At 67.5% G+C, this 53863-nt stretch carries 60 protein-coding genes and 1 pseudogene (1 of these 61 cut by a window edge); 34 read left to right on the plus strand and 27 right to left on the minus strand.

The window, feature by feature from the left end:
• The first annotated feature begins 1131 nt into the window (after positions 1 to 1131).
• Entirely contained in the window at positions 1132 to 2412 is a 1281-nt protein-coding gene (locus tag LCF40_RS04760; RefSeq protein WP_224827584.1) for a hypothetical protein, read from the plus strand.
• A gap of 183 nt (positions 2413 to 2595) precedes the next feature.
• Entirely contained in the window at positions 2596 to 3987 is a 1392-nt protein-coding gene (locus tag LCF40_RS04765; RefSeq protein WP_224827585.1) for a lamin tail domain-containing protein, read from the plus strand.
• A 103-nt stretch (positions 3988 to 4090) separates the two neighbouring features.
• Here the strand turns inward: LCF40_RS04765 and LCF40_RS04770 are convergent, their stop codons facing one another.
• Positions 4091 to 5260 (minus strand): DUF4397 domain-containing protein, encoded by a 1170-nt coding sequence (locus LCF40_RS04770; RefSeq protein ID WP_224827586.1) that lies wholly within the window; start codon positions 5258 to 5260, stop codon positions 4091 to 4093.
• A 162-nt stretch (positions 5261 to 5422) separates the two neighbouring features.
• On the opposite strand from LCF40_RS04770, the gene LCF40_RS04775 reads away from it, so the two are divergent.
• On the plus strand, positions 5423 to 5593 hold the full coding sequence (locus LCF40_RS04775; protein ID WP_157972492.1) for a hypothetical protein: 171 nt from the start codon (positions 5423 to 5425) through the stop codon (positions 5591 to 5593).
• 66 nt (positions 5594 to 5659) lie between these two features.
• Here the strand turns inward: LCF40_RS04775 and LCF40_RS04780 are convergent, their stop codons facing one another.
• From LCF40_RS04780 to LCF40_RS04795, 4 genes are all read right to left on the minus strand, one after another.
• Entirely contained in the window at positions 5660 to 6013 is a 354-nt protein-coding gene (locus LCF40_RS04780; RefSeq protein ID WP_114578859.1) for a nuclear transport factor 2 family protein, read from the minus strand.
• A gap of 156 nt (positions 6014 to 6169) precedes the next feature.
• Positions 6170 to 7405, minus strand: coding sequence for an RNA-guided endonuclease InsQ/TnpB family protein (locus LCF40_RS04785; protein WP_224827587.1), 1236 nt, complete (start codon positions 7403 to 7405; stop codon positions 6170 to 6172).
• Entirely contained in the window at positions 7402 to 7791 is a 390-nt protein-coding gene (tnpA, locus tag LCF40_RS04790) for an IS200/IS605 family transposase (protein ID WP_224827588.1), read from the minus strand. The genes LCF40_RS04785 and tnpA overlap by 4 nt, the downstream gene beginning before the upstream one ends.
• Positions 7792 to 7968: 177 nt before the next feature.
• On the minus strand, positions 7969 to 8880 hold the full coding sequence (locus LCF40_RS04795; RefSeq protein WP_224827589.1) for a DUF6159 family protein: 912 nt from the start codon (positions 8878 to 8880) through the stop codon (positions 7969 to 7971).
• Positions 8881 to 9080: 200 nt separating this feature from the next.
• On the opposite strand from LCF40_RS04795, the gene LCF40_RS04800 reads away from it, so the two are divergent.
• Complete coding sequence (locus LCF40_RS04800; protein WP_224827590.1) at positions 9081 to 10343, plus strand: magnesium transporter; 1263 nt, start codon at positions 9081 to 9083, stop codon at positions 10341 to 10343.
• Positions 10344 to 10375: 32 nt separating this feature from the next.
• Here the strand turns inward: LCF40_RS04800 and LCF40_RS04805 are convergent, their stop codons facing one another.
• Positions 10376 to 11122 carry an HFX_2341 family transcriptional regulator domain-containing protein gene (locus LCF40_RS04805; RefSeq protein WP_114578856.1) on the minus strand — a complete coding sequence of 249 codons (747 nt, stop codon included), beginning with the start codon at positions 11120 to 11122 and terminating at the stop codon, positions 10376 to 10378.
• 96 nt (positions 11123 to 11218) lie between these two features.
• On the opposite strand from LCF40_RS04805, the gene LCF40_RS04810 reads away from it, so the two are divergent.
• Positions 11219 to 11557: an ArsR/SmtB family transcription factor gene (locus tag LCF40_RS04810; protein ID WP_114578855.1), complete on the plus strand. Its 339-nt coding sequence runs from the start codon at positions 11219 to 11221 to the stop codon at positions 11555 to 11557.
• A gap of 103 nt (positions 11558 to 11660) precedes the next feature.
• Here the strand turns inward: LCF40_RS04810 and LCF40_RS04815 are convergent, their stop codons facing one another.
• From LCF40_RS04815 to LCF40_RS04830, 4 genes are all read right to left on the minus strand, one after another.
• Complete coding sequence (locus tag LCF40_RS04815; RefSeq protein ID WP_198667998.1) at positions 11661 to 12392, minus strand: DNA-directed RNA polymerase subunit epsilon; 732 nt, start codon at positions 12390 to 12392, stop codon at positions 11661 to 11663.
• A 342-nt stretch (positions 12393 to 12734) separates the two neighbouring features.
• The gene (locus LCF40_RS04820; protein ID WP_224827591.1) at positions 12735 to 14663 is read right to left on the minus strand and encodes an ABC transporter ATP-binding protein; all 1929 of its coding nucleotides are present in this window, start codon (positions 14661 to 14663) and stop codon (positions 12735 to 12737) included.
• 143 nt (positions 14664 to 14806) lie between these two features.
• Positions 14807 to 14968, minus strand: a complete 162-nt coding sequence (locus LCF40_RS04825; RefSeq protein ID WP_157972491.1) for a hypothetical protein — start codon at positions 14966 to 14968, stop codon at positions 14807 to 14809.
• Positions 14969 to 15086: 118 nt separating this feature from the next.
• On the minus strand, positions 15087 to 15635 hold the full coding sequence (locus tag LCF40_RS04830; RefSeq protein WP_224827592.1) for a metal-dependent hydrolase: 549 nt from the start codon (positions 15633 to 15635) through the stop codon (positions 15087 to 15089).
• Positions 15636 to 15747: 112 nt separating this feature from the next.
• On the opposite strand from LCF40_RS04830, the gene LCF40_RS04835 reads away from it, so the two are divergent.
• Together LCF40_RS04835 and LCF40_RS04840 are read left to right on the plus strand one after the other, a co-directional pair.
• Positions 15748 to 15951: a hypothetical protein gene (locus LCF40_RS04835; protein WP_224827593.1), complete on the plus strand. Its 204-nt coding sequence runs from the start codon at positions 15748 to 15750 to the stop codon at positions 15949 to 15951.
• A 78-nt stretch (positions 15952 to 16029) separates the two neighbouring features.
• Entirely contained in the window at positions 16030 to 16545 is a 516-nt protein-coding gene (locus LCF40_RS04840; protein ID WP_224827594.1) for a hypothetical protein, read from the plus strand.
• Positions 16546 to 16628: 83 nt separating this feature from the next.
• Here the strand turns inward: LCF40_RS04840 and LCF40_RS04845 are convergent, their stop codons facing one another.
• A complete protein-coding gene (locus LCF40_RS04845) occupies positions 16629 to 16958 on the minus strand; it encodes a BsuPI-related putative proteinase inhibitor (protein WP_114578851.1) in 330 nt (109 codons plus the stop codon).
• Positions 16959 to 17110: 152 nt separating this feature from the next.
• On the opposite strand from LCF40_RS04845, the gene LCF40_RS04850 reads away from it, so the two are divergent.
• From LCF40_RS04850 to LCF40_RS04875, 7 genes are all read left to right on the plus strand, one after another.
• Complete coding sequence (locus LCF40_RS04850) at positions 17111 to 18787, plus strand: ATP-dependent DNA ligase (RefSeq protein WP_224827595.1); 1677 nt, start codon at positions 17111 to 17113, stop codon at positions 18785 to 18787.
• Entirely contained in the window at positions 18788 to 19795 is a 1008-nt protein-coding gene (locus LCF40_RS04855) for an MBL fold metallo-hydrolase RNA specificity domain-containing protein (RefSeq protein WP_224827596.1), read from the plus strand. It abuts the gene before it with no gap.
• Positions 19796 to 19945: 150 nt separating this feature from the next.
• Positions 19946 to 20584 carry an Era-like GTP-binding protein gene (locus LCF40_RS04860; RefSeq protein ID WP_114578866.1) on the plus strand — a complete coding sequence of 213 codons (639 nt, stop codon included), beginning with the start codon at positions 19946 to 19948 and terminating at the stop codon, positions 20582 to 20584.
• Between the two features lie 4 nt (positions 20585 to 20588).
• Positions 20589 to 20978, plus strand: coding sequence for a DUF2073 domain-containing protein (locus tag LCF40_RS04865; protein WP_224827597.1), 390 nt, complete (start codon positions 20589 to 20591; stop codon positions 20976 to 20978).
• A 1-nt stretch (position 20979) separates the two neighbouring features.
• Positions 20980 to 21798 carry an OapC/ArvC family zinc-ribbon domain-containing protein gene (locus tag LCF40_RS04870; protein ID WP_224827598.1) on the plus strand — a complete coding sequence of 273 codons (819 nt, stop codon included), beginning with the start codon at positions 20980 to 20982 and terminating at the stop codon, positions 21796 to 21798.
• A 222-nt stretch (positions 21799 to 22020) separates the two neighbouring features.
• Positions 22021 to 22110, plus strand: a complete 90-nt coding sequence (locus tag LCF40_RS23675; protein WP_425504229.1) for a hypothetical protein — start codon at positions 22021 to 22023, stop codon at positions 22108 to 22110.
• Complete coding sequence (locus LCF40_RS04875) at positions 22110 to 22892, plus strand: DUF7089 family protein (RefSeq protein WP_224827599.1); 783 nt, start codon at positions 22110 to 22112, stop codon at positions 22890 to 22892. The genes LCF40_RS23675 and LCF40_RS04875 overlap by 1 nt, the downstream gene beginning before the upstream one ends.
• On the opposite strand, the gene LCF40_RS04880 is transcribed toward LCF40_RS04875, so the two are convergent.
• Together LCF40_RS04880 and LCF40_RS04885 are read right to left on the minus strand one after the other, a co-directional pair.
• Positions 22893 to 23225, minus strand: a complete 333-nt coding sequence (locus LCF40_RS04880; protein WP_224827600.1) for a nucleoside triphosphate pyrophosphohydrolase — start codon at positions 23223 to 23225, stop codon at positions 22893 to 22895.
• Positions 23226 to 23229: 4 nt separating this feature from the next.
• Positions 23230 to 23808, minus strand: a complete 579-nt coding sequence (locus LCF40_RS04885) for a DUF7090 family protein (protein WP_224827601.1) — start codon at positions 23806 to 23808, stop codon at positions 23230 to 23232.
• Between the two features lie 332 nt (positions 23809 to 24140).
• On the opposite strand from LCF40_RS04885, the gene LCF40_RS04890 reads away from it, so the two are divergent.
• Entirely contained in the window at positions 24141 to 24821 is a 681-nt protein-coding gene (locus tag LCF40_RS04890; RefSeq protein WP_224827602.1) for a class I SAM-dependent methyltransferase, read from the plus strand.
• 33 nt (positions 24822 to 24854) lie between these two features.
• On the opposite strand, the gene LCF40_RS04895 is transcribed toward LCF40_RS04890, so the two are convergent.
• Entirely contained in the window at positions 24855 to 25361 is a 507-nt protein-coding gene (locus LCF40_RS04895) for a GNAT family N-acetyltransferase (RefSeq protein WP_224827603.1), read from the minus strand.
• A 38-nt stretch (positions 25362 to 25399) separates the two neighbouring features.
• Positions 25400 to 26002 carry an IMP cyclohydrolase gene (locus LCF40_RS04900; protein ID WP_224827604.1) on the minus strand — a complete coding sequence of 201 codons (603 nt, stop codon included), beginning with the start codon at positions 26000 to 26002 and terminating at the stop codon, positions 25400 to 25402.
• 99 nt (positions 26003 to 26101) lie between these two features.
• On the opposite strand from LCF40_RS04900, the gene LCF40_RS04905 reads away from it, so the two are divergent.
• Both LCF40_RS04905 and LCF40_RS04910 read left to right on the plus strand, forming a co-directional pair.
• Entirely contained in the window at positions 26102 to 26677 is a 576-nt protein-coding gene (locus LCF40_RS04905; RefSeq protein ID WP_224827605.1) for a homing endonuclease associated repeat-containing protein, read from the plus strand.
• 245 nt (positions 26678 to 26922) lie between these two features.
• Positions 26923 to 27633: a rhodanese-like domain-containing protein gene (locus LCF40_RS04910; RefSeq protein ID WP_224827606.1), complete on the plus strand. Its 711-nt coding sequence runs from the start codon at positions 26923 to 26925 to the stop codon at positions 27631 to 27633.
• Here the strand turns inward: LCF40_RS04910 and LCF40_RS04915 are convergent.
• Positions 27623 to 28999 carry an oxidoreductase gene (locus LCF40_RS04915; RefSeq protein ID WP_224827607.1) on the minus strand — a complete coding sequence of 459 codons (1377 nt, stop codon included), beginning with the start codon at positions 28997 to 28999 and terminating at the stop codon, positions 27623 to 27625. The genes LCF40_RS04910 and LCF40_RS04915 overlap by 11 nt on opposite strands.
• Positions 29000 to 29094: 95 nt before the next feature.
• Here LCF40_RS04915 and LCF40_RS04920 point away from each other — a divergent pair, with 95 nt between their 5' ends.
• Positions 29095 to 29379, plus strand: a complete 285-nt coding sequence (locus LCF40_RS04920) for a DUF211 domain-containing protein (RefSeq protein ID WP_114578878.1) — start codon at positions 29095 to 29097, stop codon at positions 29377 to 29379.
• Between the two features lie 2 nt (positions 29380 to 29381).
• Complete coding sequence (locus tag LCF40_RS04925) at positions 29382 to 29963, plus strand: VIT1/CCC1 transporter family protein (protein WP_224827608.1); 582 nt, start codon at positions 29382 to 29384, stop codon at positions 29961 to 29963.
• Positions 29964 to 29968: 5 nt separating this feature from the next.
• Here the strand turns inward: LCF40_RS04925 and cgi121 are convergent, their stop codons facing one another.
• Both cgi121 and LCF40_RS04935 read right to left on the minus strand, forming a co-directional pair.
• Positions 29969 to 30463, minus strand: a complete 495-nt coding sequence (gene cgi121 / locus LCF40_RS04930) for a KEOPS complex subunit Cgi121 (RefSeq protein ID WP_224827609.1) — start codon at positions 30461 to 30463, stop codon at positions 29969 to 29971.
• The gene (locus LCF40_RS04935) at positions 30463 to 32796 is read right to left on the minus strand and encodes an ATP-dependent DNA helicase (RefSeq protein ID WP_224827610.1); all 2334 of its coding nucleotides are present in this window, start codon (positions 32794 to 32796) and stop codon (positions 30463 to 30465) included. The genes cgi121 and LCF40_RS04935 overlap by 1 nt, the downstream gene beginning before the upstream one ends.
• A 1538-nt stretch (positions 32797 to 34334) precedes the next feature.
• On the opposite strand from LCF40_RS04935, the gene LCF40_RS23495 reads away from it, so the two are divergent.
• On the plus strand, positions 34335 to 34862 hold the full coding sequence (locus LCF40_RS23495; protein ID WP_224827611.1) for a GNAT family N-acetyltransferase: 528 nt from the start codon (positions 34335 to 34337) through the stop codon (positions 34860 to 34862).
• Between the two features lie 207 nt (positions 34863 to 35069).
• Here LCF40_RS23495 and thsB read toward each other — a convergent pair whose 3' ends face one another.
• Complete coding sequence (gene thsB / locus LCF40_RS04945; protein ID WP_224827913.1) at positions 35070 to 36731, minus strand: thermosome subunit beta; 1662 nt, start codon at positions 36729 to 36731, stop codon at positions 35070 to 35072.
• 254 nt (positions 36732 to 36985) lie between these two features.
• On the opposite strand from thsB, the gene LCF40_RS04950 reads away from it, so the two are divergent.
• Both LCF40_RS04950 and LCF40_RS04955 read left to right on the plus strand, forming a co-directional pair.
• A complete protein-coding gene (locus LCF40_RS04950) occupies positions 36986 to 37942 on the plus strand; it encodes an aminopeptidase (RefSeq protein WP_224827612.1) in 957 nt (318 codons plus the stop codon).
• Between the two features lie 85 nt (positions 37943 to 38027).
• The gene (locus LCF40_RS04955) at positions 38028 to 38915 is read left to right on the plus strand and encodes a TIGR01548 family HAD-type hydrolase (protein ID WP_224827613.1); all 888 of its coding nucleotides are present in this window, start codon (positions 38028 to 38030) and stop codon (positions 38913 to 38915) included.
• Here the strand turns inward: LCF40_RS04955 and LCF40_RS04960 are convergent.
• Both LCF40_RS04960 and LCF40_RS04965 read right to left on the minus strand, forming a co-directional pair.
• The gene (locus LCF40_RS04960; protein WP_224827614.1) at positions 38909 to 40210 is read right to left on the minus strand and encodes a carboxylate--amine ligase; all 1302 of its coding nucleotides are present in this window, start codon (positions 40208 to 40210) and stop codon (positions 38909 to 38911) included. The genes LCF40_RS04955 and LCF40_RS04960 overlap by 7 nt on opposite strands.
• Before the next feature lie 29 nt (positions 40211 to 40239).
• Positions 40240 to 40470: a hypothetical protein gene (locus LCF40_RS04965; RefSeq protein ID WP_224827615.1), complete on the minus strand. Its 231-nt coding sequence runs from the start codon at positions 40468 to 40470 to the stop codon at positions 40240 to 40242.
• 29 nt (positions 40471 to 40499) lie between these two features.
• On the opposite strand from LCF40_RS04965, the gene LCF40_RS23115 reads away from it, so the two are divergent.
• Positions 40500 to 40631: a hypothetical protein gene (locus LCF40_RS23115; protein ID WP_263623595.1), complete on the plus strand. Its 132-nt coding sequence runs from the start codon at positions 40500 to 40502 to the stop codon at positions 40629 to 40631.
• A gap of 576 nt (positions 40632 to 41207) precedes the next feature.
• Complete coding sequence (locus LCF40_RS04970; protein ID WP_224827616.1) at positions 41208 to 42785, plus strand: FAD-dependent oxidoreductase; 1578 nt, start codon at positions 41208 to 41210, stop codon at positions 42783 to 42785.
• Here LCF40_RS04970 and LCF40_RS04975 read toward each other — a convergent pair.
• Positions 42782 to 43573 carry a glycerophosphodiester phosphodiesterase gene (locus LCF40_RS04975; RefSeq protein WP_224827617.1) on the minus strand — a complete coding sequence of 264 codons (792 nt, stop codon included), beginning with the start codon at positions 43571 to 43573 and terminating at the stop codon, positions 42782 to 42784. The two genes, LCF40_RS04970 and LCF40_RS04975, sit on opposite strands and share 4 nt — an antisense overlap.
• Positions 43574 to 43667: 94 nt before the next feature.
• Between LCF40_RS04975 and LCF40_RS04980 the strand changes: the two genes are divergently transcribed.
• Positions 43668 to 43958 carry a hypothetical protein gene (locus tag LCF40_RS04980; RefSeq protein WP_224827618.1) on the plus strand — a complete coding sequence of 97 codons (291 nt, stop codon included), beginning with the start codon at positions 43668 to 43670 and terminating at the stop codon, positions 43956 to 43958.
• Between the two features lie 41 nt (positions 43959 to 43999).
• On the opposite strand, the gene LCF40_RS04985 is transcribed toward LCF40_RS04980, so the two are convergent.
• Positions 44000 to 44269 carry a thioredoxin family protein gene (locus LCF40_RS04985; RefSeq protein ID WP_232833827.1) on the minus strand — a complete coding sequence of 90 codons (270 nt, stop codon included), beginning with the start codon at positions 44267 to 44269 and terminating at the stop codon, positions 44000 to 44002.
• Between the two features lie 98 nt (positions 44270 to 44367).
• On the opposite strand from LCF40_RS04985, the gene LCF40_RS04990 reads away from it, so the two are divergent.
• From LCF40_RS04990 to hisE, 5 genes are all read left to right on the plus strand, one after another.
• Positions 44368 to 44529, plus strand: coding sequence for a preprotein translocase subunit Sec61beta (locus LCF40_RS04990; protein ID WP_114578891.1), 162 nt, complete (start codon positions 44368 to 44370; stop codon positions 44527 to 44529).
• Between the two features lie 91 nt (positions 44530 to 44620).
• Positions 44621 to 45490 (plus strand): VOC family protein, encoded by an 870-nt coding sequence (locus tag LCF40_RS04995; RefSeq protein ID WP_224827619.1) that lies wholly within the window; start codon positions 44621 to 44623, stop codon positions 45488 to 45490.
• A gap of 36 nt (positions 45491 to 45526) precedes the next feature.
• A complete protein-coding gene (gene pdxT, locus LCF40_RS05000) occupies positions 45527 to 46138 on the plus strand; it encodes a pyridoxal 5'-phosphate synthase glutaminase subunit PdxT (protein ID WP_224827620.1) in 612 nt (203 codons plus the stop codon).
• Positions 46139 to 46174: 36 nt separating this feature from the next.
• Positions 46175 to 46660: a bifunctional nuclease family protein gene (locus LCF40_RS05005; protein ID WP_224827621.1), complete on the plus strand. Its 486-nt coding sequence runs from the start codon at positions 46175 to 46177 to the stop codon at positions 46658 to 46660.
• The gene (gene hisE, locus LCF40_RS05010; protein WP_224827622.1) at positions 46661 to 46945 is read left to right on the plus strand and encodes a phosphoribosyl-ATP diphosphatase; all 285 of its coding nucleotides are present in this window, start codon (positions 46661 to 46663) and stop codon (positions 46943 to 46945) included.
• 2 nt (positions 46946 to 46947) lie between these two features.
• Here hisE and LCF40_RS05015 read toward each other — a convergent pair whose 3' ends face one another.
• Both LCF40_RS05015 and LCF40_RS05020 read right to left on the minus strand, forming a co-directional pair.
• Complete coding sequence (locus LCF40_RS05015; RefSeq protein WP_224827623.1) at positions 46948 to 47529, minus strand: molybdopterin-dependent oxidoreductase; 582 nt, start codon at positions 47527 to 47529, stop codon at positions 46948 to 46950.
• 611 nt (positions 47530 to 48140) lie between these two features.
• The gene (locus LCF40_RS05020; protein WP_114578898.1) at positions 48141 to 48512 is read right to left on the minus strand and encodes a DUF5518 domain-containing protein; all 372 of its coding nucleotides are present in this window, start codon (positions 48510 to 48512) and stop codon (positions 48141 to 48143) included.
• Between the two features lie 80 nt (positions 48513 to 48592).
• Between LCF40_RS05020 and LCF40_RS05025 the strand changes: the two genes are divergently transcribed.
• A complete protein-coding gene (locus tag LCF40_RS05025; protein ID WP_224827624.1) occupies positions 48593 to 49588 on the plus strand; it encodes an NOG1 family protein in 996 nt (331 codons plus the stop codon).
• Here LCF40_RS05025 and LCF40_RS05030 read toward each other — a convergent pair.
• Positions 49585 to 50874, minus strand: a complete 1290-nt coding sequence (locus tag LCF40_RS05030) for a TIGR00341 family protein (RefSeq protein WP_224827625.1) — start codon at positions 50872 to 50874, stop codon at positions 49585 to 49587. The genes LCF40_RS05025 and LCF40_RS05030 overlap by 4 nt on opposite strands.
• Before the next feature lie 93 nt (positions 50875 to 50967).
• On the opposite strand from LCF40_RS05030, the gene LCF40_RS05035 reads away from it, so the two are divergent.
• Entirely contained in the window at positions 50968 to 51231 is a 264-nt protein-coding gene (locus tag LCF40_RS05035) for a hypothetical protein (protein WP_224827626.1), read from the plus strand.
• On the opposite strand, the gene LCF40_RS05040 is transcribed toward LCF40_RS05035, so the two are convergent.
• Positions 51232 to 52212 carry a C-terminal binding protein gene (locus LCF40_RS05040; RefSeq protein WP_114578902.1) on the minus strand — a complete coding sequence of 327 codons (981 nt, stop codon included), beginning with the start codon at positions 52210 to 52212 and terminating at the stop codon, positions 51232 to 51234.
• A gap of 179 nt (positions 52213 to 52391) precedes the next feature.
• Here LCF40_RS05040 and LCF40_RS05045 point away from each other — a divergent pair, with 179 nt between their 5' ends.
• Together LCF40_RS05045 and LCF40_RS05050 are read left to right on the plus strand one after the other, a co-directional pair.
• Positions 52392 to 53309 carry a M14 family metallopeptidase gene (locus tag LCF40_RS05045; protein WP_114578903.1) on the plus strand — a complete coding sequence of 306 codons (918 nt, stop codon included), beginning with the start codon at positions 52392 to 52394 and terminating at the stop codon, positions 53307 to 53309.
• A gap of 241 nt (positions 53310 to 53550) precedes the next feature.
• Positions 53551 to 53863, plus strand: a pseudogene (locus LCF40_RS05050) (RNA-guided endonuclease InsQ/TnpB family protein) (its annotated part continues 299 nt past the right edge of the window); the annotation flags it as partial.

The following is a 53863-nucleotide window of genomic DNA, read 5'->3' on the forward strand; positions in this document are numbered from 1 at the left end:
TGGCTCCTACCGACCCCGGCTTGTGCGAGGACGGCAGTATCTCACATAACGGGCGGAGACGGCCTAAGCCTTGCGGTTTCGTCCAGCTTCGCAACGCGATTCCTCTCCACCCTACTCGCTCCCGTCGGTCGCTCGTTGAGGAAGGAGGCTCCTCGCTACCGTTTGCTGAAACGGTTCAGCGACGGAGCCCGCGACACAGCGAACAGGTCGTTTTCCGGACGAGCGGCGCCCGGAAAACTCGTGCCTGGCACGGTCAGATGGTGGGGGAAGACCGCGCGTTCGCCCATTGCCCGTAGTTCGGATAACTATTTCGACCGTTCACGGCGAACTGGCTCCTCCCCGCGGTCGGGAGGCGACCGCCGGATCCGAGACGCTCGAGGACGAGGTCGCGCGTCCGGCGTGGTCCCGGGACCGCCTTTGACATCCTCCCCGCGCTAAACGCGAGGATTCCACCGTGGAGCGTCGGGTGGTCCGACATTACCCCGGCGGTAACTTCCTCCCTGACGGGAGTACCGGGTTCGTGAGCACCACGTCGGGGCGGTGGGCGCATGGCGACGCCAGTCTCTTTCGGACTCCCCCGCTTGTGGCTCCACACCCGCCCGGTCGCCCGACCGCAACAGAAGCGACCGTCCGAACGGGTGCGTTCGTCCACGTCTTTTCGACGGGGCCGACACGGGCCGTGCCATCGACCGGACTCCACCGAACCGCTTCGGCGGAGTGGACAACCGCGAATGGGGTAGTCTTTGGTTGCCCGTCGGCGTCGCCAACGGGCCATACGGCACACGACGGTGGTTTCCCCCGTCGCTCGTACAACCTCGCCCGACCGCATCCTCCTCCGAGACGTTTGGACACGGCGCGACTACGGGAGGGATCCCGGATCTCCCGGTTGATACTTTACGCGATTGGCTTACCACCATGTACGACGCCAGAGGGCCTAATTCTTGCGGTTTTGCGGCCCTGCCTACCGCTTGACCCCGCCCTGAAGGGCGAGGCTTGCGCTCGAAATTCACGTCGTTCAGGAATCGAAAACTGTTATGGCAGTCCTGGAACGTACAGGGCATCGATGGCGAGGCGACGATCGAGCACGGACCCCACACGGCGGGAGCGGCCGACGCCGACCGACGAGGGCGGATGAACCGGCGCTATCTCCTGGTCGCGGCCGCGCTCGTCCTCGCCGCGAGCTACCTGGTCGCCGGCGGGGTCGTCGATCCGGCGACCGAACCCGAGACGATCGACCGGGAACGGCTCGTCCAGCCCGCCGAAAACGGGAGCTACATCTGGCCGTACACGAGCCGGGACCGGTCGCTCGCCGAACGGACCCTCGCGATCAACATGATCGTCCACGGGCCCGACGACCGCGTCCGGCGAACCCTCGCCGACCAGGACGACCTCGAGTGGGAGGAGCTCGATCCCGACGAGGAGACCAACGAGACCGACGACGGCGAGGAGCCGATCCGCTGGAACGACGCCCACGGCTCGACGCGATACACCTACGTCGATACGACCCAACAGGGCGGCGGCAGCCGCTGGATCACCGAGAGCTACCAGCTCCACAGCGGAACCTACCTCGGGAGCCGACAACACATCCGCGCGTACACGACCGACCACGACGAGTGGACGGCGATCCAGGTCCACCAGGAGTACTTCGACTTCTTCCGGCTTCGCCACACCGTCACCGACATCCAGAACTCTCGAAACGACCTCGAGGGGGTGTTCCTCGACGAACCCTACGTCGAGGAGGTCCGCCGGGAGTACCACGCGATCCACGGGGGGTGGAACGACGGCTGGCTCTCGGTCGTCGAACTGCGGACGTTCGGCTCGCTGCTGGCCGGAAGCGCCCTCGGCGTCCTCGGGCTGGTGAGCAGGGAGACCGCCCGCGACCTCGCGGGCGGCGGGCGCTCGCTGCTTTCCTGGACCCACCGGAACCTCCGCGGGTTCGTCCTCGCCGTCGCGCTCGCGGGCCTCGTCGTCGGCGTCCGCAGCGCCGCGCTGGCCATCGAGGCGGCACTGCTCGGCTGGATTACGCCACAGGCGGCCGTCGTCGTACTCTACCCGATCCTGGCGCTTGGCCTGCCGGTTGCGACCATCGTGCTCACCCAGCCCCTAGAGCGGGCGAGTCGGTTCCTGCGCCTCCAGCGGGTCGCAAACCGGCTGGGTCGACCCCTCGAGCCCCAGCCGGCGTTCATGTTCGCCGTCGTCGGCCTGGGAGCGGGATTCGTCCTCGACTTCCTCGGGATCGGGATCACGGCGCTGCCGATCGAACTCCTGCTTCACCGGGTCGGATTGCTGATCGCGCTGGGTTCGATCGCGGCGGGCTCGGCGCGCAGCGACGGGGTGGGCCTCGCGCTGTTCGCCGTCGGCCTCCTCGGCTGGGGCGCCGGCCTCGGACTGCCGCTGCTCGGGTTGATGTGATCCAGACGATCCGATCGGAAGACCTCAACGGGGAAACGGTCCGACCCCGGAGGCCAACCCGTCGCACCGCCCAACTGTCCGCTCTGGAAATACAACGTTTAACTGACCGTAGCGGGAGGGAGGAGACGATGACAGGCACAGCGGCGACGACCACGCTCGCACCCGGCAAGCCCGGGAGAGGCCATGCCCACCGTCTCGGTCGCGGAGGTTGAGGCTCGCTCGGGGGTCGAGAAAGAGTCCGGCGAGACCCTCGCCGAGTACCTCCGCCGCGTCGGCGACCGGGCCGGCGTGCCGGCCGAGGACGTCGAGGCGGTCGTCACCGAACTCCAGCGCCAGCAGTTCGCCGGCGGGACCGTCGCCGCCGATGACGCCGACGCCCCGATCGAGACGTTCCTCGCGGCGGCCGACGACCTCGGGGGCGACGCTGACGATCCCGGCGGCGACATCGCCGACGGAGAGGGTCCCGACGAGCCCGAAGCCGACGCCGAGGACACGGGCGACGGAGGGACCGACGCGACGGTCGGGGCGGCCGCGTCGGACTCGACGGCCGCGACCGACGGCGCCGACGAGGAGGACCCGATGGCGTTCTACCGCTCGGTAGCGGTGCTCGGCGTCGTCGTCCTCCTCGCCGGGGGCGTCATCGGCAGCGCCGTCCTCCTGGGGACCGACCTGGGACCGAGCGGCGACGGCCCCGAAGCGTCGGGCGACGCGGGTGCCCTCGACGACGCCGCCAACGAGACCGAGGGCGGGTCGGATGGGGGCGACGCCGGGAACGACTCCGACGATCCGGCCGCGAACGGGACCGAGACGAACGAGACAGCCACGAACGGGTCGGCCGCGAACGGGTCCTCGGACGAGGACGCGGCGAGCAACGGCACCCCCGACGGGAACGCGTCCGCGGACGACGCCAACGACACGACCGACACCGACGGGAACGGAACCCCCAGTGACGACGGAACCGACGACGAACCCATCGGCTTCGACGGGGAAGCGACGAACGACACGGACGCCGAAAACGGCAGCGACGGCGGAACCGGTAGCGACGAGGACGGCAACGACAGCGACGCCGGGATCGACGCCGACGGCGACGACGAGAATGGCACCGACGAACCCGTCGGCTTCGACGAGGGCGCCGACGGCGAGGGCGACGATGAGACCGAGGACGCCGACGACGAAGACGGGGCGGACGATCCCGGCGCCGTCGACTCCGCCCCCGAGGCGACCGGCTCGCTCGAGGTCACCGACAGGGCCGCCCCCGGCGACCAGCCCGCCGACGAGTACGTCGAACTCACGAACGTCGGCGACGCGCCCCTCGACATGTCGGGCTGGACCGTCCGCGACCGCGAGGGCGGTGCCGTCGACACCCACGGGCTCGAACCGCTCGAGTTCCCCGACGGGTTCGTCCTCGAGCCCGGCGCGAGCGTCCGACTCGTGACCGGCGACGGGGAGGACACCGCCGAGACGATCTACTGGGGCCAGAACCGCCAGCACTGGCGCTCGGCCGGCGACGTCGTCGTCGTGCGGGACGCCGACGGCGAGACCGTCATCCGGCATCCCTACGGGGACCAGGCGTAGCTACGACTTGCTCGGATCGGGGGTCGGTATTTCGCCACAAAAGAATCCCATCTCGAGCCCGGCCGAACGAAACCGAACGGGTCGGGCGTAGCTGAACGTTCTCTCAGTCCCAGGTGTCGCTCGCGGCGACCGAGAGGTCGAGCATGGGCTCGCTCCCGACGTAGCCGGTCGCGAACGCCGAATACGCCGTCCCCGCCTCGAGGGAGACGTCGGCCCCGATGACCGCCTCGTCGCCGCCGGCCGGGTAGATACAGAGCCGGTAGTCGCCCGCGGGGACCGCGACGGAGCCGCCCTCGCCGTAGGGGACGTCCTCGAAGAGGGCCTCGCCCGTCTCGGCGACCCGGATGTCGACGTTCGGGGCGTCCGGCGAGGCGTGGAACGCGCTGACGCGTGCTTCGCCCTCGCCGAGTTCGGAGACGTCGTCCTCGATGACGGTGACCTCGAAGGCGCTGTCGCCCTCGAGTTCGCCGATCGCGGCGATCGTGAAGGCGCCAGCGGGGACCTCGAGGTCCTGGTCGAAGACGACGGTCTCGGCGTCGCCCGCGGCCGTGATCTCGATGCCGTAGGTCCCGGCGGGAAGCTCGAGGTAGTCGGTGACGTCGCCGAACGGCAGGTCCTCGATCGTGAGCTCGCCGTCGACGTAGACGTCGACGTTCGGGGCGTCCGGCGAGAGGTGGGCGACCCTGACCGAGGCCGACCCTTCTTCCTCGTCGTCGGCCTCGACGGTGACCATCGCGTCGGCGACGACCGGATCGCCGGCGTCGTTGACGTAGGGGCCGTCGACCTCGCCCTCGCTCTCGACGAACTCGTAGGCACCGCTGTCGTTCGAGTCCATGTGGGGCATCGCGATCAGCGTCTCGTCCTCTTCGAGCATCTCCCGGTCGAAGTCGGTGCCCGGGATGTCGCCGAACAGCGGGACCTCGACGTCGCTCATCTCGCCCGCCTCCATCGCCTCGCTCACGCCGATGACGCTCCCGAGGACCTCGCCGTCGAGCAGCGAACTGTCGTGGATCGTGACGAACCCGCCCTCCGGGAGCATCGCCTCCGCGACGGTGACCCAGGTTCCATCGGTGGTCTGGTCCTCGAAGGTGACCATCGCCGTGGCCTCCATCTCGCCGTCGGACTCGTTCATCCCGCCGGACTCGTTCATCTCCCCGCTTTCGTTCCCGCCGTCCGACTCGTTGTGGTCGTCGGCTACGACGTGCCCGACGCCGCCGAGGAGCACTGCGCCACTGCCGATCTGAAGGAATCGCCGTCGTGTCTTATCTGTCATGGTTTGCCGTGCGTGTTCCGGTACGACAGTTCGAGAGTTGAGCACCTTTCCTAACTAGTAAGGGTTGCTCGCCGCCCGCTCGTTCCGATGGCCAACGGCAGCGGGTCCAGGCCGGGCCTCCCGGTGGCGGTTTCGGCCGGGAGCAGCGATACACTGAGGACGGTGGCGACCGAAAGCAGGGACGACGTGACTCGAACCGACCGGTCGGGCGACGACGCGCCGGAGACGGCACCCTGTCTCTCGTGTGGCGCGGAGACCCCGCTCCCCAAGGAAGTCCACAGCCCCGTCTGTTTCCGACCGCTCTGTGCGGACTGCGACGGCTCCGATTCCTGAGTTCGACGAGAAAAAAGGACGGAGAGGTCGACGGCGCGGGGGCCGGAAGTCGTACGGCCGGCCGTCTCAGGAGTCGTTGAGATAGACGCCGATGCGGACGATCCGCTCGTCTGCGTCGTCGAACTCGAAGACGTCACAGAAGCCGGCCTCGACGCGCCCGTCGTCGCCGTCGCCGGTTACGACCCCCTCCGCGACCGAAGCATCCTCGCCGTGGGCCCGCAGCGTGACCTGGTGGCTCGTGTTCGAGAGCCCCCGGACCTCCTCGAGATACGTTTCGAGGCCGGCGGCGCCCTCGAGGTCGCCAGCCAGCGACTCGTAGACGAAGTCGTCGGCGAGTACGGGTCGAACGCGCTCGAGATCGGCTTCGTCCATCGCGTCGAAGTAGGCGTCGATCAGGTCGTCGCGGTCGGAGTCGGACATGTCCGAGCGTTTGCCGCCGGCCCTATAAGAGTCCGGCGTCGTCGCCGACGATGATCCACGAGACGCCTCGATCCGAGACGGGAATTGACCTCCTCCCGCGCCTAAAGTCGCGGGAATCCCACCATGGGATTTCAGGCCGAGCGCGGCCCTAAGGTTTCAAGACGCATACGCTCCACACGTCTCTTGCTGGGTGTCAGCATCGGCTTGGCTGTCTTGCGGGCCGGTCAAACGGCCCCCTTCCTCAGCCGAGTCATCGCCATCCGTGTGTTCTCTTGAATGGCTCTCTCCGCCGAGGTAGCGGTCTGCAATATTGAGCGCGGCGTTGATGTCCGCGTGGTACTCCGAAACCCAACACTCCGAGTTGGAACACTTGAACGTCGCTTGGTCGGGGCGGTAGCCCTGTTCTCCGCAACAGTGGCACGTCTTCGAGGTGTACGCGGGATTCACCGTCTCCACACGAATCCCCTTCTCGGCGGCTTTGTAGCGGAGTTGGGCGTGCATCTTCGCAAAGCCCCATCCGTGCAAGCGCCGGTTCATGAACGCGCCGTAGTCCATGTTCTCGCGGATATGCGTCAAGTCTTCGAGGACCAGTATGGGGTTCTCGAATTGGTCGGCGTAGGCGACGACCTCCGACGTGACCGTGTGAAGGATGTGGTCGATGTGTCGCCACAACTCGTCGCCGTAGGATTCGGCGATACGCTCGCTTCCGCGTTGCTGCAGGCGTCGAGTCGCCGTGAAGTATGTCTCACGGAGTTGCCGTACTCGCTTCCCATCGTCGTTCCAGAGGTTGGGTGTAGCCGGGGAGCCGCGCTCGTCACGGTGACACACCGTTACCAAAGAGGCTTCCCCGATGTCTACCCCAATCGGCGTTTCGTCCGCCGAACTGGATCGTTCCTCCACGTCCCGAGTTGCGACGACGTGCAAGTACCACTCACCGCCACGGTCGAACAGCCGACACTCGCCCATCGTCGCGTCCCCCGCGTGCAACGCTTCCAGCCACTCTCGCTGTTCGGGGTTCGGTTGCGCGGGAAGCCACAGGTGGTAGTCGTCGTGGTGCGGGATTTTGACGTACCACTCGATGGCGTTCTGTGGTTTGTGGTCGAGCTTCGGACCTTCGTTCGTGAACCGAACCGCGTGGTCGTCGTGAAGCTCTTGCGCGTCGTAGCTTCCGCCACAGAGTTGTGGGACGTACTTCTTGAGCGCGTTCTTCGCGTATCCGCTCAGGTCGTAGTTTACCACCACGTCATTCGCTTCGGTCTGGGTGGTACAGTTGGCGTTGAACGCGGCTTCGAGAGCGTCTTGGTACGCCCGCTTTGTCTCGCAGAGTTTGCGGTGCTTGTGGGCGTTCGGCTCCACAAGCTTGAGTTCCAGCGTCTCGGTGAGTTCGGTCACTGTTCGTCCTCCTCATGACGCTGGATGTAGTCTTGAACCGTTTCGCTTGAGACGTGTCCTGCTGTTCCGGCGTAGTAGCCGCGCGCCCACTTGATTTTCTCGCCGTCGTGGTCGGCGTAGCGGTGGTTGTATTTCCGCGAACTGATGCCTTTGAACCAGTTGGCGAGAAGTGACGGGGCGTGCTTCGGTGGACTACTTACGAACAGGTGTACGTGGTCGGATTGGACGGTGAGGTCGACGATCTCCAATCCCTTTTCATCGGAAATTTCGTGGAGTATTCGACGCACACGGCCTGCTACCTCGTTAACCAGCACCGAGTTGCGGTACTTCGGCAACCACACTATGTGGTAGTTGAGGTCGTAAGTCGCGTGCCGTGTGGTCTTCATCCGCACTACACACTATGGTGAGAGGCGGTCTTAAAACTCCCGAGTGGCATGGGAAATCCGGCCGGTTGTAGCAACGTGGACCGGACGCACTATGCCTACCGCTCGACCCGCGCCTGAAGACGCGGGTATGCGCTCGCACTATGTATCACCGTCCCTCGAGTCGCACGGACGGCGGCGTCAGCGTCCGTCGGCGGCCGTCTTCGTCGGGCCGGCTGCTCCCGGCGAGGCGGATCGCTCGGTCCGCCCGCCCAGCGTCTCGAAGTCGAAGTTCTCGAACTCGTCGGGAACGACTCCCTCGACCGCGTAGACGTACAGCGCCGTCTTCGCGATCCCCCGGATCGCCTGTCCCAGGAGAACGGTGAAGACGACCGCCCCGCCCACCAGGACGACGCCGAGGAACAGCCCCGGGCCGGCGAACGCGCTCGCGACCGGCACGGAAACCGCGAGCGCGACCCCGACGAGCACGAGACCGATCAGCCCGACGATCAGCGTGATCCCGAATCCGGCACCGAGGGTTTCCCCCCAGGTATCCCTGAACGTCTCGCCGCTGCGTTCGAACATCGTGGTGACGGAGACGTCCTCGAAGACGATCACCGGGACGATGAAGAAGGTCAGGATCGACCAGCCGACCGCGAACAGCGAGCCCAGGAGCGCCGCGACCGGGTTGTCGGCGTCCTCCAGGGCCTTGATGACGATACTGACCGTCGCGGCGATCGCCGCCCAGGCGAGGATCGGACCGAGTCGGCCCCGTATCGCCCCGAGACTCTCCCGGAGCCCCGGTTCGCGGCCGTGGAAGGCCTCGTTGGCCGCGTAGACCAATGCGGCCGAGAAATAGGTGCTCGCGAAGGTGGTGACGAAATAGAGGACGAACAGGACGGCGTATTCGACGCCGCTCCCGAACAGGTTCGCGGCCAGCAGCGGGACCAAGAGAAGTGCGAGAAAGCAGAGGCTGGCGACGCCCGCGAGCAACGGAAACGCCAGCAGACGGGGGTGATCGCGGACTACCCCGAGGCTGTCTTTCGTCAGCGTCCACCCCGTCTTCAGCCGCTCGACGAAGCCGACCCTCCCCCGACCGATGTTCGACGACATACCTATCATACGCTCGCTTATTACGTAAACGTATTGGATATTCTATTGGTTTGGCCAGGGGATCGGGTTCAGTTATGTGAATCTTGCGATAGGAACTATCGGTGTCACCGACCCGGGTGTAAACGGCAGGCCCTCTCGCTGTTGAAAGGTGGAGTTCGGTGATCGCAACGGCTTAGTCGCTCTGTGGGACCAGTCCAAACATGACGGAGGTCCTGGCCGACGCCCAGCAGACGATCGCCGCCTCGCCGGAGCCGGCGGCGGAGTTCCGGGCCCTCTCCCGGGAGCGCCAGCGGGAGGTCTTCGTCCAGCTCCCCGACGCCGTGCGCGAGGCGGTCGTCGCGGACATGGACGAGGACCAGCTACACGGGTTCGTCCGCCGGCTGGATCCCGACGAGGCGACCGACGCCTTAGAGGTCGCCCACGAGGAGACCCGACAGGCGGTCCTCCGGCGGTTGGACGAGGACCGCCGCGAAGCGATCGAGTACCTCCTCGAGTTCGATCCCGAGAGCGCCGCCGGGCTCATGACCCTCGATTACGTCACCGTCGACGTCCGCCGGGGCTTCGGCGAGGTCAGGAAACGCGTCCGGCGCTACGAGGAACGCACCGGCCGTTTCCCGGTCATCTTCGTCCTCGAGAACGGACGGCTGCTCGGGGAGTTGCCCGGACCCGCACTGGCGATGACGAACGGCGACGGCGACGCGATCGACGACTACGTTCGGGAGGTACCGACCGTGGGCTACGACAGCGACGAGGAGGTGGTCTTAGAGCGCTTCCGGGAGAACCCCGAAAGCACGGTCGCAGTGGTCGACCGAGCGGACGGCGAGGACACTGTCCTCGGGGCGATCTACGCGGAGGACCTGCTTCGGCTCATCGACGAGGAGGCGAGCAGGACCCTCTACGAGTTCACCGGCCTCACCGAGGAGGAGAGCATTCTCGACGGCCCCCTCGCGAAGGTCCGCCGGCGGTACAAGTGGCTCATCGTCAACCTCGGGACAGCGTTTCTGGCCGCCGCCGTCGTCGGCCTCTTCGAGGACACGATCGCGGCGTTCACGCTGCTCGCAGTGTACATGCCGGTCGTCGCCGGGATGGGCGGCAACGCGGGCACCCAGTCGATGGCGGTCACCGTACGCGGGATCGCGTACGGACAGGTCTCCCTGCAGACCGGGGGACGGGCGGTCGTCAACGAGATCATCGCCGGAGCCGCGAACGGGGCGATCACGGGCGCGCTCGTCGCCGCCATCGCGACGGTGTTCAACCGGAGCCCGCTGCTGGGGGTCGTCCTCGGCGTCTCGATGGTCCTGAACCTCGTCATCGCGGGCTTCTTCGGGACGGTCATCCCGCTCGTGCTCGACCGGTTCGGGATCGACCCGGCGACGTCGGCGACCATCTTCATCACGACGGCGACCGACGTGCTCGGCTTCTTCATCTTCCTCGGGCTCGCACGCGCCATCCTGGGGATCTAACCGGCGATCCCTACCGCACGCTCGCCGACCGGCTACACTTTGTGACGGAAGGCCCGGAGCGCGTTCCGTCCGGTCTCGGTCAGCGACACCTGTTTCGATCGCCCGACGGACTCGATCCGTACGTAACCGTTCCCGACGAGCGGGTCGAGGATCCGGTTGTTCAACAGCGCGAACTTGGCCTTGTCGTTCGCCGGGTCCGTGGTCGTCAGGAAAGCGAGTTCCTCCTCCTCGGCGAAGTCGATCAGGTCGCTCTTCTTGGGCGTCGAGACGGCGTCGTCGGCCGAATCGACGTAGTCGAGCACCCGGACCTGGTCGGCCGTCGGCGTCTCGAGGGGATAAGAGGGGAGTCGTTCGGCCATCTCCATTCCCTCCGTCCGCGGGGTCTCCGCGACCGGATGGGACGCCGACTCGGGATGGACGTGATAGCCGCTCGCGTCGGTCGCCATGCACGCGAGCGCCGCGCCGATCGCGGCCAGTTTCGGCCCGCTCGAGACGTTGACCCGCACGATGTCCTCGCCGCAGGCGTCGATGATCGTCGTCGTCCGCCCGAGCACGTCGTAGACGTCCCGGAGGTCGACGCCGTGGGTCTCGACGGCGATCCCCCCTCCTTCGAGCGTGTCCGCGATCCGGTCGTGGTACGACGCCCGTTCGGCTCCCTCGAGGAGATGGACCGTGTCGGCGCCGTACTCGATCGCCGGCTCGGTGATCCGGTCGGCCTCGTAGCCGACCGGGGCGACGTGGACCTCATCGATCGATCGAAGTTCGGGATCGCCGCTCATTTTGAATAGTATAGAGAGTACAGATACTATAATAGTATCTATTTTTTAGATAGTATCCGGATAGAATTGAATAGACTACTGCCCGGATATCCGTCCATGCCACGCGAGGCAAACCGATCACGGTACCGGGACGCGGGGGAGCAAGCCCCCCAGCTCCTGGATCTGGTGGGAGACGAGTACACCCGCGAAGTGCTGTGTGCGATCGCAGAGCAACCCCGGAGTGCGACCGAGGTGGCCGCGGCGACGTCCGTGTCGAAGCCCACGGCGTTCCGGCGGCTAGATCGCTTGGAGGAGTTCGGACTCGTCGAGGGGGTGACGGTGATCGACCCCGAACACGGCCACCACCACGAGCGGTTCCGGGCGACGTTCAGGGGGGCCGTCGTGGAGTTCGGGAGCGAGGGGTTCTCGGTCGTCCTCGAGACCGACCCGGAGTGACCGTCGAAGAACGGGGCGGGTGCTCGCCGGGTCGAAACACGGAAAGAACCGACGGGACCGCCTCTCGTATCTTCACCTTGTCGCCAGAGACACTTAAAGAGAGTCAGGCCGAGGAGCCGACCCCGAGTTCGGGCAGGCTGGGGTCCCGGTAGGGGTTCCGTCCGTAGACGGCGCCGCCGAGGTCCTGATCGTCGAGTTGCTCGCGCAGGGTCCGCCGGAGCCGGTTCAGGCTCGTCACGTCGAGGCCGTGGTCCGCACAGAGCGAGACGAACTCCTCGTCGTCGGTGATCGACTCGAACCGGTCGTACAGCGCCGCGAGCCGGTCGGGGGACTGCTCGCCGATCCAGTCGTCGTCGTGGAGGCCGAGGTGGCGCTCGCGCTCGAGGTCGACGACGTGGCGGATCACCACCAGCGCGACCGTGGGGATCGCCCGCTGGCTGCCGAACGCGGTGAGATCGAGGTCGACCATGATCCCGATCGCGCGGTCGCGCTGCCAGGGGGTGAGCTCGAGGCGGCCACACAGCGCGTGGGTGAGTCGGAGCTTCTCCAGGCGATGGGCCCGCGCGCTGTAGCCCTCCATCGCGGGGTGGCGCTCGTCGTGGAGCCGCCGGACGTTCTCGCTTACGTCCTCGAGGGGCGAGCTCGCGCGGCCGATCCGGGTCGCACTTGGCGTGACCAGTCCCCAGCGGCGCGTGGTCTCGTCGCGCTGGAGGTCCGCACGCGCGACCGTACTGTCGCCGGGCCGCCGGCTGAGCGGGGCGTCGTCGGTCTCCCTGCGGGGCGCGTGTGCCTCGCCCGGAGTCGGCCGGGCCAGGTCGGTCTCCTCGTCGCTCATCACGACCCCGTACCCGCTGCTCGTAGTTGAAAGTATGGCTCCCCGGAGAACGTCCCTCGTATCTCCACCTTGTCGCGAGAAGTACTTAAACGACCGCGGGGCGGAGACCGTCAGTGGCCGACCGACGCGCCCGGATTGATCGTCGGGCGTCGCTTTCGAGGATGGCGACAAAAGCGAGAGATGAGGGTGACGTGAGTGGCGTCACGTGCCGGCTGTCTGGAGGGCCGACGTGTCGATAACCTATCCATACCACCATAACTGTTTGGATGGTGAATACGTTCGGGTCGACAACACGTTCCGGCCGACTCGAGTCGGTGTCGAGCGAGACCCACGCCACTCCGGCTATCGGCTCTCCTCGGGGAGCGCACCGCTTCGTTCGAGAAACTCCCGGGGAAGATCGTCGACGTCGCCGACCTGGACGCTCCACAGCGTCGCATAGAGCCCGTCGCGCTCGAGTAAGTCCTCGTGGGTGCCCGACTCGACGAGTTCGCCGTCGTCCAGCACGAGGATCCGGTCGGCGTCCCGGACCGTCGAGAGTCGGTGAGCGATCGCGAACGTCGTCCGCTCGGCGATCAGCTCCTCTAGGCTGTTCTGGATCACGGCCTCGGTCTCGTTGTCGACGTGGCTCGTCGCCTCGTCGAGAATCAGGATCTCGGGGTCCTCAAGGATCGCGCGGGCGATCGATATTCGCTGGCGCTGGCCGCCCGACAGCTTCACGCCGCGCTCGCCGACCATCGTCTCGTAGCCCTCGGGGAGGCGCCGGACGAACTCGTGGGCGCCGGCGACCCGGGCGGCCTCCCGGACCTCCCGGTCGTCGACGTTCTCCAGGCCGTAGGCGATGTTCTCCCGGACGGTGCCGTAGAAGAGGTAGGGGTCCTGGCTCACGTAGCCAATCGAGCGCCTGAGGCTCCGGGGGTCGATCTCCCGGACGTCGTGGCCGTCGATGCGGACCGAGCCGCCGTCGACGTCGTACAGCCGCATCAGGAGCTTCATCAGCGTCGACTTCCCCGCGCCCGTCGGCCCCACGAGCCCGACGTAGTCGCCGGCCCCGACCTCGAAGGAGACGTCCCGGACGACCGGCCCGTCGTCGTCGCCGGCGCGGTCGGCCTCGTAGGCAAAGGAGACGTTCCGGTACTCGACGTCGCCCTCGGCGGGTTCGAGGACGGTCGATCCCTCGTCGGCACGGATCGCGGGCTCGGAGTCGAGCAGCCCGACGATGCGCTCGCCGGCGGCCTCGGCGTACTGGTAGTCGTTGAGGATCTGGCCGAAGTTTCGCATCGGATAGATGAACCGCCGGGTGTAGGAGAGAAACATGACCAGGGTGCCGGCGGTGAGCGAGCCGGCGAAGAAGGGGTGGGGCGAGCCGAACATCACCCACCAGCCGCCGACCAGGAAGGTCGCGACGTAGCCCGCAGCCGTGATGAGCCGGATCGTCGGGAAGAACTTGATCCGGGTCGTGATCGCGTCCCAGTTCGAATCGAGATACTCCCGGGAGGCATCCGCGACCCGGTCGGTCTCGAACTCCTCGCGGTTGTAGGCCTTGACGACCGTGAGCCCGCCGACGTTGTTCTCCAGGCGGGAGTTCAGCCGGCCGACCGCCGAGCGGACGTCCTGGTACTTGGGGTGGATCAGCGCCACGAACCGGTAGCTCACGTACGCAAGCACCGGGATCACGAGCGTCGGGATGATCCCCAGCCGCCAGTTGATCGCGAGCATCACCGCGCCCATCCCGCCGACGCGGACGACGATCCGGATCCCCTGGTTGAAGCTATCGGTGAGAAAGCCCTCGAGCTGGTTGACGTCGTTGTTCAACACGCTCATCACCTCGCCGGTCTGTTTGTCGTCGAAAAACCCCATCCCACGGCGTTGCATCGCGTCGTAGGTGTCGACCCGGACCTCGTGTTGGAACCGCTGGGCGAAGGCGTTCCAACACCAGTCGTTGACCCAGCCCAGCCCGGCCTCGAGGACGTAGGAGGCCGCGAGCAGGGAGAGGACGAGGAGCAACTGCTCGCCGGGATCGGCCGGAAGCAGGCCGTCGGGGATCCCCCAGAGGGAGAACGCACGCTCGTCGAAGAACAGCGAGTCGATCGCGACCGCCAGGACGTACGCCGGAACGAGCTCCATCGCCCGCGAGAGCACGCTCGCGACCCCGCCGACGCCGAAGAGGAGGAGGTTGTCGCGGCCGTACGTACGGAACATCCCGGCGATCGCGTTCGTCTCCGTGGCCCTGATCCCGTCGAGCGAGCCGTCGGCCGGGGCGTCGGCTGACATCCGTCCCCGAGACGACTGCCGGCACCGTCAAAACGGTATCCTTCCCGGTGGAGACGCCCGGTTGTGGCGGGTCCCGCGGCTCCGGGGCCGATCGGCGGCGTCGGCTACCGCCCTGCCGGCGGGCCGGTCGCGGTTCGGCCGCCTTAGTCCGCGGCGCTCCCACGAGAGGCGCTCTTCACCGTCGGCGCTCCGGCGCCCCCCTCATCCGAATCGGCGTGTCTGGCACGGATGTGGGCCTTCATCGGCCGGTAGTCGGTCTCCCCGATCTCGAACACGCGGTCACAGAACGGACACTGCTGGTACATCCTTCCCTGTGTGAACGTATGACATCCTACTACTTCCCTCTTTTGCTCGTCGAACCGGTCGCCTCCGTCGGGAGGCGGCCGACGAGGGGACGGCGACGGACGAGGAGATGACGGTCGCCTACGTCGAGCGAGTGGCTCGGCGGAGGACCCGCTCGACCGTCCCCAGCCCGGGGCGTCCGTCCCGATGCCACGCGAGGAGGGCGGCCCCCGCGAGAGCGAACTCGAGGAGGAACCACGGCTCGCCGAGCGAGCCCGCAAGCAGGTCGGCGAGCGTCGGCGCGCCCTCCTCGTACTCGGTGACGGGGACGACGGGGTACAGCAGGTAGTTCACTTCCGTCCCCGACCAGAGTGCCGGGACGGAGTCGACGAGAGGGTGCGAGACCGCACCGATCCCGAAGGCGACCCCCAGTTCCGCCCGTCCCCGTCGCCTGGCCAGCCAGTAGACCGCGAGACAGATCGGAACGACGACGAGCAGCGAGTGTCCGAGGCTCCGGCCCGTCGGGAGGACCCCGGCGTACCACGCTAGGGGCTTGTCCACGAGGTCGGGAGCCTGGGTTCCGACGAGCAGGGCGACCGTCGGGAGCGTCGCCAGACGCCCGCCAAACCGGGCGCGCGCCGACAGCGAGTAGAGCAGATAGCCGACCGCGGCGTGTCCGAGCGGCCACATACCCCTCCGTTGGCGACGGCGGGAAAGTATCTGTCCATCGGCGCCACGCCGCGGTGACCCGTTGGCGTTCGGGAACGTTTAATACGCCGACGTAGTTGGAAGCGCACGGGCAATGGACTGGACTCTCGGTCGGGCTCTCGCGGCCCTCGTCGGTGGGATCGTCGTGACCACCGCGACGGTCGCCGTCGTGAGCGGAAACCCCGTCGCTTCCTACGTTCTCAACCGCAACTTCGCCCTTGGGACCGCGTGCATGCTACTTGGTGTCGTGCTCATCTGGTACCAACGCCCCGATCCCGACGAGGAGCCCTCGAGCTGAACCGGGTCCCGACCCGGACCTCGACCGGAGCAGGAACGGCGTGATAGCTATTTGGTACCACGTACCATAGTGGTTCGTATGGCAACCGACACTCTCCGCGAGGGCGTGTACGGGTCGATGTCGGCCACGTGGGGCGCGGGAGCAGCGGGCGGGCTCGTCGGCGGGGTCGGTATGGGGATCGTCCTCCATCTGGGCGCGAACATGATGCCCCTGATCGGGACCCTCTACGGGTGGCCGACGGTGCTCGGCGGCTGGCTCGGCCATCTGATCAACAGCGTCCTGCTCGGGCTGGTGTTCGCCGCGCTCGTTTCGCGCTGGCGGATCCACGACCGGATCTCGAACGTCGGCGAGTGGGCAATCACCGGCGTCCTCTACGCGGTCGCGATCGGACTGGTAACGGGCGGGATCATGCTCCCGATCACGGTGAACCTGATGGGGACCACCGACCTGCCGGAGCCGTTGCTCCCGGTCCCCGGTTTCGTCGGCGGGCTCCTCGTCGCCTTCTCGGCCGGTGTCGCCCACCTGGTGTACGGACTGCTGCTCGGAACGATCTACGGACGCGTCCACACGAGGGCCGTCGCCCGCCGGCCTTAGATACGTCAGTATCTGCAAAGCGCGTCGTTGAAACAGGAAGCCCTCCCTGCAAGCGCGAGCCGTCAGGCGAGCGATAGGGTAGTTCACACGACGAACTCCGCGCGCTCCTCGACGTCTGCCTCCATCGTGTTCAGGGCCGCGACCACGGTATACGTCCCCGGCTCCGACGGGGCCCAGCTCTCCGTGTACGTGCTTGATTCCCCCGGCACGAACGTCTCGGTCCGGAGCGCCTGAGTGAACAGCCGGCCGTCGCTCCAGCGCCAGCACTCCTCCCCGTCGCGGGAAATCGAGAAATCGGCCTCGAGCCCGCTCCGGAAGGTCACTTCGCGGGGCTCGTCGCCGGTGTTCGTGACGGTGAGGGTAAGCGCGACCGGATCGCCGGACTCGACTTCGAGGTCGGCGTCGAGGGCCATGGGCCGAGAACGGGGAGACCCGGTAAAGTCCTTGGCCCGAGCGCCGCGTTCGACAGGTCCTCCGGCCGTTCACGGCCACGAAACCACACTACGGCGTCGATGGCGTGGATGCAACCCGCGGCCTTTTGGTCCGCCCCGCCCTCTATACGACAGTGCAATACGGGGAGTTGACGGCGGTGTACGACCGTCTCGAGGCGACCGCCTCCACCCTCGAGAAGACCGAGATCCTGGCGGAGACGTTCGCCGACGCGGGCGACCTGCTCCCGGAGCTTTCCCTGCTCGCTCGAGGACGGCTGTTCGCCGCCTGGGAGCCCGACGAACTCGGCGTCTCCTCGTCGCTGACCGTCGAGGCGATCGCGACGGCCAGCGGTCTCCCCGACGAGCGCATCGAGGAGTGGTGGCGCGAGGAGGGCGATCTCGGCGATGCGGCTGCGCTGGCTGTCGAGAACCGGGTCCAAGCCACGCTCGTCTCCGACAGCCTCGACGTTCGCGAGGTCTACGAAACCCTCCGCGGGCTGGCCGACCACGAGGGCGCGGGGAGCCAGGACCGCCGCGTCGGCGAGATCGCGGGGCTGCTCGGCGACAGTGACCCCGACGAGGCCCGCTATATCGTCCGGACCACCGTCGGCGCGATGCGTCTCGGCGTGGGCGAAGGAACGATCCGGGACGCGCTCGCGGCGGCCTTTCTCGATGGCGAAGAGGACGCGGCCAGGGCGGTCGAACGCGCCTACGAGGTCACGAACGACTTCCGGACGGTGAGCGAGACGGCCCGCGAGGCGGGTCGGGAGGGACTCGGCGAACTCGAGATCGAACTGTTTCGCCCGATCAAGGCGATGCTCGCGAGGAAGGCCGACGGCCTCGAGGACGCCCTCGGCGGTACCGAACGCCCCGTGGTCGAGTACAAGTACGACGGAATGCGAACGAAGATCCACGTCCGAGAGGGGGAGGTCCGGCTGTTCACCCGCCGTCTGGAGGACGTCACCGCCCAGTTTCCCGACGTCGTCGGTGCCGTCGAGAAGGAAGTCGGCAGCGACCGCGCGATCATCGAAGCGGAGGTCGTCGGCTACGATAACGGAACGCCGATCCCCTTCCAGGAGTTCTCGAAGCGCATCAAGCGCAAGGAGGAGATCACGGAACTCGCCGAGCGGTATCCGGTGACGGTCCACGCCTTCGACCTCCTCTACGACGACGGCTCGCTTCTGGAATCACCCCTCGTCGAGCGTCTCGACCGCCTCACCGAGGTGCTCGAGCCGGAGGGAACCGTCCGGCGGGCCGAGAACGTCCGACCCGACTCCCTCGAGGCGGCGAAGACGTTCTACGAGGACGCGCTCGCGGCGGGCCAGGAGGGAGTTGTCGTCAAGAACCCCGAGGCGCCCTACCGGCCCGGATCACGAGTGGGATACATGCGGAAGGTCAAGCCGACGATGGAGCGCCTCGATCTCGTCGTCGTCGGCGCGAAGTGGAGCGAGGGAAGAAAGAGCGACTGGCTCGGCCGGCTTCGGCTCGCGTGTTTCGACGACGAGCGCGGGGAACTCCGCGAGGTCGGGCGGCTGTTCTCGGGGCTGACCGACGACGAACTCCGCGAGATCACCGCCAAGCTCGAACCCCTAGTCGAGTCCGCAGAGGGCCGAGCCGTGACCGTCCGCCCGGAGGTCGTCATCGAGGTCGAGTACGAGGAGATCCAGGCCTCCGAAACGTACGATTCGGGCTACGCGCTCAGATTTCCCCGCTTTTCGGGGTTTCGTGAGGACCTCGGGCCCGAGGACGCCGACGGCTTCGAGCGCGTCCGGGAACTCTACGACGACCAGCATCGGACGGAGGGAGCGTAGATGGTCCGGGACGGCGCGGTCAGCCTGCGGGACGGGATCCGAATCGAGCTCTCGGATGGGAAGACGGTCGTCGCCGACGCGACCGAGCCCGCGGGCGACGTCGCCGTCCTGAGCCACGCCCACGGCGATCACCTCTACTCGCAGGCTCCGAGTGAGGTGATCTGCTCGGAACTCACCGCGCGGCTCGCGGCCGCCCGCCGACGGGACGAGGGGAAACTCGTCCGGGGGAGCCACCCGACGATCGAGCAGGTGCCCGCGGGCCACGTCCCCGGCTCCTCGGCGACGATAATCGAGGACGAGGGGACGACCTACCTCTACACCGGGGATTTCTCGCCCCGGGAGCGGTTCGGGCTGGCGGGGTTCGACGCCGAGGCCGTCGCGGCCGACTACGACGTGGACGTCCTCGTTACGGAGACGACCTACGGGACGCCCGACTACGTCTTCGACGCCCAGCGCGAACTCGAAAGGCGGATCGTCGGCTGGCTCGACGACCAAGACGGCCCCGTCGTACTCTTCGGCTACACGCTCGGGCGCGCCCAGGAGATCGAACGCCTCGTCGCCCGCTCGGAGCGCGAGCGGCTGTTCGTCACGGAGGCGATCGAGCGACTGAACGGGGTGATCGCGGAGGCGTGGGGGACCGACTTCGGCGCCCGTCGCTACCGCCGCGAGACGGCCCTGAATCCCGAGGACGCGCTCGTCCTTCCCGCCCAGACGAACAAGCTCTCGTTCGTCGATCGGATCGTCGAGGCCACCGGGGCCGTGACCGCGGGCTTCTCCGGGTGGGCGATCGAGGAGTCGTTTCTGTATCGAGGCGGGTACGACGAGACGTTCGTGCTCTCGGATCACGCCGACTTCTCGGAACTCGTCGCGACCGTCGAGACGCTGAATCCACGGCAGGTATACACCACCCACGGCTTCGCAGACGCGTTCGCGACGCACGTCGAGACGGAGCTGGGGATCGAGGCCCGATCGCTGAAGGAAAACCAAACGTCGCTCGGCGAGTTCTGACGGCGGATGACCGGTCCGGTAATGTGATGATACTGTCGTGGGAACCGACGGAAACGAGCAGTTACCGGCGCGACACGTCTGACGTAGGCTTAAGTGAGTCGGGGATAGTGCTACGCGCAGCCACCTAACGGTGCGTGGAGGATCTAAAGGATGGGATTGCTTACAGGACTCAGGGACAGCCTCTCTCGCGTTACGGACCGCCTGTTCTCCGAGCAGGAGCCAAAGCGGATCGGTATCTACGGCCCGCCGAACGCCGGGAAGACGACGCTCGCCAACCGCATCGCCCGCGACTGGACCGGCGACGCCGTCGGCGCCGAGAGCCACATTCCGCACGAAACCCGCCGGGCCCGCCGGAAGGAGGACGTCGAGATCGAACGCGACGGGAAGACGGTGTCGATCGACATCGTCGACACCCCCGGCGTGACGACGAAGGTGGACTACGAGGAGTTCACCGACGAGATGGACAAAGACGACGCCGTCCGGCGCTCCCGGGAGGCCACTGAGGGCGTCGCGGAGGCGATGCACTGGCTCCGCGAGGACGTCGACGGCGTCATCTACGTTCTCGACAGCGCCGAGGACCCGATCACCCAAGTGAACACGATGCTGATCGGGATCATCGAATCCCGGGATCTGCCCGTCCTGATCTTCGCGAACAAGATCGACTTAGAAGAGTCGAGCGTCAAGCGCATCGAGGACGCGTTCCCCCAACACGAGACGGTGCCGCTGTCGGCCAAAGAGGGCGAGAACATGGACGAGGTCTACGAGCAGATCGCGGAGTACTTCGGGTGATCAGATGCCGGAAGCCACAACCGACGGCGGCGACGGGGTCCAGATCGACCTGATCAGCGGCCAGCGCATGGAGGGGAAGACGAGCATGGAGAAGGTGCGGATGATCCTCGACGGCGTCCACGAGGGCAACATCGTCATCCTAGAGGAGGGGTTGACCCCCGACGAGGAGAGCAAGCTGATCGAGGTGACGATGACCGAGATCAACCCCGAGGAGTTCAACGGGATCGAGATCGAGACCTACCCGCGGCCGAGTTCGGACAGCCCCTCGTTTTTCGGTCGGCTGATGGGCAAGGACGGCCCCGACACGAAACTGACCGTGATCGGGCCGGCCGACCGGATCGAGACGCTCCACAAGGACGAGACGCTCATCAGCGCGCTCGTCTCCCGGGACTGAGATGCCCCACCAGTGTACGAACTGCGGCCGCCGGTTTCCCGACGGGTCCAAGGAGATGCTCTCGGGCTGTCCGGACTGTGGAGGCAACCGCTTCCAGTTCACCCCCGACGCCGACGGCGAGGAAGCCGACGCGGGAACCGAGGGCGACAGCGGGGCGACCGGCGAGGGGGCCGATACCGGAGCCGACGACCCCGCCGGCGACGAGGCGGTCGGCGAGAAGTCCGGAACCGTCTCGCGGGCGGCCGCGACCGTCCGCGACTGGATGTCCGAGTCGGGGGCGGGTAAGCCGGACCCGAACGACGGAGCGGACGCCGAGCCGGACCGACCGACCGAAACCGAGGCCGCCGAGACCGACGACAGGGACCCGTTCGCGGAGTGGCCCGAGACGGCGCGTCCGCCCGAGGACCGGAGCGAGGAGGCCGACGACGCCGAGAGCGCGAACGCCGACCGCGAGGTCGAGGCCGACTGGCCGGACCCGCCCGGCGAGGACAGCGCCCAGGCCGACGCCCGGCGGACCGTCGTCGGGCCCGACGAGCTCCCCGAGGATGCAGAGTCGGCGACCCCGCCGGACGACCGCACGGAGGACCGGCCCGACCACGGTCGGGTCGTCAGCGAACCTGAGGACGATGACCAGCCCTCGGTGGACGAACTACGAAACGAGCTGAACGAGCAGTTCGAGAGCATCAAGATCGTCGAACCCGGCCAGTACGAGCTCAACCTGATGGAGCTCTATGACCGCGAGGAACACATCGTCTCGCTCCAGGAGGACGGCCGGTACGTGATCGACGTCCCCGACTCCTGGGTCGACGCCGACGAGTAGCGGGGCGTCCCCGCCCGCGAACCCCGCCCCACAGCACCACCCCCGTTTCTTCTCCTGTAGATCGTTCTTCAACGGCCGTTTCGAGGTTTCTCGTGCGTGGATCGTTTGCATACGAAACGGTGGTGTGTCACGAGGAAGGAGCTCCCTCCGCGCGGTCGCCGCGGACCGCCGCCACGGGCGTCGAAGGATGGATTTATGCGAGCCCGAAGATAGGTCCCGGGCATGAGCACCGCGACAAAGATCGTCCTCGCGACGGTTCTCGCTTCTGCACTGCTGTCGATCCTGCTGGTCGTCCAGATGGTCTTCGGCTGATGTTCACGCCCCGGGAGCTCACCCCGGCCATCGAGGCCGTCCGGACCGAACACGCCCCCGAGACCGTCGTCCTCGACTGCGATCGAGACTTCGAGACGCTGCCGGCGGCTCGGGCGGAGGAACTCGGGCTCTTCGTCGACGGACTCGAGCCCGCGAGCCATCCCGACGACTGGCTCCCCGAGGACGCCCCCGAACTCCTCGTCCGGTACGCGGGCGAGGCGTTCACGGTCGGGCTGCCCGGCGACGGCAGCGTCGCCTGGACCCGACAGACGACGCCCCCTGCAGTGATCGTCAAGGCCCGGGTCGAGGGGACTCCCGAACCGTTCCTCGAGTTCCTGCTCGCGGAGGCCATAGTCGAGGTCGGTCTCGAGATCCCCGAGGCCTTCCTCGGGTTCTTCGGGGAGGAGTACCGCGCTCTGGATCGGGCGACGCCGCTCGATCCCGCGGGAACCTACCAGCTCGCCGCCGCGCTGTACGACGGCTGGCAGGGGCTGTTGACCCGGCCCGTCTTCGCCGGGTGGGAGACGGGCGACCACCCCGAACTCGGCGCGGCCTGGGCCGACGCGGGAAGCCGGCTCGAAGGACGAGTCGCGGGACTCCCCGGGGCAGTTGCCCGCGGCGAGACCGAGTTTCCGGAGGCGACCGAACTCGCCTGCGGGGCGATCAAACACGGCCTGGAGCTGCCGGCGCCGTTCGCGGCGCTGGACACCGCGGCCTACCGCGAACACGGCGCCTCCTACGCGGTACGGTGGGCGGAAAAGACGTTCGACGCTCTGGAGTAGCTACTCCTCGGTTTCGCTGCCGTCCTCGGCGACCCGCTCGAGGACGATCCGCTCGTCGAACCCGCCCCGTCGCTCCCGTTTCTCGCGTCTGAGCTCCGCGAGGCGCTCGGGGTCGATCCCCTCGAACGCGCGGATCGCCTCGACGACCGCGAGCACGTCGGCGAGCTCCTCGGGGTCGCCGCTCTCTTCGAACTCCGTCGCCTCCTCGACTACCTTCTCGCGGAGCCGGCGGTCGTACTCGTCGTCATCGGCGCGGTGCGTGATCGGGGTCTCGCCGTCGGCCTCGATGATTTCGGGGATCCGGTCGCGAACGAGCTTGTCGTAGCGGGTCACGCCTCTAGAACTCGACGGTCGTCGCCCCGTCCTCCGCGAGGTCGATGACGCCGTCGAAGCGGTCGCGAAACTGTGCGACGACGTCGTCGTCGTGGACCTCCTCCGAGAGGTGAAAGAGCCCGATGGCGTCGTGGGCCGCGAGTTCCTCCATGATCCGCTCGACGGCCTCCAGGGCGGCGTCATCGCCGGCGTAGTAGGCGAGTTCGGTCACCGAGTCGAAGCTGACCCGGAGCTTCCCGTCGTGGTCGTCGAGGAAGCCGGCGACCTGTTCGACGATGCCGTCGACGTCGTCGGGCGCAGCGACGTAGTGGACGTTCTCGCCCGACCGGCGCGAGTAGCCCCGCTCGATGCTCAGCGTGTCGAGGATGTCGGCTTTCGCCTCGTCGACGTCGTAGTGTTCGAGCTTCTGTTTGACCTCCCGGGCGGTGGTCCGGGTCGAGATCACGAGGAAGTGGTCGGTGTCGGCCTTCAGGAACTCGGTGTCGATGCGGTCGGTTTCGCCCGTGCTCGGATGGAGGAGGAGGATCCCCGTCCCCCCGGGGACCGTCTCCGGCGTGTCGTCGATCTCGAGGGCGTACTCCATACTGGGCATACCGACTGCCGGGATGGACTTAAGCGTGCGGATCCCCGCCAGCCTGGGCGGCGAGCCGACGCCCTACGCGACCGAGAGCCCGGGCGATCCCCCGTCCCGATCCACACCCCCGAGACCACTGACGCTCGTGTCTCCTCGAGGCGAAGCGATCGGGGGCCCTCCCCCGAGAAACGCGGAAGGCGACGGCCGACGACGGTCTCCGTCCCGATGCCCACGGGATGTCCGGCCTCGACCCTCCACCCGATGGTTTTAGGCCAGCCTAAAGAGTTTGTCGGTCGCGCGGAAGCGAACCGCACTTGCCCCCTCGCAACCGACGCCCGGTCATGAGCGTTCGCGAGGAGTTCGACGAGTGGGCCGCAGACGGCCGGGATCGAGGAATGGAGGAGCGCCACTGGCACACCGCCAAGGGTGCACTCGCGCGGATACCGGTCGAGTCGGGCGAGACGGTCCTCGATCTGGGGTGTGGGAGCGGCTACGCCGGCCGCGCGCTCCGGGAAACCAAGGGGGCGGGACGGGTCTACGGTATAGACGGCGCCCCGGAGATGGCCCAAAACGCCGCCTCCTACACCACGGATCCGGGAGTCGGGTACGTCGTCGGTGACTTCGAGTCCCTCCCGTTCGCGACCGACTCGATCGACCACGTCTGGAGTATGGAGGCCTTCTACTACGCCGGGGACCCCCACCGAGCGCTGTCCGAGATTTCCCGTGTCCTCCGGCCCGGCGGCACGTTCGTCTGTGCGGTCAACTACTACGAGGAAAATCACCACTCCCACGGCTGGCAGGAGTCGATCGACGTCGAGATGACCCGCTGGAGCCGCCGGGAGTATCGCGAGGCGTTCCGGGAGGCGGGACTGTACGTCGCCTCCCAGGACAACCTCCCCGACCGCGAGGTCGAGATTCCCGACGAAGGCGAGTTCCCGACCGACGACTTCGAGAGCCGGGAAGCGATGGTCGAACGCTACCGCGAACTCGGGACCCTGCTCACGGTCGGCGTCGCGCCCTGACGCCGGGACTACTCCGCGACGCGGCCGAGGAGATCACTCGAGGGCCCGTCGGAACACCCGTTCCGCGACTCGCTCGCCGAACAGCTCGTCCTCGCGCTCGGCGACCGGCTCGTAGCCGCGAGCACGGTAGAACGCGATCCCGACCTCGTTGTCGGCGAGCACCCGCAGCCGGACCGCGTCGTCGCCGGCCCGACGGCGCTCGCGCTCGAAGGCGGAGAGGAGGGCGGTGCCGATCCCCTCGCCCCACAGGTCGGGATCGGCGTAAATCGCGCCGAGGACGGCCACATCCCCCTCTCCTTCGCCGTCCGGACCGCCGCTGGCGTAGCCGACGACGTCCCCGTCCTCGGCCACCAGGTACGTGACCTCGTCGCGATCGACGAACTCCCGGACCTGATCGGGGTCGTACCATTCTTCGAGGGCGCAGTCGATCGTTTCGCCGTCGAGAATCCCGTTATAGGCGGCGTTCCAGCTCCGTTCGGCGACATGGCGGATCCCCGTGACGTCCTCCGGGGTCGCGGTGCGGATCGTGGGGTCCGTCATGACCGGCCGAACGCGGCCCAAGAACGTAGTTCCGACGGTCAGTCGTTGACGATCGCCGTCTCGAACTCCCCACCGACTCGGGCGACGCCGGCCGCACAGACCGCATGCTCGAACGCGAGGTCGTAGGCTTCGCGGGCGGCCGCCTTCGCACTCTCGGCGTCGAACTCGAAGGCCTGGGGGCGGTCGTGCTCGTAGGTCGCCACCAGCGTCGGTTCGGACACTGCTTCGACGAGGAGGGCGTCCCTGCGGACGATCCCGACGTAGGCCTCGTCGCCGTTTCCGGCACTGCCCCCGCCGATCGTCGCCGCGATCCGCGGCGTGTCGTAGTCGTCTTTCTCGTAGTCGAGTGCGAGCAGGCTCGCCGCGAGCGCGTCACGGGCGGGGTAGCCCCGTTCGAGTTTCTCGGCGATCGGATCGACGTGGGAGCCGTTGCCGAACGCGGTCGTCTCCCCGTTGGGAGTCTCGACGACCCGTAGGCAGTTGTAGCCGACGTAGGGGTTGTCGGTCTCGGGAGCCTCCGCCGTGGGGCCAACGGTCAGGGCCTCCCCCCGGTCGTCGATCCGGCGGTTCGGGAACGATCGCGAGGAGACGCGGTAGGCGCCGATCTCGGGACCAACCAGCAGGAAGCGTCCGATGTACATATGCGTGGGTGCGCGAGAGCGGGGAAAAGGCGTGTCGGTTCCGGAGCGAGGCCATCATCCGGCCATAGATTTATGTCATATTGTGTGATTATCGACGGCATGGTGACGGAGGTTGACTGCCTCGAGGCGTTGCAGGAGGCGGCCGAACGACTCGGCGAGTCGCCGACGAAAGCCGCTTACGAGGAATTAGAATTGACACCGGCTTCGGCGACGATTATGAAAACGCTAGGCGGATGGAACGCGGCAAAGGAACGTGCTGGATTGGAAACCTTCGACCGAGGCGCGACCGGTGATCAGGCCATTCAAGCGAAACCGACCGAGGTTGAGCTCCCTTCCGGTGTCGAATGGGACGAACTCACAAGCCAACAGCGTTGGTACTACAAGAACCAGGAGGAACGGATCGAGCGCAAAGATCGCCGTCGAGCAGAGATACGCCGGTGGCTCTACCAATACAAAGACCAGAACTGCAAATGTACCCGATGCGATGAAGATAGGCCACTCTGCTTGGATTTTCACCATCCAAACGAGAAAGAACGGAGCGTCGCGACGATGGTCGTGAACGGACATTCGAAAGAGAGCATCCGAGAAGAAATCGAACGATGCGTAGTTCTCTGTGCGAACTGTCATCGTCTCAATCATCTCGACGCACCCGAAAACTCTGAAGCAAAACCGTAACCCGACAACCATAAGTAGGAATCTGCCCAACGATCGGATGCGGTTTCAGTCCCCTAGGGTAGTGGCCAATCCTGAAGCCTTCTGGGGGCTTCGACACAGGTTCGAATCCTGTGGGGACTATTTCTCGCACTTCGCCTCGAACCCAACCCTTTCGCAGTCCATCGGTTTCCACCCGAAACAAAGGGGTTTGAACCGGCCGAAATCGACCAGAAGTCCTATCCTTTCCAGGGCCCAACTCGGTTTCGATGAACAGGCGTACGTTTCTCGCGGTCGGCGGGGCCGCGGCGATGGGTGGCGTTGCGGGGTGTCTGGGTGGCAATGGGGGCGGCGACAACGGGACGCCAGCCAACGAGTTCGACTACGAGACCATAACGACCGATGGGACCGACGTGCCGTTGGCGCCGGTCACGGACGTCTACGAGTGGTACGAGAACGGGGAAGCGGAGTTCGCGGACGCGCGCGGCCGCGCCCAGTACGATGGAAAACGCATCGCGGGCGCGGTGTGGTCGCGTGCACCGGACGGCGTCGAGGACGACCCGGTCGAGGAGTGGGCTACGGACACGCGGATCGTCACCTACTGTGGCTGTCCCCACCACCTCTCCTCCCAGCGCGCCGCATCGCTGATCGACGCGGGCTACGAACACGCCTACGCGATCGACGAGGGGCTGGGTGGCTGGGAGAAAAACGGCTACCCGCTCGAGGGAACGGACGTCGAGACCGAACGTATGACCTACGAGATCCACGGGACGGCGAGCACGGAGTACGCCGGCGAGATGGTCACCATGAAGCAGGTCGGCGTCGATCGCCGCGAGGCGGCGCCGATCGGCGACGACGGCTCCTACGCCCTCCAGCTCCACTACGCCGGCTCGACCGAGGACCGATTCCGGGTCGAGGCCCCGGAGTACACCGCCGAGGGCACGCTCGCGGAGCTGACCGACGGGGTCGTCACCGCCTGAGCGACGGGTTCTCGCCGTAGGCCCCCTCCCGCTGGAGCGCCCGCCGGTCCCGGAGCACGTCCGGAGTCCGGCAGATCCCCGGCGCGCCGGTGGCCTGGGGCACCGTACAGTTATTACAGCTCTCACAGAGGACCCGCGCGTCGGGGTCGACGGCCTCGCCCGCTTTCGTCCCGTCCTTCCCCGTATCGCCATCGGCGAGCAACCGTGCCCCCAGTCGCGGCTCGGCGTAAAAGGGTCGGGCCATCCCGACGGCGTCACAGGCCGGATCGCCCTCGGCGCCCAGCAGCCGATCGATTTCCCCGCGCCCGCGGATCCCGCCTTCCGCGAGAACGGGAATCGAAACTCGCTTGCGGACCCGTCGACAGAACTCTCCGTTCCAGGCCGGCTCGAAGTCGTAGAGGACGGACTCCAGTCGGTTGCCCGCCGCGACGAGCCGGCGCCGCAGGGACCCTCCGAACGCCGCATCGTACCCCTCCCGAAGCGCCTCGGATTCCCACGCTCGCTCTGGATACTCGCCGCGGACGATGCTCATGTCCCAGACGACGGAGGTTCGGACGGGGACGACGGCGTCGTAGCCAATTCGCTCGAGCCGGCGGGCGATCTCGATTCCGTCCTGCAGGGAGAGCTTCCGGCGGACGGCCGGCGTCGCGGGCGTCTCCGCGGGCACCTTCGTGACCAGCGGAATCCCTCCCGCTCGCTTTCGGATCTCGTCGTGGACGACCTCGAGAAAGCGAAGGCGTGCCTCGGGCGAGCCGCCGAACTCGTCGTCGCGGCGGTTGTAAAAGGGCGAGAGGAACTGCTGGACGATCCCCATGTTCGCGCCCGCGAGGTGGATCCCGTCGTAGCCCGCGTCGGCGGCGTACCCCGCCGCGCGGCCGAAATCGGCCGCGAGCTCGTACACCTCCCCCGTGTCGAGGACGTCGGGATCGTACTCGAGAACGCCCGCCCGATCCAGCGCCCGGAGCTGCCAGGGCGGGTCCGAGACCGCGAGCTGTTCCAGGTCGGGATGCTCGCGGCGAAAGTCGGCGTGCCAGGTCTCCATCGAGCGCAGCCCGCCGTGTTCGAGCTGGAGGAAGAGCCGCCCGCCCGCGTCGTGGATCGCCTCCGTGAGCCGCGAGAGCCGGGAGACGAACTCGGGGTCGTGGACCCGCGTCATCCCCGGCGCGGCACAGCCGCCCTCGCCCCGGACGATCGTCGCGCCCTGAAAGAGCAGGCCGACGCCCGACTCCGCGGCCGGCAGCAGCTCCTCGATCAACCGGTCTACGGCGTCGGGGCCGTTGCCGGCACACTCGAGCAGCGGCGCACGATAGAGCCGGTTGGGCACCTCACAGCCGCCGATTTCGAGGGAGTCCTCGAGCGTTGCCATGACTCTCCTTCCGGCGACGGCTACAAGAGCGTGCCGTCCAGGAGACCACCACCGCCATCCGGAGCCCTTTCAGCCACCCCGCCGTTCAGACGACCATGGCTCCGGTCACGCGGCTCGTTCTCGACGTACTGAAACCCCACGACCCCGGCGTCGTTCCCTTCACGGCCCGCCTCGGCGACGTAGAGGGGATCGACGCGGCGACCGCGACGGTCGTCGAGGTAGACGAGCGCGTCAAGACCCTCAGGGTTACCCTCGCGGGCGAGGATCTCGACCTCGGGACGATCCGCGAGGAAGTCGAGGACCTGAGCGCGTCGGTCCACTCGATCGATCAGGTCTCCTGTGGCTCGCGAACCGTCGAGGACCCCCTGCTGGGCGAGTGAGGATGTCGGACCGACTCGCGAGGGTTCGGCGCGTCATAGAGAAGGGCGAGGTCCGGTCGATCTCCCGGCGGTACTTCATCTCGAACGGGTTCGACGGCACGCTCACGAGCATCGGCGTCGTCGTCGGCGCCTACCTCTCGGGGATCGACCAGGGACTGACCGTGGTCGCTATCGGTCTCGGGGCGGCCGTCGGCCTCGGCACCTCGGGCGTCTGGAGCGTCTGGGAGATCGAACGCGCGGAGGGCCTCGCCGAGCGCGAGCGGATCGAACGCGCGATGCTGACCGAACTCGGAGACACACGCCTCCAGCGCGAACACCGAACGGCCCGGGTCGTCCACGCCACCGCGAGCGCGGTCGGGCCAGTGCTCGCGGTCGTACTGACCCTCGTGCCGCTCGCACTCGAAGGTGTGCTTCTGACGATGGGACAGGCCGTCCTGGCGTCGCTTCTCGTCGGGATCACGATCCTCGCTGGGTTCGGCGTCTACCTCGCCTCGATCTCCGGCCAGCAGGTGTACTGGGCGGCAATCCGGATGGCGCTGGCGGGGGTCGTCGTCGCCGCGATCAACGTCTTCCTGCCGGGGTGAGACCGTCACTTCTCGACGACGAGCAACGCCACGCGCTCACGGACCAGGTCCTCGAAAACCGCGTCGGTTGCCGCCCGTTCGGCCGCCGTGATCTCGAAAAAGCGCTCGATGGTCGCCTCGTCGCCCCCCATCGCCTCCCGATCCCCGACGAACGCGTCGAGCCCCCGCAGGTCCGCGAGCGCCCCGACCTCGTCGCCGCCGTCGATCAGAACCACGGCGTCACACTCGCCCTCTCCCACGCCCATCTCGAGGGCGCGGTCGATCTGCCTGCGTCCGGCGGCGTACAGCAGGATCTCGACCGCGCGGTCGCGGGCGATGGCCTCCTTGCGGGCGATCGCTCGGTCGGCGAGTTCGACCGCCCGCCGGAGGTGGGCCTCTCCGGCGACGTAGCGGGCGTCGAACGCCTGTATCGTCGCGCCGTGGGTGTCGCCGATCTCGCCGAGCCGGGCGACGAACCGATCGAGGTCGTCGATCGAGAGCCGACAGGGCAGTAGCTCCATCAGAAGTCACCGAGGTCCGCCTGGCTCTCAGGGAACTCCTCGTCGGCGCGGGCGTCGGAGTCGGGTGCCTCCCGCGCCGCGACGACCGGCTCGACGCCCTCCATCGAGGAGTCCTCCCGACCCGCGTTCTCGAGGACGGTCTCGGCGGTTTTCGTCCCCTGGAGGGCCCCGAGAACGACGCCCTTGTCGGCGTTTCTGAGCGCCGCGGGGGTCTCGATCCCGGCGGCGTACAGCCGGCGGGCGCGCTTTCGCCCGACGCCCCGCACCGAGACGAGTTCGAGCAGTTCCTCGCTCACCCCGTGTTCGACTCGCGCGCGAGCCTCCCGGACGGCGATGGTCCACTCGCTTCCGATCTCGCTCGCGAGCGACTCCGCCGCGCCCAGGAGCCACTCCGCGGTGTCTACCTTCCCGCGGAGGTCGCCCGGGCCGATGCCGTACCGATCGGTGAGTTCTCCCTCGTCGTCCTCCTTCGCCCAGTCCTCGAGGAGTCTGCCGGTCTTCAGGGCGGCGAGCCAGTCCTCGAAGCGGTCGTCCTCGAACTCGCTGGGGGCCTCCCCCAGGAGTTCGGCCTCGCGCTCGTAGTAGATCTCGCCGAACAGCTCATCTTCGCCCGACCGGAGGTAGAGCTCGTACATGTCCGGCGTTCGGGAGATGAGCTGGTAGAGCCCGAAGGCGGTCGGGCGCTCGTCGGCGTCCTCCAGGCCGTGGACGATCGTCGCGGCGCTCATCGGATCGAGGTAGAGCCGCGAGACGGTGTGGCCCAGGCTCGTGGCTCGCAACTCCTCGTCGCTGTCGAGTTCGGAGGCGGGGGTGAACGCCCCGCCAGCGTCGCTCTCGGCCTCGTCGTCCTCCCCGTTTCCGTCGCCCTCGGGTCCGCGCTCGACGAAGTCGTTCGACTCGAGGTACGCGAGGACGGTGTCGGTCACCGTCTCGAGGCGGCCCGGTTCGGCCGACTGGCTCGCATAGAGGGTCTCCTCCAGGAAGGCGAGCAGGCCCTCGCGGGTCCGGGCGAACCCGGACGCGATCGTCGCGAGCACGTGGGTCCGCAGGGCGGGTTCGGCGGCGAGTTTCGACCTGACTGGCTCGGGATCGGCCCAGACGTAGCGGTCGAACAGCTCGTCGCGCTCGTCGTGGCCCTTCGCGAGCAGAACGGCCTCCCCATACGGATCGAGTCCCGGACGCCCGGCACGGCCCATCATCTGGTGGACCTCGAGGACGTCGAGAGGGGCCATCCCGCCCGCGGTGGGATCGTACCGGCGCCAGTCACGGACGATCACGCGCCGGGCGGGGGTGTTAACGCCCGCGGCGAGCGTCGGCGTCGCCGAGATGACCTTGAGCAGACGCTCGCGGAAGGCGTCCTCGACGGCGCTTCGCTGGGAACTCGACAGACCCGCGTGGTGGAAGGCCGCCCCGCGTTCGACGCAGTCGGCGAGATCCGCGCTGGTCTCCGTGTCGCTTCCCTCGCGGATTCCCTCGGCGAGCTCCTCTAACTCCGCGCGTTCCTCGCCGGTGAGTTCCCGGTCGGTGACCGCTCCCAGCCGGTCGGCGGCGGACTCGGCGTTGCGCCGCGAGTTGACGAAGACGAGCGAGGAACCGCCCTCGCTTACGATGTCGCCGACGAGCGCCGCCTCCTGGCTCTCGTTTCCGGAGACCGGCACCTCCCGACCGTCGCCGTCTGCGAACTCGATCGCCGACCCATAGTGGACCCCCGTCCGGAGGTCGATCGGCCGCCAGTCGGTCTCGACGAGTTCGGCGTCGAGCCAGTCGGCCATCTCGCCCGCGTTGCCAACCGTTGCAGAGAGCGCGACGACCTGGAGGGCCTCGTTCAGCCGGCGCAGTTTCGCGAGGGTCACCTCGAGGGTCGGCCCCCGACTCCCGTCGTTGATGAGGTGGACCTCGTCGCTGACGACGCAGGTCAGGTCCGTGAGCCAGGAGGCGCCGTTTCGCACGAGCGAATCGACCTTCTCGCTGGTCGCGACGATGACGTCTTTCTCTACGAGCCATTCACTAGTCGATTCGTAGTTGCCCGTCGCGACGCCCACATCGACGCCGAACGCACCGTAGGCCTCGAACTCCTCGCGTTTCTCGCTGGCGAGCGCCCGCAGCGGGACGATGTACAGTGCCGTCCCCCCGCGTTCGATCGCCGACAGCATTCCGAGGGCGGCGATCATCGTTTTCCCGCTCGCGGTCGGGACCGCGGCGACGACGTTCTCGCCATTTGTGATCCCGGCCTCGACGGCCTCAGCCTGTGGGGGATACAGCTTCTCGATCCCCTCCCCTCGGAAGTGCTCGACCGCGCCGTCGGGCAGCCCCGACAGCTCCTCGACGTTCATCGTCCGCGATAGGGCCGTGATCGGGTTTAAACTGTCGTCTGCGTCCGCATGACTGGCCGCGGTTTCCGGCCCTGGATCGGGTCCGAAACAGCGACCGACTTGCCCGCGGTTGCGTTACATACAGAGCATGGGGTCTATCGTTCAGCTATTCAGTTGAATTATTGCCTTATCGAACGAATTTTATGTCGATAACGAATAGGATTGTGGCATGCCCAGCTCAGGTGGTCTGTCTCAACGGCGATTAGCGCTCCTTACTATTGCCTCGTTCGTAGGTGGTAGTGCCCAAATATGGGAAATTATCGCCGGTGAGGGTGGCAATTCAGAGGTCATCGCAACCGTGTGCTTCACGTTTGCTTTTGCCGCCAGTGCATGGCAATATTTCCAGAACTTTCGTCAACCGTCATAGACTGCGACCGCAAGATAGGCGTCCGTACTAAGCACAAGAACCTGTCCGGCCACTGTCAGAACTATTCGCTTAGTCCACATGATAGACGGTAACGGGGTCCAGTGAGCGTTAGTCGAGCGCGTCGAGGATCTCCCGGTCTTCCTCCATCAGCTTGCGGATACGCTTCCGGTACTCCTCGCGATCGTCGTCTTGGAGGTCCTGGCTCATGGTTACTTGCTCTCCGTTTGTGCCCGACGTGTATTCAACAGAGCTGGACCGAACGCGTCGTCCTCGCCATCTTCGGCATCGGTGCGGCCGGCGCCACATTTCTCGGATTCGAGCAAGGCGGCGACGCGCGCGTAATCCTCTCCTATGTTGCCCTTGTGGCCGGCTGCTTGGGGATCGGGTTCCTCACGCTGTCCGCTCGAGAACGATGACGCTGCCCGTCCAAACCGTTTTGTGGATCCCTGACCGACGAGCTATTCTCCTAATCGTCTCCGATTCGACACTCCTAACGCGTATTGATCTGTTCTTCTCTGTCCCGCTTGAAATGGTATGTTCGCACGCTCAATGTGACGATCAAATCAGTCTTAATACGCCCAACTCAAGGGGGCTATTTTTCACGGCCAGGTAGGATGATCCTCGCGTTACGTACAGGGGACGCACATACCGGTACCAACCTCGGTCTGTCCGGTTCTTGTCAGCAAGCAGCTTATTCGTAGAAGGGCGAAGAGTGGCATCGATCAATCCATTTCGTTTCATAGGTCGTGTGGCTCACTACTCGGCCTATGAAGTCAGAAAGGCTGGTCACACCTTCCTCCTGACACCAGCCAAAACACTCTCGGTACAACTCAAGATTCAACTCCTCCAGATCAGAGCCATCTATTTCTTGAATTCGTAATGAATCCACCCCACTGAGGTATGCAACGAAGCCACGAGTATGACCGTCTAAGAGAGTCAGATTTCCACTGAGATAATAGACTGGGAGAGCGTCGTACGCGGGGTCATCAAAGTCAAACCACTCCATCACGTCGCGCATTTTCCGTGCACTGATGTAGAGTTGGCTTGGATGGAGGTCTTCGCACGGGACAGTTGTCACCATTTTCCGTATACTGACCCAATCTATTTCTTCTGCTACTGAAAAAGTCCGGGCATGCCCGGGGCTGTATATTTGCGTGGACAGTCCGTTACTCTTCGGACAATCGAAGAGGAGGATATCGACTTTCTTCACGAGATGATTAACAACCCAGACCTATGGCAGGGATTCGGCGCTCCCGGGCCTCGGAGTAAACGAGAGGTCGAAAACCGATTTGAGGAACAGAACTCAGGAGTTGCGTTACTCATCTGCTGTGATGAAGCAGCGCTAGGCCGAGTTCGGCTCGTAGATGTTGACAAGAATTGGGGAAATGCTGAACTCACTTGCTATGTAGCTCCAGAATCTCAACGGCAGGGATTAGCGACCGAGGCCTGTCAGTTGGTGATTGATTACGGATTCGATCATCTACCCATCAACAAAATTATCGCTCGAATCATTGACTCCAACCAATCCTCGCGTAGCCTGGCCGACAAACTTGGGTTTGTTCACGAAGGGACACTTCGGAACCATGTCTTCCACGAAGGCCAGTATCTTGACCTCCATTGCTACGGGATTCTAGAGGAGGACTGGCGGTTGAACGAGTAGAGTTTTTACTACATGAATTACACTTCAGTTGGCAGGTAGCAGCCGGTCAGTGCGCACGCTCGATGTAACGCAGGAGCCGTCGCGTGGGTGCTCGTCTCTCCATGCTGTATCGGTCACCAGTCGGCAAAAGAGATCGGCCGGTCGTGAAGCGCAGCGATTCCGTCGGCGGGCGAGCCGTGCGTCGTGACGTGTGGGTGTTCCCGAACCTCACATCGCGCCGCCCATGCCACCCATACCGCCCATGCCACCCATGCCGCCGGGTGCGCCGCCGGGACCGCCCTCGTCGTCGCCCTTGTCTGTCGAGAGGTCGCCCGCGGAGATGATGTCGTCGATCTTGAGCACGAGGTTCGCGGCCTCGGTGGCACTCGAGACGGCCTGATCCTTCGCGTGGGCGGGCTCGACGACGCCGGCGTCGAAGGTGTCGACGACGTCGCCGCTGAAGACGTTCAGGCCCGCACGGACCTGGCCGTCCTCGTGGGCCGCACGCAGGTCCACGAGGGTGTCGATCGAGTCGAGACCGGCGTTCTCGGCGAGCACGCGCGGGACGAGTTCGAGGGCGTCGGCAAAGGCCTCAACGGCGAGCTGTTCGCGTCCCGAGACGGAGTCGGCGTAGTCACGGAGCCGGGAGGCGAGTTCGACCTCGACGGCGCCGCCGCCGGCGAGCACGCGCCCGTCGGAGACCGTCTGGGCGACGACCTCCAAGGCGTCGTTGACGCCGCGTTCGAGCTCGTCGGCGACGTGCTCGGTCGAGCCCCGAAGCAGGAGGGTGACGCCGTGGCCGCCCTCGCCCTCAACGTAGAACAGCTCGTCTTCCTCGTCGCGGGTGACCGAGCCCGAGCCGAGAACGTCCTCGGTCGCGCTCTCGAGATCGGAGACGATCGTTGCACCGAGGACCTCCGAGAGGAACTCGAGGTCGGACTTCTTCGCCCGGCGAACCGCCAGGATGCCCTCCTTGGCGAGGTAATGCTGTGCGAGGTCGTCGATCCCCTTCTGGCAGAAGACGACGTCGGCGTCCAGGTCGACGATCCGCTGGACCTTCTCCTGTAGCTGTTCTTCCTCGCGGTCGAGGAACTGCTGGAGCTGGTCGGGGTCGGTGACCGAGACTTCGGTGTCGACGTCGGCCTCCTCGACCTCGATCGGGTCGTTGAGCAGGAGGACCGACGCGTCCTCGACGGAGGTCGGCATGTCGTCGTGGACCGGGTCCTTGTCGATGATGCCGCCCTCGAGGAGTTCGCTCTCGCCGGCCGACTGGCCGGTCTGGGTCTCGATGTTGAGGAACTCGAGATCGACGACGTTTCCGCCGTCTTCTTTCTCGACGGTGACCGCCGAGACGGCGTCGACGATGAGTTCAGCGAGGTGTTCTTTGTGCTGTTCTGCCCCCTTGCCGGTCATCGAGGTCTCGGCGGTCTTGCGGATGAGCTCCTCGTCGTCGGCGTCGATCCCCTCGGCGATGTCTCCGATCTCCTCGCGGGCCTGCTCGCTGGCCATGTGGAAGCCCTTGATGATCGCCGTCGGGTGGATGTCCTGTTCGATCAGGTCCTCGGCGTTCTTGAGGAGTTCCCCCGCGATCGAGACGGCAGTCGTCGTGCCGTCGCCGGCCTCGTCCTCCTGGGTCTGGGCGACCTCGACGATCATCTCGGCCGTCGGGTTGTCGATGTCCATCTCCTCAAGGATCGTGACGCCGTCGTTCGTGATGGTGACCGAGCCCATCGAGTCGACGAGCATCTTGTCCATCCCCTTCGGGCCGAGCGTGGAGCGAACGGACTCCGCGACCGCGCGTGCGGCGCTGATGTTGTAGTCCTGGGCGTCCTGGTCTTTGACGCGCTGGGAGTCCTCGCTCATCACGATCATCGGCTGTCCCTGTTGCATTCGCTGGCTCATGGTCAGCCGACTCATTGATTGTCCTTCTATATAAAAATACCTAATCCGGCCCACCGGAAACGGTCGGAGATGCGATCCTTCAGGAACAGAAACCACCCGACTGCGGCCCCCCGTTCTCGGTTGTGTGTGGAGAGATAACACGATCCATGGCGAGGGGCCGGCGCCGTGCTAGCGTCGTCTTTAAGTCAACCGCGCCGTCGAGGAGGGGAACACCTATCCCGACGCCGCCGGAGGTCCCACGCATGTCTCCGTCGGATCTCCGTGCGGCGGCCGAGACGGCCATCGGCCAGTGCATGAACGTCGAGGCGGGCGAATCGTGCGTGATCGTCACCGACGACGACCGCGAGCCGATCGGCGAGGCCCTCTACGAGGTGGCGAGCGAGGTCACCGACGAGAGCGTGATCGTCCGTTACCCGCCGGGCGAGACCCACGGCGGCGAACCGCCCGAAACGGTGGCGGCGGCGATGGCCGACGCCGACGTCGTCCTCGCGCCGACGACCAAGAGCATCACCCACACGCGGGCACGGACGAACGCCACCGACGCCGGCGCCCGGGTCGCGACCCTCCCGGGAGTCACCGAGTCCGTGTTCACCACGGGACTGGACGCCGACTACGAGTCGATCGCGAGCCACTGCGAGGCCGTCCTCGAGCAGGTCGCGGGCGCAAGCGAGATCCGGGTCACGACCGAGCGGGGCACCGACATCGCGTTCGACGTCACGGGCCGTTCGTTCCTCTCGGACACCGGCATCGTCCACGAGCCCGGCTCCTCCTCGAACCTCCCCGCCGGCGAGGTGTTCGTCAGCCCCGTCTCCGCCGACGGCCGCTACGTCGTCGACGGGACGATGCGCCCCTACGACCGCCTGGAGGGAAGAGAGCTGACCTTCGAGGTCGAGGACGGTCTCGTTACCTCGATCTCGGACGACGAGATCCGCGAGACGGTCGAGAACGCCGCCGAGGCGGTCGGTGACGCGGCCTACAACCTCGCCGAGCTTGGCATCGGCACCAACATCGCGGTCACCGAGCTGGTCGGCAGCGTCCTCTTAGACGAGAAGGCGGCGGGCACGGTCCACATCGCGCTCGGCGACGACGCCGGGATCGGCGGCGACGTCGAAGCCCCGATCCACTTGGACGGCATTATCCGTGACCCCACGGTGTACGCCGACGGCGAGAAGATCGACCTCCCCCGACCGAACCCGTAAATCGTCCCGAACCGTCCGGGCACGAGGCGGGAGCCGGCGAACGAGAGTCGATACCCCCTTGGTGGTCGCCCCCGACGATCCCGGCATGACCACGGACGCAGCCGTCGATGCGGTCGTCCTCGACGTCGACGGCGTCGTCGTCGACGTCGCCGACTCCTACCGGCGGGCGATCGTCGAGAGCGTCGAGGCCCGCCACGGGCGAACGATCCGGAAAGGCGATATACAGGAATTCAAGGACGCGGGCGGGTTCAACAACGACTGGGACCTCGCGAGCGCCGCCGCCCTCTACGTGCTCGCGACCGAGGAAGGCTATCGCGACTCGATCGACGACTATACGGACCGGATTTCCGGGGCGGGCGGCGGACTCGAGGCCGCCGAATCGGTCGTCCGGGAGTCACTCGGCGCGCGGGCGTTCCGGCGGATCGAAGGCCGGTGGGACCGGGCCGCGCTGCGTGACGTCTTCCAGCAACTGTATCTCGGCCAGGAGCTCTACCGGGGCCTCGAGGGCGGCGAGCCCGATCCCGACCTCGCGGGTCGGGGGTTCATTCACGACGAGCCGGTGATCCTCGAACCCGAAACCCTGGAGGCCCTCGCGTCCTACGATGTCGGGGTCCTCACGGGCCGACCGGCCGCCGAGGCCGAGATCGCGCTCGATCGGGCGGGACTCTCCGTCCCCGAGGATCGACGGTTCACGATGGATGACTGGGAGGAGGGGAAACCACACCCCCGGGCGCTACTCGCTCTCGCCGAACGGTTCGGCGCCGACCGGACGGTGTTCGTCGGCGACACCTTAGACGACGTCCGGACCGCGGTCAACGCGACCGAGGCCGACTCCGGGAGGACCTACGAGGGGATCGGCGTCCTCACCGGCGGGCTGGCCGGCGAGGCGGGCCGAGAGGCCTTCGAGAGCGCGGGCGCGGCGGCCGTCCTCGCGTCGGTCAACGACCTCCCCGAGTTCCTCGAGGGCTACTGACGCGCGGAGGGGGGCTCGGTGGCCGCCGGCGGCTCCGACGACCGGGAGAGGTCGTAGGCGTTCCACAGGTCCCGGAAGAAGGGGCGGGGGTCGTCGGCGACGAGGTAGTCGAAGCGGGGGGCGGCGAGGATCGAGCCCGCGACCTCCCGGAGGGCGGCCGGGAACGACGGCCTCTCGACGAGTTCGAACTCGTCTCTGAGCACCGACCGGAGGTAGAGCAGTTCCCCCCGGAGCAGGTGGCCGCCGATCCCGACCTCGTAGTCGGGTTGGGAGACGGCCTCGCCGCGGGCGAGGCGCCAGTAGTCGGCGGGGAAGTCCGCACCCGCCCGGACGGTAAACGGCAGCGACGACCAGAAGCGGGGGTTGACCTCCATCAACCTGAACCCGCCGTCCTCGTCCCGGAGGAACTCGACCATCGCGAGCCCGTGCCACTCGAGGGCGTCGAGCAGCGTCCGGCCCGCCTCCTCTAAAGCGGGGATCCGGACGGACTCGCGGTAGGCGCTTGGGCCGCCGGCGTAGGTCCAGCCCCGGCGCTGGCGGTGCTGGAAGGTCGCGACCGCCTCCCCCTCGTCGTACAGTGCGAAGAAGCCGTACTCGTCGCCGGGGACGTACTCCTGGAGCAGGGGGACGTGGTGCATCTCCGCCGTGATCGCCGCGGCGTCGGGCGGGCGCCCCGAGGAGAGATACGACGTCGAACACGAGGAGAGACAGCGCGCGGGGTCGAGCCCGTCGATGTAGGCGCCGGTAAGGATCGAATACCGGGGTTTGACGATCCACTCGCGGTCCCAGTCGATTCCCTGTTGGACGCCCGCCACGGCGGCCCCGCCGTCGGGTCGCCCGCCGCCGTCGGTCGCGGCTCCCTCCTCGAGGAGTCGGGTCTCGGGGAAGGCGACGCCGTTCTCGGCCGCGACCTCGAACAGTCGCCGGCGATCCTGAACGCGCGAAAGCGTCTCGAGGTCGGGCCAGGGGGTGGCGACGTGGGGGGCGAACTCCTCACGGTGGGCCGCGAGGACGTAGACATCCTCCTCGCGGACGGGGACGATCGTGGCGACGTCGGGGCGGGTCGAAAGCTCCAGCAGAGCGTCCTTGTAGGCGAGCAGGTCCTCGTGGGGCGAGGGGACCACGACGGTCTCGTCGCAGTACGCAGAGTAAAACGACGGCGTCCCCTCGTCTTCGGAGACGGCGATCGTGTGGACGCCGCGGCCCCCCAGCGAGCGCAGACAGGCGACCGAGCTCGGCGCGGAGATCGCGGGAACGACGACGGCTCGGCGCTCGGTCCGGACGGTCGAACTCATCGCCGAACGTGCGCCGCCCTCCGGTAATGTTAAGCCGTGTCTAACGCGAGCCGGGCCAGCGACCAGCCGGCGATCGGCCTCCCTTCGACCGCCCCGGCCCCGAGATCCCTGGCGTAGAGGGTTCGGGTCGTCGACCGGATCAGCGCGGACAGCGGCGGTCGCGTGTCGGGGAGAAACCAGTAGCGCAGCGGCTCGTCGAGAACGTCCCCGAAGGCGGTGACGTACGGACGGTCGGCGTACTCCCGAGGGATCGCGGCCACAGCTCCCGGCGGGCGTCGAGGGCCCGCTCGTGGGGAACCGCATCGACGGTCCGGACGTGATCGGGCGCCGGCGAGACGACCGTCGCGGCGACCGCCTCGCCCCCGCGGGCGGCGACGTCGGCGTGGGACCGCCGCTCGGGTTCGCGAGGCACCACCGGTAGAACATCGCTCGTAAACTACCCCGCCCTACTCGCTCCCTCCCGCCTTGCGGCGGTCGGTCACTCCTTGAGGGCGGGGCTTTACCGCAACGACATTGTACCCCGCGACCCCATGCAAGGGCGCGGCCCGGCTTCCTCTTACCGTCCACGGGCGGACGGCGGGTCGGAGTTGTTGCTGCGACCCGCCTACCGGATCCGTTCCGTGGATTGTCCCGCCGATTTAATTCCCGGTGTTCTCTCACTCTACCCCAACACTGGGGACGGGGATCGAACCCGTTCGCGGTCGTCGTTCCCGAGTATAGGGTGCGACGGCCACGCCGTCACACCACGGGAGCCAGTTTACTCGTGGCTCCTACCGACCCCGGCTTGTGCGAGGACGGCAGTATCTCACATAACGGGCGGAGACGGCCTAAGCCTTGCGGTTTCGTCCAGCTTCGCAACGCGATTCCTCTCCACCCTACTCGCTCCCGTCGATCGCTCGTTGAGGAAGGAGGCTCCTCGCTACCGTTTGCTGAAGACGCAACCGCCCGGCGCTGGCGCCCCGGCTACTTTTGGCCGTCCCGGGCGTACGCGTGGGTCATGGCCAGAGACCCGCCGGCCCGCGCCGACCTCTCCGGCGAACCGACCTCGCCGTGGCTCGCGACGACGAGATCGCCGGGCTACGATCCCCTCGAGAGCGACGTCCGGGTCGAGGTCGCCGTTGTCGGCGGCGGCATCGCCGGGCTCTCGACGGCCCACGAACTCCGCGACCGGGGCCACGCGGTCGCCGTCATCGAACGCGACGAGCTCGCGGCCGGAATCACCGGGAAGACGACCGCGAAGCTGACGAGCCACCACGGCCTGAAGTACGACCGCCTGCGCCGCGAGTTCGGCCCGGACACTGCCCGGACGTACGCCGCGGTCAACGAGCGCGCGATCGACACGGTCGAGGAGCGCGTCACCGACTGGGACGGCGACTTCGGCTTCCGGCGGCTCCCGAACTACGTCTACGGCGACGGCCGGGACGCGATCGAACGCGAGGTCGCGGCCGCGAGCGAGGCCGGCCTCGACGCGTCGTTCGTCACCAGCGTTCCCCCGTTCGACCGGGCGGCGTGTGGCGTCCGGGTCGACGACCAGGCCTGTTTCCACCCCCGGCGATACCTGCTCGAACTCGCCGACCGCCTCGCCGGACGAAGCGGCACGGAGCTGTTCGAACACACTCGAGTCACGGGGATCGAGCCGGGATCGCCGTGTCGGATCGAGACGACCGTCTCGCCGGAATCGCGGGCCGACGGCGACGGGCCGGGGGAGCCCCACACGGTCCTCGCCGACCGGGTCGTCGTCGCGACCGGCGCGCCGATCCTCGATCGGGCGGGCTACTTCGCGCGGCTCCACCCGAAGCGCTCCTACGTCCTGGGGATCCGCCTCGACGGCAGGTACCCGGAGGGGATGTACTACGACGCGGGCGAGCCCTACCGGTCGGTCCGGCCCCACCGCGACGGCGAGGGCGACCTCCTGTTGGTCGGCGGCGAGAACCACAAGACCGGTCAGGGCGGCTCGACGGCGGAGCGCTATCGCCGGCTCGCGGCATGGGCCCGCGAGCACTTCCCCGTCGAATCGATCGACTACCGGTGGTCGACCCAGGATTACGTCCCCGCCGACGGCCTCCCGTTTATCGGTCGGCTTGGCGTCGGCGCGAGCGAGATCTCGGTGATCACCGGCTTCGGCGGCTGGGGGATGACGACCGGCGTCGCCGCCGGGGAGTTACTCGCCCGCGAGATCGACGGCGAGGAGGTTCGAGAGCTCAAGCCCTTCGACCCGCTCCGGGCGACACCGAAGGCGTCGCTCCCCACGGTTCTCACCGAGGGCGCCGACAGCGCGGGTCAGTTCGCGACCGACTGGGCGCGGGCGCTGCTCGCGGACGACGGCGAGCCGATCGAGCCCGGTGAGGGCCGGGTCGTCCGCCGGGGCTCGAAACCGATCGCCGTCTCCCGGAGCGAGGACGGCGATCTCAGGGCGGTGTCGGCGGTCTGTACCCACATGGACTGTCTCGTCGACTGGAACGATGGTGAGAACAGCTGGGACTGTCCCTGTCACGGTTCGCGATTTTCCCCCGACGGGCGGGTACTCGAGGGGCCGGCGAGCGATGACCTCCCCCCGCGGAAGCCCGACGGCTAACTCCAGCCGCCGAGCCCCGGATACTCCGCGATGACGCCGTCGACGCCCGCCCGCTCGAGGTCGTCGAACTGGAGCCAGCTCGTCGCGGCCCAGGCGTTTACCGCCCGCCCCTCCTCGCGGGCGACGGCGACGAGATCGACCCCGGGATCGGCCGCCGAGGGCGTTCCGACGACCGCGGCGATCGGCGGATGGATCGCCTCGCAGTCGTAGCGGCGAGCGATCTCCAGTCCCGCCTCGAGATCGGGACCGGGGAGGACGGCCGCCTCTCCGCCGCCGGCCGCCCGCAGCGCCGCGAGCGCGCCCTCACAGAACGACGAAAACAGGAGGTCGCCCTCGAACCCACGGCAGTCGGCGAGGACGCGCTCGACGAACGGCGCCCACAGCCGGCGGCGCTCGCCGCGGTCGCCCGCCGACAGGGCCTCGCCCGGTCGCCGATCGGGGGTTCCGGGACTTTTCAGTTCGACGTTGACCCCCGCAGTCGAGGGGAGCGCCTCGAGGACCTCCACGAGCGTGGGGACGGTCCGGCCGCTCTCCAGAACCTCCGCGCCCCGGATCCTCTCAAGGGGCTGGTCGCAAACGAGCCCCTCGCGATCTGTCAGCGGACGGCCGTCGCGGGGCTCGTCGCCCTCGAGGCGGTCGTCGTGGAAGACGACTGGCGTCCCGCAGGCGGCGGGCCGGACGTCGAGTTCGACCGCATCGGCGCCGGCCTCGATCGCGCCCGCGAGGGCGGCGACGGTGTTCTCGGGCGCGCTCCCGGCGAACCCGCGGTGAGCGATGACGGCAGCCATGAGAGGGGGAACGCGTCCGGAGGGTTTGTGGTCACCGTTCGGGACCGGATCTTCGGGGCCGAGGGTTGATGGCGGTGGCCGCGGTAGCCTCCGTATGGACGACTCCGTCAGCGACGAGGGCGACGGCGCCGAGGACGTCGACCTCGACTCGATCGAGGCGGACCTGGATCGGGCCACTGACCTCGAGGCGGCGGAGGCGATCGAGGTGCTCCGGGAGGCGAAGGGCGACCTCGAGGCGGTCCGCGGGGATCCCGCGGTCGACACGGGGCGCCGCGAGGAACTCGAGAACCGCCTCGACCAGCGCATCCGTGAGATCGACGAACGCGACGCCTACGACGGCGGTCTGGGTGCCTCGATGAACCCCGAGGACGACGAAGCGCCGTAGCTCCTCGAAATGAGGCGAACGGAGGAACCGGCCGCGAGGAGTTAGGCGCCGGCCGACTCGAGGGCGTCCTCGATGTTCTCTCGCTGGGTGACGCCGACGAAGCGCTCGACGACGCCGTCGTCGTTCTCGATGATCAGCGTCGGCAGCGACCGGACCTGGTACTCGTTCGCGACGTCCTGTTTCTCGTCGACGTTTACCTTCTCGACTTCGAACCGGCCGTCCCAGTCTTCCTCTAGCTCCTCGAGGATCGGGTCCTGGGTCTTGCAGGGGCCACACCAGTCCGCGTAGAAGTCCTTGAGCGTAACGGTCATGCAGTGCATCGCTACTTCCCACGCGTCGCGCATAAGGGTTTCCCACCGGCGTGAGACCGTTGCGAAAGGTTTAGTGGAGCACGGCCGGTAGGGACGGTATGGACAGAGGACAGAACAGCGGCGGACTGATGTCCAGTGCCGGACTCGTCCGCTACTTCGACAGCGAGGACTCGAACGCGATCCGGATCGACCCCAAATCGGTGATCGCCTTCGGCGTCCTGATCGGTCTGCTCGTCCAGCTTCTGACGTTCGTCTCCTGATCCGGCCGGCTTCCGCGCCGGTTTCGTCCCGTCGGAGCACCGGACCTACTGCGGCCGTCGCCCATATGTCGTTCCCCGACGTACCCTCCGTATGACCGACGCCGACGGACGGCTTCCGGAATCGACCCGTCCGGGCCGGAGCGTCCTGACCGTCGCCGACGAGGCGTCGACGATAGCGTTCTACCGCGACGTGATCGGCTTCGACGTTCTCGCCCGCGAGCCCACAGTACTCGGCGCCGGCGGGACGCCGCTGCTGGAGGTGCGCCACGACGCGGACGCTCGACCGCGCCCGCGGGCGGCCGCCGGCCTCTTTCACAACGCGTTCGTGCTCCCCGATCGGGCGGCACTCGGCGACGCGCTCGCCCGGATCCGCGACCGGGGCGCGCTCTCCGGGGCGTCCGACCACGGCGTCAGCGAGGCGCTGTACTGCCGGGATCCCGAGGGAAACGGCGTCGAACTCTACCGGGACCGTCCCCGCGAGGAGTGGCCCCGCGACGACGACGGGATCCGGATCGGCTCCTGGCCCCTCGACGTCGAGGCGCTCGCCGCCGACGCCGACGGAGAGGCGTCCGACCGGGTTCCGGCCAGAACCCGGCTGGGCCACGTCCACCTCGAGGTGACCGCGATCGACCGAGCCCGGGAGTTCTACGCGGAGACGCTGGGGTTTTCGGTCGTGGACTCCTCCCCGTCGGCGGTGTTTCTCGCCGCCGGCGACTACCACCACCATCTGGGGCTGAACGCCTGGAACGGCCGGTCGGGGCCGGCCGAAAGCGGTGCCCGCGGCCTCGCGTGGTTCGAACTGGTCGTCCCGGACGGCGCCGTCGAGGGGGTTCGACGCCGTCTCGACGCCGCCGGCGCCGCGACCTCGACCCGCGGGGACGGGTTCGAGGTCGTCGATCCCGACGGCATCCGGCTCCGAATCGTCGCCGAGTCGGAGGCGGGCGACCCCGGGAAGCCGTGACGCGACGCTTTTGACGTCCCGATCCGTACCCGGACCATGACCCCGACCGCCGGCGTCGTCGCCGTCCAGGGCAACGTCGCGGAGCACGTCCGCGCGATCGAGCGCGCGGGAGCGGCAAACGGGGTCGACGTGACGGTCCACGAGATCCGCGGGTCGGGGACCGTCCCCGACTGCGATCTCCTCGCCCTTCCCGGCGGGGAGTCGACGACCATCTCGCGGCTGATCCACGAGGCGGGCATCGCCCCCGAGATCCGGGCCCACGTCGAGGCCGGGAAACCGTTGCTCGCGACCTGTGCCGGCCTGATCGTCGCCTCGCGGGACGCCGCCGACCCGCGCGTCGAGACCCTCGACCTCCTCGACGTCCGCGTCGAACGCAACGCCTTCGGCCGCCAGCGCGACAGCTTCGAGGCCGATCTCGACGTTGCCGGGCTCGACGAGTCGTTCCCCGCGGTGTTCATCCGTGCGCCCGCGATCGGCGAGGGTGAAACGGATGGCGAGGGCGACGGAGACGCCGGCGGGCCCGAGACCCTGGCGCGGTGGGACGGCCGGCCCGTCGCCGTCCGCCAGGGGCCGATCGTCGCCACCGCCTTCCACCCCGAACTCACGGGCGATCCACGGCTCCACGCGCTCGCCTTCTTCGAGTCGTAGGGAGGGTTTTTCCCCCTCGCCCCCGTCGGTCGCCGTATGAACGCATCAATCGACGCCGTCCGGGTCGCCGGGACCCCCCAGGGGCCGGTTCCGGTGCTCGTCCTCGCGGTCGACGGCGAGGAGGACGTGGTCCCCATCTTCATCGGTCCCGAGGAGGCGACGAGCATCGCCCGGGGGTTGGAGGCCGAGGACATCGGCCGGCCGCTGACCCACGACCTCCTTCTGGACGTAATGGAGGAGATGGGCGGCCGGATCGACCGGATCGTCGTCAGCGAGATCAAGGAGGGCGAGGAGGGCGGGACCTACATCGCCGACCTCCACGTCGACACGCCGCGGGACTCGGTGGTGATCGACGCCCGCCCCAGCGACTCGATGGCGCTTGCCGCCCGGACGAACGCGCCGATCGAGGTCGCCGAGCCGGTCTTCGAGAGCGGCCGGGAGGACAGAGAGAAGTTCGACGAACTCGACGACATCCGGGACGTTCAGGGCGGACCCGCGGGAGCAGGAGCGGGTGAGCCGTAGATGGACCGGACGATCGAGGAGCTGTTCGCGGTCATCGAGGACCGACGAGAGACCCTTCCCGATGACTCCTACACCGCCTCGCTGCTGACCCACGAGAAAGGCGAGAACGCCGTCCTCGAGAAGCTCGGCGAGGAGACCACCGAACTCGTCCTCGCGGCCAAAGACGACGACGAGGGCGAGATCGCCGCCGAGTCCGCCGACATCGTCTACCACCTGCTCGTCCTGCTGGCGATGAAGGGGATGGATCTCGAGGCGCTGGAGGCCGAACTCGAGGCTCGGCGTTAGGGTCAGGAATCGAAGCCGCTGATCAGCGTGACGAGCCACTGGGCCGGGTCCTCGCGGTCGCGGACCTCGACGCGGACGACCCACTTGACCCACTGGAACCCCCGTCGGCCGGGTGCGACGAGCCGGACGGGCGCGCCGTGGCCGTGGCTCAGGGCCTCGCCGCCGACGCGGGTCGCGAGCAGGGCGTCGCGGGCCTCCCCGATCGGGAGCGTCCAGCGATAGCCGGTGACCGAGACGAACCGGACGTGGGAGGCCCCCTCGAGCGCCCCCGCGTCATCGAGCAGGTCGCCGACGCGGACCCCCTGCCACTCCTGGACGGTGTACCAGCCGCTCGTACAGTCGAGGAGCGCGTGCCGGGTCGCGTCGGGCTCGACCGACTCGAGCTCGAGAGGGTCGGCGACGAGACCGGACACGGCGAGGCTCCAGGCCTCGGGATCGATCGGATCGGGGTCGTCGGCGACCCACGAGGTGACCGGAAAACTCCCGTTGCCCTCGCCGTCGGCGGGTCGAGAGCCCGTAAAGCGGCGCTCGTCGCCGCCAGTTCCGAGAACGGCGTTTGCCGTCTCCTGGAGCCGGTAGACCACCGCGCCGCCGACGAACAGGCCGGCGAACTCGAGTGCGATCCGGCGTTCGCGGAAGTCCTTCGCCGGGGAAGTCGAAACCGCGTTGCGAGGTGGGCGACCACGAGCGGAACCAGGGCAAGGCCGAAGCCGACGTGGACCGACAGCAGGGTCCAATGACATCCTCCCCGGCGTTCACGCCGGGGTTTCCTCGCGCTGGGAGTCTCGGCTATGCCGAGTCCACGGAGGCAACTTGCGGGTTCGTGTGCTCCTCGTTGGGACGGGGAGAGCGTGGTGACTCCAGCCAGTCGTGGCTGTCCCACTTGAGGCACACGGGCCGTGCCATCGGACGTACCAGCGGTCGGGCGTGCCGACGGTAAACGAGAGCAGTCCCGTCCCCGCTTCGAATGAGACGCAGACGAGAAGCGACCAGTCGACGAGCCGGGGCGGGGGCTGGACGCTCGCGAACGCGCGCTCGAGACGCCCTCGAACCATCGTCACGTCTTGGCACGACGGCGGGAAGTAGTCGTCGCCGTTAGGGTGTCATAATCGATCTCTCATTCTCCTCTACTGCGCGATACTGAGTAGTGGCGGACGGAGTGTGTGAACCGTTGTACGACACTCTCGTCACCGCGTCAGGTCGAGAGGGCCGCGCCCACCGCACCGGCGATCGCACTCTCGAGGGCCATGACGAGGGCAACGACGACCGCGACGACGAATATTCCGGCGCCGGCGGCGGTGCCGACCGCGCCGCCGACGGGCCCGAGCGCGAGCCCGAGCAGGCTCACGGCGACCCAGATCAGCAGGCCGCCGATCAGCCCGCCGAGGGCGCCCGCGAGCAGGCCGTGCCAGAAACCGCTTGCGAGCCCGCCGCGGGCCATATAGCCCGCGACGAACCCGCCGACCAGACCCGCGGTGAGCTGTCCGAGTCCGGGGATGGCGAGCCCGACGATCCCGATCACTGTCGTGACGACGAAGCCGACGACGACCGCACGCCAGTTTGTCATACTCCATCGAGGCGCCCGACGGGCAAAAGAAGTCGGCACGTAACGGACGCCCTTTTATGACCCGCTCGCGTACTCGGGGTATGATTTTCGAGAACCTTCCGACGACGCCCACGTCGGAGGAGCTGATCGACAAGGCCTTCTCCCGGGCCGCACGCGCGGGACGGGCCAAGGGGGGCGTGGAGGCCCAGCAGTCGATGCTCCAGACGGCAGCGAACATCACGTCGGACAACCTCGCGAACGTCGTCACCGCCTGGCCCGACTTCGAGTACGAGGGCGAGGTCCACCCCTTCTACTACGAGCTCGCCGACGCGATCCTCGCCGGAGAGGGCGAAGCGAACGCCGACGGCGTCGACGACCTCCGCCAGAGCCTCTCAGAGGTGATGTGGGCGAGCCGAAAGGCCCGCGAGATCCACGGGGAGTACCAGTCGAAACTGCGGAAGACCGACGTCGACACCGCCCGGAAACACCGCAAACAGGCATTCGCCCGGCTGGCCGACATCGTCGAGCAGGTCGAGGAGGACCTCCTGGCGATCAACGAGGCCAGAAACGCCCTCCGGGACCTCCCCGAGATCGACCCCGAGGAGCCGACCATCGTCGTCGCGGGCTACCCCAACGTCGGCAAGTCCTCGTTCGTCAACGGCGTCACGAACGCCAGAGGCGAGACCGCGAGCTATCCCTTCACGACGACCGGGATCGGTGTCGGCCACTTAGAGCGTGACCACGTCCGCTACCAGCTCGTCGACACGCCGGGACTCCTGGATCGCCCGGCCGAGGAACGAAACGAGATCGAATCCCAGGCCGCAAGCGCCGTCGAACACGTCGCCGACTGCGTGCTCGTCCTCGTCGATCCCAGCGAGGCGTGTGGCTATCCCCTCGCCGACCAGCTCGAGCTCCGGGACGCGATCGAGGCCCGGTTCGAGGACGCGCCGGTGCTCACGATTTGTAACAAGGCCGACCGCTCGCGGGCGGTCGAGGCCGACCGCTACATGAGCGTCGAGACCGGCGAGGGCGTCGAGGAGGTCCTCGAGGCGGCGGTCGCGGCGATCGACTACGAGCCCGAACTCCCCTCTCGTTAGTTCTCGACGACCTCGACGTAGCGCACCTCGACCGCGACCGAGCCGTCGGCGTGGCTGTTGATCCGCTCGTGGAGCAGGTCGGCGAGTTCCGGATAGCTCTCTCCGGGGGGGCCGCCGACGGTCACGACCACCCGCTGGGGGTCCCGGAACGGGTAGTCGTCGCCGAGGGAGACCTCGAGCTCGATCAACTGGAGTTCCTCGTACTCCTCGTCTAAGGCGAGTTCGACCTCGTCGCGGGCGTCCTGTTCGAAGCTACCGGTCTGGAAGGAGCTGTAGGTGATCCCGCCCAGAAACGCGGAGAAGACGAGGACGATCAGCGCGAGGCCGGCGATCTCCCGGCGGACCCGCTTTTGGGTCGGCTCGACGGCAAAGAGGCTTTCGGGGCGGTAGCCGGTGTACCAGAGGGTGACCAGCCCGGCCAGGTTCACCGAGAGCACGTTGACGAAGACGAGGACGGTCGAGCCCAGAGCTGCGCCGGGATGGCCGAACGCCAGCGAGATACCCGCGGCCGCCGCCGGCGGGATGAGGGCGGCGGCGATCATGACGCCGACGAGGGCGACGGAGACCCCCGTCGAGACGCTCAACACGCCCGCGACGCCGGCACCCAGCGCGATCACCAGCGAGAGCAGGTCCGGCGCGAGCCGTTCGGAGATCTCGCCGACCTCGGCGATGTCCATCCCGGGCGGGACGACGTGTGTGACCCGGACGAACCACGCCATCGCCGCCGCGGACCCGATCGCGAGGACGACACCGAGGGCCTGGTACTTCGCCCCGTCGATCAGCAGTTCGGGTTCGTCGATGACGGTCCCGATGCTGGCGCCCAGGGCGGGACCGATCAGGGGCGCGATCACCATCGAGCCGACGACGACCGCCGGCGAGTCCAGAAGCAAGCCGGCCGTCGCCACGAGCGCGCTGATCACCGTCATCACCACGTAGACCGGGAACGACGGCGTCAGCTCCTCGGCTTCGGTCCGGAGCTCCTGGCGGGAGATCCGGTCGTCCTCGACGTCGCCGTTCTCGTAGCGGTCCTGGAGGGCGTCGAACTTCCGTGCGATGACGGTCTCGGCGTCGACGACGACCGTGTAGGCGTCGTCCTCGATCCCCGCTTCCTGGAGCGAGTCGAGGACGGGCTCGACGGCCTGGGAGGGCAGCGGGAAGTAGACGACCGCCGTGTACTCCCGACCGCTGGTCTCGTCAGTCACGGCGTAGTCGACCTCCTCGTCGTCGAGCACTCCGAGGATCGTCTCGCGGGCCCCGGTCGGAACCATCAGCTGTACGAGCCGCACTGTCGCCGACGAGGGGGGCGGGGGTCATAATTCCAGGGATCCCGTCCGGTCTCCGGAACGTATTTAGCACGGTGAACTGTACGATGCGGTGTCATGTCCGTACTGTCGACGGAGGACGAGGGGAAGTTCCTGATGGACGTCCGGGGCGAACAGATCGGGATCGTCACCGAGGTCGATCCCGTAGAGCAGGTCGCCTACGTCGATCCCGACCCCGGCCTGGCCAACGCCTGGATCCAGAGTCTGGGCATGGGCGACGCCGGCGAGGACGACATCGCGGTCCCCGCCGACAACGTCGTCACCGTCACCGACTCCGAGCTCCGGGTCGACGCCGACCTGAGCAGCGACACGGCGGCGTAATCAGACCCACGGCGAGTCGGCGTCGACCTCGTGTTCGGGCTCCTCGCCCGCGAGCACGCGGCCGACGTCGGCGGCGATCTCGCGGCTGAGCTGTGCCCGGGAGTCCTCGGAGTACCAGCCGACGTGGGGCGTGACGACGGCGTTCTCGAGGTCGTACAGCGCGTGGTCGTCAGGGAGGGGCTCGGGCTCGGTGACGTCGAGGCCGGCGAAACCGATCTCGTCGGTCTCGAGTGCGGCCACGAGCGCGTCGGTATCGATCACGGGTCCGCGGGCGGTGTTGACGACGACTGCCTCGTCCGACAGCCTCTCGAACTCGTCTTCGCCGAGCATGCCCTCGGTTTCCTCGGTCAGCGGCGTGTGGATCGAGAGGAGGTCGGCCCGAGAGAGGAGGTCGTCGAACTCGACGGGTTCGACGTTGTGGAGCTTTATTTCGTCGTCCGCGAGGTGGGGGTCCGCAGCGAGCACCTCACAGCCGAATCCCCCGATCATCGTCGCCAGCCGCTTGGGGATCTTTCCGAAGCCGAGCAGGCCGATCGTCGAGCCCTGGAGGCGGGGGATCGGCGCGCCCGCGGACCACTCCCACTCCCCCGACCGGGTCGAGCGGTCGTAGACGGGAAGCCGACGCAGCGAGGCGAGCAGCAGGGACAGCGCGTGAGTCGCGACCTCATCCAGAGAGTAGGTGGGGTGGTTGACGACGGTGATCCCTTCCTCTCGAGCGGCCTCCAGATCGACGTTGTCGACGCCGATCCCCGCGCGGCCGACGACCTCGAGGGCCTCGGCGCGTTCGAGAACCTCGCGGGTCACCGGGACGCCGGCGTCGACGATCAGCCCCTCGGCGCCGTCGAGTTCGGCAAGCAGTTCGTCCTCGGTCTCGGTGATCGTCGACCGGACGGTCGCGTCGTAGTCGGCGAGGACCTCCCCCTGGAGCTCGTCGTCGACGACCGCGGACTTGGTGTCGCTGATCAGGACGTCATGTGGCATGAGAGAAGGCTGTCGGGCCCGAACTAAATCGTTGCCCGTTTCTGTTCCGTTCTTCACATTTTTACACGCCATATCGGGTGGACGTATCGTCAGACATATATGGTATGATAATATTGTTGCTTGCAACCCGTTCTGCGGGCGCGGAAACGTCGCCTTAACCGGGCGAGAGATGAGGAGACATGACAGAGGCTGACGACACGACCGACGGACGAACCGACGCATCGAACTCGAGACGATCCTTCCTCGGACGCACCGCCGGCGTCGCCGTCGGCGCGGTGGCCGGGCTCTCGGCGGCCGGCAACGCCGCCGCCGCGGGCGAGGCCTGTCCCACCGAGGAGATTGAAACCATAGACGAGGACGAAGAGGAGGAAGTCGAGCGAAGCGAGGACGAGGAGGAAGTCGAGACCGGAAGCGGCCACGGTCACGATCGCTTCACGATCATGGGGGGAACCCCCTACGAGACGCCTGTCCACGTCGTCGACGCCCCCGAGGCGGGCCCGACCGCGGTCGTCACCGGCGGCGTCCACGGCAACGAGTACGCCGGCATGGAGGCCGCCCGCGAGATCGCCGGGTGGGAACTCCAGTCCGGACGCCTCGTCGTCATCCCCGAATCGAACGCGGTCGCGGCGGCCCAGGGAACCTACGTCAGCCCCGCCGGCGACCTGAACCAGGACTTCCCGACCGGCAGGGAGCCCACGAGCGCCCACGCGCGGGCGATCTGGGGGGTCATCACCGACTACGACGCCGACGTCGTCATCGACCTCCACACCTCCCGGGGCATCTACGGCGCCGGCGGCCCCTCCGGGGTCGGCCAGGCGATCTTCCCGACGCCGGCCGGCCGGCCGGTCGCAAGCGGGGTCCGGAACACGGTCAACGCCGCCCACTTCGAGGGTACGTGGGCGCCGAGCTACGCCTACACCGTCGGCAACACGATGACCGGGATCCGCCCCCGGCTCATCCACAAGGTCGGCGGCGATCTGGGCGTCCCCGGCTTCCTGATCGAGGCCACCCGCCACGGCACCGACCTCGACCAGCGCGTCGAGTGGCTCGGCGCGAACGTCGCGGCGATCCTCGAGCGCACCGGCTTCGAACTGTAACGCCGCTCTTCCCCGCTTCCCGTGTTCGACCCCGAAGAGCTCTTGCCTGAACCAAGGCGCTAATGCCCCTTCCTCAAGGAGTCCAGGGCTTCCGACACGCTGTCGGAAGCACAAGCGAGTAGGGAGGGGATACAGCGTCCCCAGAAATCGAAGATGTCTGGTGTGCGAATGAGACGCAATGCGTCTCGTCAACGCCGCACGGTTCTCAAACATGTTCAGTAGCAAACTCGCAGGCCCACGTTCCGTATGCTCACTCGACCTCTCGGACGAACGCGAACGGTTGGAACGCGCCCAACGCGACCTCTCGCGGAAAGAACACGGGTCGAACAACTGGGAGAACCAGCGCAAGACAGTCGCCAAGCGCCACGCGGACTTGAAGAACAAGCGCCGGGACTTCTTGCACAAGCTCTCGAACCACTACGCTCAGGAGTACGACCTCGTGGCCGTCGAGGACTTGGACGCGAAGGGGTTGATGGGACTCCCGTCGAACAGCCGCAACCGCGTCGGAGCGGCGTGGGGAACGTTCCTCCGAATGCTCGAATACAAGTACGAAC

The organism is Saliphagus infecundisoli, assembly GCF_020177375.1.
Lineage (GTDB): Archaea > Halobacteriota > Halobacteria > Halobacteriales > Natrialbaceae > Saliphagus > Saliphagus infecundisoli.

Coding starts and splice junctions, on each gene's coding strand:
- LCF40_RS04990 (WP_114578891.1), top strand. CDS start 44,368: ATGGACAGAGGACAGAACAGCGGCGGACTGATGTCCAGTGCCGGACTC.
- LCF40_RS04840 (WP_224827594.1), top strand. CDS start 16,030: ATGGCAACCGACACTCTCCGCGAGGGCGTGTACGGGTCGATGTCGGCC.
- LCF40_RS04890 (WP_224827602.1), top strand. CDS start 24,141: ATGAGCGTTCGCGAGGAGTTCGACGAGTGGGCCGCAGACGGCCGGGAT.
- pdxT (WP_224827620.1), top strand. CDS start 45,527: ATGACCCCGACCGCCGGCGTCGTCGCCGTCCAGGGCAACGTCGCGGAG.
- LCF40_RS04770 (WP_224827586.1), bottom strand. CDS start 5,260: ATGACAGATAAGACACGACGGCGATTCCTTCAGATCGGCAGTGGCGCA.
- hisE (WP_224827622.1), top strand. CDS start 46,661: ATGGACCGGACGATCGAGGAGCTGTTCGCGGTCATCGAGGACCGACGA.
- LCF40_RS04980 (WP_224827618.1), top strand. CDS start 43,668: ATGGACGACTCCGTCAGCGACGAGGGCGACGGCGCCGAGGACGTCGAC.
- LCF40_RS04855 (WP_224827596.1), top strand. CDS start 18,788: ATGGTCCGGGACGGCGCGGTCAGCCTGCGGGACGGGATCCGAATCGAG.
- LCF40_RS04780 (WP_114578859.1), bottom strand. CDS start 6,013: ATGTCCGACTCCGACCGCGACGACCTGATCGACGCCTACTTCGACGCG.
- LCF40_RS05045 (WP_114578903.1), top strand. CDS start 52,392: ATGACAGAGGCTGACGACACGACCGACGGACGAACCGACGCATCGAAC.
- LCF40_RS23495 (WP_224827611.1), top strand. CDS start 34,335: ATGCCCGGGGCTGTATATTTGCGTGGACAGTCCGTTACTCTTCGGACA.
- LCF40_RS04825 (WP_157972491.1), bottom strand. CDS start 14,968: ATGTACCAGCAGTGTCCGTTCTGTGACCGCGTGTTCGAGATCGGGGAG.
- thsB (WP_224827913.1), bottom strand. CDS start 36,731: ATGCAACAGGGACAGCCGATGATCGTGATGAGCGAGGACTCCCAGCGC.
- LCF40_RS04830 (WP_224827592.1), bottom strand. CDS start 15,635: ATGTGGCCGCTCGGACACGCCGCGGTCGGCTATCTGCTCTACTCGCTG.
- tnpA (WP_224827588.1), bottom strand. CDS start 7,791: ATGAAGACCACACGGCACGCGACTTACGACCTCAACTACCACATAGTG.
- LCF40_RS05005 (WP_224827621.1), top strand. CDS start 46,175: ATGAACGCATCAATCGACGCCGTCCGGGTCGCCGGGACCCCCCAGGGG.
- LCF40_RS05040 (WP_114578902.1), bottom strand. CDS start 52,212: ATGCCACATGACGTCCTGATCAGCGACACCAAGTCCGCGGTCGTCGAC.
- LCF40_RS04985 (WP_232833827.1), bottom strand. CDS start 44,269: ATGACCGTTACGCTCAAGGACTTCTACGCGGACTGGTGTGGCCCCTGC.
- LCF40_RS04805 (WP_114578856.1), bottom strand. CDS start 11,122: ATGAGCGGCGATCCCGAACTTCGATCGATCGATGAGGTCCACGTCGCC.
- LCF40_RS04995 (WP_224827619.1), top strand. CDS start 44,621: ATGACCGACGCCGACGGACGGCTTCCGGAATCGACCCGTCCGGGCCGG.
- LCF40_RS04960 (WP_224827614.1), bottom strand. CDS start 40,210: ATGAGTTCGACCGTCCGGACCGAGCGCCGAGCCGTCGTCGTTCCCGCG.
- LCF40_RS04950 (WP_224827612.1), top strand. CDS start 36,986: ATGTCTCCGTCGGATCTCCGTGCGGCGGCCGAGACGGCCATCGGCCAG.
- LCF40_RS04835 (WP_224827593.1), top strand. CDS start 15,748: ATGGACTGGACTCTCGGTCGGGCTCTCGCGGCCCTCGTCGGTGGGATC.
- LCF40_RS04895 (WP_224827603.1), bottom strand. CDS start 25,361: ATGACGGACCCCACGATCCGCACCGCGACCCCGGAGGACGTCACGGGG.
- LCF40_RS04920 (WP_114578878.1), top strand. CDS start 29,095: ATGGCTCCGGTCACGCGGCTCGTTCTCGACGTACTGAAACCCCACGAC.
- LCF40_RS04935 (WP_224827610.1), bottom strand. CDS start 32,796: ATGAACGTCGAGGAGCTGTCGGGGCTGCCCGACGGCGCGGTCGAGCAC.
- LCF40_RS04820 (WP_224827591.1), bottom strand. CDS start 14,663: ATGTCAGCCGACGCCCCGGCCGACGGCTCGCTCGACGGGATCAGGGCC.
- LCF40_RS04860 (WP_114578866.1), top strand. CDS start 19,946: ATGGGATTGCTTACAGGACTCAGGGACAGCCTCTCTCGCGTTACGGAC.
- LCF40_RS05020 (WP_114578898.1), bottom strand. CDS start 48,512: ATGACAAACTGGCGTGCGGTCGTCGTCGGCTTCGTCGTCACGACAGTG.
- LCF40_RS05025 (WP_224827624.1), top strand. CDS start 48,593: ATGATTTTCGAGAACCTTCCGACGACGCCCACGTCGGAGGAGCTGATC.
- LCF40_RS04815 (WP_198667998.1), bottom strand. CDS start 12,392: ATGAGCGACGAGGAGACCGACCTGGCCCGGCCGACTCCGGGCGAGGCA.
- LCF40_RS04795 (WP_224827589.1), bottom strand. CDS start 8,880: ATGTCGTCGAACATCGGTCGGGGGAGGGTCGGCTTCGTCGAGCGGCTG.
- LCF40_RS04915 (WP_224827607.1), bottom strand. CDS start 28,999: ATGGCAACGCTCGAGGACTCCCTCGAAATCGGCGGCTGTGAGGTGCCC.
- LCF40_RS04800 (WP_224827590.1), top strand. CDS start 9,081: ATGACGGAGGTCCTGGCCGACGCCCAGCAGACGATCGCCGCCTCGCCG.
- LCF40_RS04870 (WP_224827598.1), top strand. CDS start 20,980: ATGCCCCACCAGTGTACGAACTGCGGCCGCCGGTTTCCCGACGGGTCC.
- LCF40_RS05035 (WP_224827626.1), top strand. CDS start 50,968: ATGTCCGTACTGTCGACGGAGGACGAGGGGAAGTTCCTGATGGACGTC.
- LCF40_RS04885 (WP_224827601.1), bottom strand. CDS start 23,808: ATGGAGTACGCCCTCGAGATCGACGACACGCCGGAGACGGTCCCCGGG.
- LCF40_RS04955 (WP_224827613.1), top strand. CDS start 38,028: ATGACCACGGACGCAGCCGTCGATGCGGTCGTCCTCGACGTCGACGGC.
- LCF40_RS04760 (WP_224827584.1), top strand. CDS start 1,132: ATGAACCGGCGCTATCTCCTGGTCGCGGCCGCGCTCGTCCTCGCCGCG.
- LCF40_RS04875 (WP_224827599.1), top strand. CDS start 22,110: ATGTTCACGCCCCGGGAGCTCACCCCGGCCATCGAGGCCGTCCGGACC.
- LCF40_RS04970 (WP_224827616.1), top strand. CDS start 41,208: ATGGCCAGAGACCCGCCGGCCCGCGCCGACCTCTCCGGCGAACCGACC.
- LCF40_RS04900 (WP_224827604.1), bottom strand. CDS start 26,002: ATGTACATCGGACGCTTCCTGCTGGTTGGTCCCGAGATCGGCGCCTAC.
- LCF40_RS04765 (WP_224827585.1), top strand. CDS start 2,596: ATGCCCACCGTCTCGGTCGCGGAGGTTGAGGCTCGCTCGGGGGTCGAG.
- LCF40_RS04810 (WP_114578855.1), top strand. CDS start 11,219: ATGCCACGCGAGGCAAACCGATCACGGTACCGGGACGCGGGGGAGCAA.
- LCF40_RS04925 (WP_224827608.1), top strand. CDS start 29,382: ATGTCGGACCGACTCGCGAGGGTTCGGCGCGTCATAGAGAAGGGCGAG.
- LCF40_RS04905 (WP_224827605.1), top strand. CDS start 26,102: ATGGTGACGGAGGTTGACTGCCTCGAGGCGTTGCAGGAGGCGGCCGAA.
- LCF40_RS04845 (WP_114578851.1), bottom strand. CDS start 16,958: ATGGCCCTCGACGCCGACCTCGAAGTCGAGTCCGGCGATCCGGTCGCG.
- LCF40_RS04865 (WP_224827597.1), top strand. CDS start 20,589: ATGCCGGAAGCCACAACCGACGGCGGCGACGGGGTCCAGATCGACCTG.
- cgi121 (WP_224827609.1), bottom strand. CDS start 30,463: ATGGAGCTACTGCCCTGTCGGCTCTCGATCGACGACCTCGATCGGTTC.
- LCF40_RS04910 (WP_224827606.1), top strand. CDS start 26,923: ATGAACAGGCGTACGTTTCTCGCGGTCGGCGGGGCCGCGGCGATGGGT.
- LCF40_RS23675 (WP_425504229.1), top strand. CDS start 22,021: ATGAGCACCGCGACAAAGATCGTCCTCGCGACGGTTCTCGCTTCTGCA.
- LCF40_RS04975 (WP_224827617.1), bottom strand. CDS start 43,573: ATGGCTGCCGTCATCGCTCACCGCGGGTTCGCCGGGAGCGCGCCCGAG.